This window comes from Polaribacter sp. AHE13PA (genome assembly GCF_019278505.1).
Lineage (GTDB): Bacteria > Bacteroidota > Bacteroidia > Flavobacteriales > Flavobacteriaceae > Polaribacter.
Map to the genome: position 1 here is coordinate 4,076,713 of NZ_CP058985.1, position 57,671 is coordinate 4,134,383.

A 57,671-nucleotide genomic window follows, 5' to 3' on the forward strand; every position below is an offset into this window, starting at 1 on the left:
GAAATATTTTATAAAACAAATTACCTAATAGGTAGTATTTTTTATGAAACTCTAAGTTTTAAAGATGGGATTAAATACTTTAGAACTAATGTGGATGGTTTGTTAAATGATTCATTATTATTAGATGCTAATAAGAATAGTTTTGACTCAAATTTACTACTAGTTCAAAATTACTTACGCCTTGGTAGTTCTTATCACAAACTTAAAGAAAGAGATTTTTTACAAAAATATAGAGACAGTACTTTATATTATTACAATAAAGTAATAGATTTTAACAATCTAGATAATAATTATTTAGAAGCCAAAGCAAGAACTTATAGTAATTTATCTGCATTTTATATAAACGACTCTTTGTATGGTTTGGCAGAAAAATATGTAAATCTATCCATAAGTATTCATAAATCTAAAAATGATAAACTTAACCAAGCCGCGGGTTTAGGTAACCTAGCAAGTATTTATTTAATTAAAGAAGACTTTAACTTAGCTAAAAAAATTTATTTAGAGGGTTTAGAGTTAATTAAGAATGATAATAGTGCGAAAGCCGTAAGGTTTAAAGCTAGTTTGTATGCTAATTTATCTTGGGCTATGTATAAGTTAAAAGATTACAAAGCATATGAATTTCAAGAAATATCTTACGGTATAAAAGATGAACTAAGGGATACTGAAATTAGAGGAATTGTAAAAACAATTAAGGCAGAATACGACGTTGATACAGTTAAAAAATTAGTTTTAAAAGAAGAAGAAAATAAACGCCTAAAAAATCAAAGAACATTTTGGATGCTTGGTATAGGTGGCTTAATAATAATTATTACATTATTATATGTATTAAATTTCTATAAACTTCGCCAGAAAAATTTACGCTTAGAGTTAACACAAACACAGTTAGTTCAGTATCAAAATTTAGAAAAGATAAAATCAGATACTCAAGTAAGAATTTTAAATGCGACTATAGATGGTAAAGAATCAGAGCGAAAACAAATAGCAGAAACTTTACACGATAGTGTAAGTGCTCTTTTATCATCTGCAAACCTTCATTTACAGGCTGCAAGAGGTTTGTTTAAAGGAGATATTCCTATAGAAATAGATAAGAGCCAACACATTATTAAGGAGGCATCTCAAACTATAAGAGATTTATCTCATACCCTAGTTTCTTCCGTATTGTTAAAATTTGGTTTAAAATATGCCTTAAAAGATATGGCAGATAAATATTCTAATTCTCAAATTAAGATTGATACAAGAGTAGGTGAAACAAGGAGATATGAACAAAATTTTGAAATAAAAGTATATAATATTATTCAAGAATTTATTAATAATATTTTAAAGCATAGTAAGGCAGAAAAGGCAATGATTAAGTTAGATGAATCGGATGGTAAATTGTATTTAAGAATTTCTGATGATGGTGTTGGATTTGATAAAAAAAAGATAATAAAAAAAGAAGGACTCGGGTTAAATCAAATTGATGCTAGAATACAAATGATGCAAGGAGAATTCCATATAGATACTGCGCCTAAGAATGGTACTGTAATTAAAGTTATTCTGCCAATTTTAGAAAAAAAGAAAATTAACCTCGTTTAGCTAATTCTATAATTTCCAGATCTTGTACGTTTCCTTTTTCTAAGGTAAAACGCAACATGGTTCTTACTTTATGAAAACCATGATTTCCTGCAGCACCTGGATTTAAATGCAATAAATTCAGTTTTTTATCATATTGTACTTTTAAAATATGAGAATGTCCTGAGATAAAAATTTTTGGAGGATTTACTTTTATTTCTTCACGAATTCTCTGGTCATACCTACCTGGATACCCTCCAATATGTGTAATCCAAACAGAAACATTTTCAACTTCAAACTTTGTGTCTAAAGGAAATTCAGATCTAGCATCAGCTCCATCAATATTACCAAAAACAGCTCGTAAAGGTTTTAATTTTTTTATAGTATCGGTAACTTCCAAATTTCCGATATCTCCAGCATGCCAAACTTCATCTGCCTGTTTTACAAACTTTAATATTTGTACATCAATAAAACTGTGAGTATCAGATAATAATAAGATTTTCTTCATAAAAAGAAATAGTTAGAAAAGTTTAACGTCTCTATTGGCTTCAAATGTAATCATAACAAAATAAATTCCGTAATTTTGATGACTACAAAAACGGACTTTCTTGAGGTATTTTATAGAACTTTCTTATAATGGAAAAAATTATCATGGTTGGCAAATTCAGCCAGATGTAATCTCTGTACAAGAAAAATTAAACAAAGCAGTTAGTATTATATTTCAAGAAAAGATTGAAGTAGTAGGAGCAGGTAGAACAGATACTGGAGTGCATGCCTCGCAAATGTTTGCTCATTTTGATATAGAAAAAACACTAAAAGGAGATATTCCTCACAAGTTAAACTCATTACTTCCTATGGATATTGTAGTTTATAATGTGTTTGCCGTTGATGATGAAAAACATGCGCGCTTTGGAGCACTTAGCAGAAGTTATGAATATAAAATATGGATGGGTAGAAATCCTTTTTTATTAGATTTTTCGTGGCAAATACATTCACAAGATTTAAATTTAGATTTGATGAATGATGCTGCAAAACTATTGTTAGAATATACAGATTTTCAGACTTTTTCTAAAGTGAAAACAGATGTGTATACCTATAATTGTGATGTTACAGAAGCTGTTTGGAAACAAAACGGAAAAGAATTGGTGTTTTATATAACAGCAAATCGTTTTTTAAGAAATATGGTGAGAGCCATTGTAGGTACTTTGGTTGATGTTGGTCTCGAAAAAATATCAAAAGAAGATTTTAGAAAAATCATTGAAAGTAAAAATAGAAGCAACGCAGGTTTATCAGTTCCTGCAAAAGGATTGTTTTTAACAAATATAAAATACTAAGTTTTGGCAGGTAAAACAGGAAATGCATTTGATTTACAAATCTTTTTAAGGCTAATGTCTTTTGCAAAACGCTATAAATTAAACTTTTTTATAGCCGTTTTTTCTACAATTTTATTGTCGTTTGTTGCGTTGTTAAATCCATATTTAATAAAAGAAACGGTAGACAAGTACATCACAGAAAAAGACGCACAAGGCCTTATAAATAATATCATATTAATGTTTGTAGTTGTGCTTGTAGAAGTATTGCTGCGTTTTACTTTTATTTATTTTGCAAATTGGGTTGGTCAGCATATAATTAGAGATATTAGAGCAAAAACTTTTAGACACATCTTACAGTTTAAAATGTCTTATTTCGATAAGAATTCTGTGGGTAAATTGGTTACAAGAGTCGTTTCTGATATAGAGACTATTGCCGCTTTTTTTAGTAGTGGTGTTTTTACTATAGTTAGTGATGTGTTACAAATGTTTGCTGTAGCTGCGTTAATGTTTTATTTTAATTGGAAACTAGCTTTAATAGCTTTAGCTGTTTTACCAATTTTAATTTATGCTACTAGTGTTTTTCAGAAAGCCATAAAAGCTACTTTTCAAGAGGTAAGAAATCAGGTAGCAAATTTAAACGGATTTGTGCAAGAGCGAGTTACCGGAATGAAGATTGTGCAGCTCTTTAATAGAGAAAAAATTGAGTATAAGAATTTTAATGATATCAATAATAAACATAAAGAAGCCTACGTAAAAACCATTTGGTACTTTTCTATTTTCTTTCCTATTGCAGAAATTTTATCATCTATTGGTATTGGTTTAATTGTTTGGTTTGGAAGTAAACAAATTATTGGAGGTGCTGTGCCAGGTCCTGGTACTGTGATGGCTTTTGTGCAAATGGCGCAAATGTTATTTAGGCCTTTACGTCAAATTGCAGATAAATTTAACCAGTTACAAATGGGAATTGTTTCTGGAGAACGTGTCTTTAAGGTTTTAGACACCCATAGTAGTATTGTTAAAAACGGAACAATTACAGCTGGAAACTTGAAAGGAAATATCAATTTAAAAGATGTTAGATTCAGTTATATAAAAGGAGAGGAAGTTTTAAAAGGAATTTCTTTGGACGTGAAAAGTGGACAGACAGTAGCTATTGTTGGAGCAACAGGAGCAGGGAAATCTACTATCATCAACTTAATAAACCGTTTTTATGAAATAGATAGTGGTACTATTTGTGTTGATGATGTTTCTATAGATCAATATACATTAGACAGTTTAAGAAACCAAGTTGCTATCGTTTTGCAAGATGTATTCTTGTTTTCAGACTCAATTATGAATAATATAACTCTAAAAGATAAAAATATAACTTTAGAAGAAGTAGAAAAAGCGGCTAAACAAATTGGAATTCATGATTTTATTATGACACTTCCAGGAGGTTATCAATACAATGTAAAAGAACGTGGTGCTATGTTATCTTCAGGTCAGCGACAATTAATTGCTTTTTTACGTGCTTATGTAAGTAAGCCTAGTATTTTAATTTTAGATGAAGCTACTTCTTCTGTTGATTCTCATGCAGAGCAAATGATTCAATATGCAACTGAAACCATCACAAAAGGTAGGACTTCAATTGTAATTGCACATCGATTAGCAACCATAAAGCAAGCTGATAAAATTATTGTTATGGATAATGGGTTAATTGTGGAAGAAGGAACTCATAATGAGCTGTTAGAAAAGGAGAAAGGATATTATAAAAACCTATACGACAAGCAATTTAGCATACAGAAAGCTTCTTAAAATCATTTTTTTTGATTTACATTTGTAGTTCAAACAAACAAATCAAAAAAATGAAAAAAATCGTATTATCTGTATTAGTTGCAGGTTCTTTATTAGCAACGTCTTGTAAAGAAGCAAAAAAAGGAGCATCAGATTTAAAGGATGCAACAGTAGAAACAGCTGGTAAAGCTGCAGACGCTACAACAGAAGCTGCTGGTAGAGTAGCAAATGAGGCAAAAGAAGCAGCAGGTGCTGTTGTAGAAGGAGCTACTGACGCAACAAACACTGTTGTTGATGGTGCAAAAGATGCTGCTACTACAGTTGTAGAAGGAGCTACTGATGCTGCAAATGCTGTTGTTGAAGGTGCTGAAAGTGCTGTAGGAGGAGTTAAAGAAACTGTTTCTGGATCAAAAGATTCTGCATTAGAAGGAATTACTATTCCTAGTTTCTCTAATGAAGCTGTAACAGAAAATTTAACTAAATATGCTGCTTATGCAAAAGATTATATTGCTGCTAATGGTAGTTTAACAAAGATTTCTGCATTAGCACCTAAAGGAGCTGCTTTATTAGCAAAAGGAAAAGAATTAGCTTCTAAATTAGATGCTAGTGAATTAGCTAAATACAAAAGTGTATTATCTTCTATCCAAGCAAAAATGGCAGCAGCTAACTAGAAAATACTTATTATAAATGGAAAAAGGTTCTCAATTTTGAGAACCTTTTTTTATGTATTTTTCTAATGTTTAATGAGTTTACATTAAATCTTTTTTTAGTTTTTCATCCAGTTCGTTAAAATCAGAATACAACTCGAACCCACCGTCTTTAATGTAAGAAATTTCCCCAGTTTCTTCTGATACTAATAAACAAACTGCATCTGTTTTTTCTGAAACACCAATTGCTGCTCTATGTCTTAATCCAAATCTAGAAGGGATTTTAGTACTGTCGGAAACAGGTAAAATAACTCTTGTTGCCACAATATAATTGTCTCTAATAATTAAAGCACCATCATGTAACGGACTATTTTTATAGAATACACTTTCTAAAATAGCCACATTTACCAAAGCATTCATACTATCTCCTGTATTTATTAAAAAATCTAAAGCATTGGTACGTTCAATAACAATTAGAGCACCAGTTTTAGTTTTAGCCATGTTTTTACATGCATCTAAAATTATTTCTGTATCAATCTCAGTACCTATTTCTGTATGTAAAAATTTTAGCTGTTTTAAAAAACTTCGTTTATTGGTGAAATTTGTAGTACCAATCATTAATAAGAATTTTCTTATTTCTTGCTGAAAAACAATGATTAATGCAATAACACCACCAGAAAGTAGATAACCCAAAATACCACTCAGCATTTCCATTTTTAGAGCTTGTGTTATTTTCCAAATTAAGAAAATAAAAGCAATTCCAATTACAATATTAATAGCAACTGTACCTTTTAATAGCTTGTAAATGTAATAGAGTAGTGTGGCAACTAATACAATGTCTAAAGCATCTAATAAAGAAAATTCAATAAAATCGAACATGAAAATTGACTGATTTTAGGCTAAATTACTAATAAATTTGCTGATAGCAATATCAATTATCAAATTCTATGTCTGATACTAATAATGGGTATTTTTCTCGGATTAATTTTATTTTTTCTTGAATGTTTTTATCGCTATTATTAGAATTTTTATAGGCATCTAACAAACTTACATAATTCTGATTGTATAATTTTACAGACAGTTTGTTTCGTAAATGTGTATAGGCAGAATTTAAAATATCTAACGTAGAAATATAGGTTTTATAAGTAGTTAATCGATCTGTTTTTATAGCTATAATTGCTTTTGTGGGATGGTCTGAAGAGGATGGATTTTTGCTTCCATTACACCAATTACAACTATTTTTGCTGATGTCTAAACCACCACCATTGTCTATAAAGTTGATCGCAATCTGTTTCAGTTCCTTTAATTCAATCGTTTTTCCATCTACAAATAGTTCATTGTTTTTGTTGATGTTTACCTCAAGGATATTTCTTTCATTAATGTCAATATCTGTGGGGTTTTCTTGTTTTTGTGGGATTTTTTTGGAAATTCCGGCATCAACACTCATTGTTGTAGTTACCAAAAAAAAGATTAATAATAAAAATGCAATGTCTGCCATCGAACCAGCATTAATTTCTGGAGACTCTTTTCTACTCATAATTCCTAGTTTTTAAAGTTTATAAAATGATTTCTTCTCGATTAAAACAATCGGAAGCTATTTTAAAGTTTGACTAGGTAGTTATTTGAAGTTAACATTTCTTTAACAAAAAGAATGCCAAATATTTTAGTATTGTCATTGCGAGTATGTAATACGAAGTAATCAGTTTGTTAAATGATGAGATTTCTAAATCGCTGAAAAAGCTCATTTCGAAATGACAAGGTTATTAAATTTCTGTTATTAGCGGGCAAACAAGTTTAGCCCTGATTGAACGGTTTGTTTAAGCTCTTTTTTACTGTTAGTTCGAGTGAATTTTGAAGAATGAAAAATTTGTATCGAGAACTAACAGTAAAAAAAGCGAGTAGTGAAAGCAGGAAATAGCTTCTAAAAAGAAATCTGATTTACAATTTTTACAGCTTCTACAGCTTCTTTAACATCGTGAACACGTAAAATATTTGCACCATTTAAAAGGGCAATTGTGTTTGCAGAAGTAGTAGCATTTAAAGCTTCTTGAGCAGAAATATCTAAGGTTTTATACAGCATGGATTTACGAGAAATTCCGGCTAAAATTGGTGTGTCTAAACTTTTAAAAAGTGATAAATTCTTTAAGATTTCAAAATTATGAACATTGGTTTTTCCAAAACCAAAACCAACGTCAATAATAATATCGTTTAACTTTAGTTGATGTAATTTGTGTATTTGTGCAGCGAAAAAAGAAATAATTTCTTGAGTTACATCCGTATAAACGGGATTTTTCTGCATGTTTTGTGGAGTACCTAACATATGCATTAAAATATAAGGAACTTGTAAGTTGGCAACGGTTGTAAACATATTATTGTCCATTTGTCCGCCAGAAATATCGTTTATAATTGCAGCGCCAGCATTGATAGTTTCTTGCGCAACTTTACTTCTAAAAGTATCTACAGAAATAATAATTTCAGGGAAATTTTGCACCAATAAATTGATAACAGGCACAATTCTTTGCAACTCTTCTTCTTCTGAAATATGTTTTGCACCAGGTCTAGAAGAATAAGCACCAACATCTATAAATGTAGCACTATCTAAAAGCATTTTTTCGACTTGAGAAAGAATGTCTGATTCATTTTTATATTTACCGCCGTCAAAAAAAGAATCTGGAGTAATGTTTAATATTCCCATCACTTTTGGTGATGCTAAATCGACTAAAGCACCTTTGCAATTTATGGTCATTCTAACTTACTACTTTATTAATTACGCCTGTAATGTTTGGAACTTTGTAGGCATTCATTTTTTGCATTAAATCTTCTATAGAAGTGCCAACAATTAGCATATCTCTATTGGTTTGTTTTAAGAAACCTTCTTCAATCATTTTGTCTAATTGCAATAATACAGCATCAAAAAAGCCGTTAATATTTAAAAGTCCTACTGGTTTTTGCTCAATAAAAAGTTGACCTAGGGTAAGTGCTTCAAACAATTCATCTAAGGTTCCAAAACCTCCAGGAAGTGTAATATAACCATCTACTAATTGGCTCATAATTACTTTACGCTCGCTCATTGTTTTACACACAATCATTTCTTCTACACCAGCATGTACAACTTCTTCTTTTTCTAATAATTGAGGAATTACACCAATAACTTCGCCATTATGTGCTAGAATTGTATCGGCAAGAGTGCCCATCATCCCTATTTTACCACCACCATAAACTAAACCAATTTTGTGAGTTACAAAATGATTTCCTAATGCTACAGCAGCTTCTTTATAAATAGGATTAAAACCTAAGCTTGAGCCACAAAAAACAACAACTTTTTTCAATTTTATGAGTTTTAAAATTCTTTCGTAAAAATAAATGAAAAGCATCTAGTATTTAGTATTTTTGAACAAATACTTTTTAACAAGATAGAATGCAAGATACATCTAAACAATATGATGCTGTAATTGAAGAATGCAGAAGTTTATTTATAAAAAAAATGAGTGATTATGGTTCTGCATGGCGAATTTTACGTTTACCATCGTTAACCGATCAAATATTTATTAAGGCACAACGAATTCGTCAATTACAAGAGAATGACGTTAGAAAAGTTGATGAAGGAGAAAAGTCTGAGTTTATTGGAATCATCAATTATTCTATAATGGCGTTAATTCAGTTAGAAAATGGCGTGGTAGCAAACCCAGATTTGAATACTGAACAAGCAACTGTTTTGTATGACAAACATGCTAAAATTACTAAAGAATTAATGATGAATAAAAATCATGATTACGGTGAAGCTTGGAGAGATATGCGTGTTTCTAGTTTAACAGATTTAATTTTACAAAAATTATTACGCGTTAAGCAAATAGAAGATAATAAGGGGGAAACATTGGTTTCTGAAGGAATTGATGCCAATTACCAAGATATGATTAATTATGCCATTTTTGCAATGATTCATTTGGCGGAATAAGTTTTAATTTCAAATTTTAGAAGTTACAAAGACAGAAAGTAACAGCGTTTCCGTCATTGCGAGGAACGATGCAATCTGTTTGTAAGAACAAGAAATTAAAAATAAAATAATTTTTATAGAAAAGTTAAAAATAGAATAAATGAAAATATTAGTACAATTAGCAAGAATTATAGTAGGAGCCTTATTTATATTTTCTGGCTTTGTAAAATTGGTAGACCCAATAGGTTCTCAATATAAATTTGAAGAGTATTTTTCGGAAAGTGTATTAAATATGGAGTTTTTAATTCCGTATGCATTGCCTTTTTCAATTGTATTAATTGTAGCAGAAATATTATTGGGAGTGATGGTTTTGATTGGTTACAAATCTAAATTAACTGTTTGGAGTTTGTTTTTACTAACACTTGTTTTCTTGTTTTTAACTTGGTATTCTGCATATTATGATAAAGTAACCGATTGCGGTTGTTTTGGAGATGCTGTAAAATTATCTACTTGGGGAACTTTCTATAAAAACGTTATTTTAATAGCACTAGTGTTAGTTTTAGTATTAGGTGTAAAACATGTGAAGCCTATTTTTGGAGGTAAAATTCCGAAGGTAATTACGTTTTTATCATTGGCAGCATTTTTATTTATTGTGCAACATGTGTTAACACATTTACCTATTATAGATTTTAGAGCGTATGCAATTGGTAAGAATATTCCGGAAGGAATGGTGTATCCTAAAGATGGTAGTATTCCGCCAGTACATGATTTTATGTTAGAGGATGAACAAGCAGATTTAGCTCCAGAATTATTAAAGAAGGAAAAAGTAATGTTAGTAATTGTTTATAACTTAGACAAAGCTGATGAAAACGGTTTTCCGGCAATTAAAGACATTGCAACAAAAGCGAAAGCAAAAGGATATACAGTTTATGGAGTTTCGGCTTCTTTTTCTGATGATTTAATTCTTGCAAAAGAAAAGTATGACTTGCCTTTCGACTTTTTATTCTGTGATGAAACAACCCTTAAAACTATTATTAGAGGAAATCCGGGTGTTGTTATTTTAGATAAAGGAACTGTTGTAGAAAAGAAAAATTGGGTAGATGTTGATGAAATAGAATTATAGAATAACTAAATATTCAAAGGATTAACTTTTACTGTGTTGATTATCAATTTCAGTAAGTGTTAATCCTTTTTCAATTTTAGAAAATAAGTGTTTTGGACTTCCAATAACCTGAGCAGTATAAATACCAGTATGCCCAGAAAATAAATAAGAAGTAATACAAGCCAAGGCAATAAAAACACCAGATTCAATACCAAATAATTCAATTCCCATAATGGTACAAGCAATTGGAGTATTGGTAGCTCCTGCAAAAACAGCCACAAATCCCATACCTGCTAATAAACCCATTGGCAAAGGAATAAACCACACCAAAGCGTTTCCTAAAGTTGCACCAATGTAAAATAAAGGTGTTACTTCTCCTCCTTTAAATCCTGCTCCCAAAGTAAAAGAAGTGAATAAGATTTTTAAGATAAAATCATAAGAATTTAAATCGATATTAAAAGCATCTACAATAGTGGGTACACCAAGTCCTATGTATTTTGTCGTTCCCATAAGATATACAATTACGGCTATAACGATACCACCAATTACAGGACGAAGTGGTGCATATTTAACTTGTTTTTTAAAGAGTACACCCCAAAAGTGTGTAGATTTAGAAAATAGCATACTTGCCAATCCAAAAATAATACCTGCTAGCAAAGCCCATAAAATACTCGTTGGCGTTAATGCTGTAATGGTAGAAATGGTGTAATGTGTGTGATGAGAAATTTGCCAAACATCGCAAAAGTAGGTTGCAAAAACAGCCGCAAGAAAACTCGGAATGATTGCATCAAATTTAATTCTACCGATTACCATTACTTCAAGAGCAAAAATTGCACCAGCTAAAGGTGTTCCAAAAACAGAAGCAAAACCTGCGCTAATACCTGCAATTAATATAATTTTTCTGTCTAAGTTATTTAATTTAAAAAGTTTTGTAAACTGATCTGCAATAGCACCACCAACTTGCACAGCAGTTCCCTCACGTCCTGCAGAACCTCCAAACAAATGTGTAAGAATAGTGCCTAAAAAGACTAAAGGAGCCATTTTAAAAGGAATTACTTTTTTAGGATTGTGGAACTCTTCTAATAATAAATTGTTTCCTTTTACAACACTCTCTCCATAATAATGGTAGGATAAACCAATTACAAAACCCGCAACTGGTAACAACCAAATAATCCATTGATTTGCTTCTCTATAATTTGTAGCCCATTCTAAAGTCCATAAAAAAACAGCAGAAGTGCTACCCGTTAATGCACCAATAAGTAAGCAAATAAAAGTCCATTTTAATAGAAAAACGAAAGAGAAACTTTGTTGAAATTGAAGAAAAAACTTTTTAATTTTATCCATGTGTTTTTAAACCTCTGTATATAAAAGGAGTTTTAAATTCTTTCCTTTTAGGCAAAAATAAACAAATAATAACTAATAAATCTTCAATTATAACTTGTTAGCAAGTAGGTTGCGTTAGGGGGTGCAGTAGAAATCCTTTTTTTGAGGTACGAATAAAAAGATTGTAGCGTAAAACCCGACCTTTAGGTAACGCCCAAAAAAAATGAATATGGAAGGACGAATTGTTGATGTTGTAATTTTAGATTATATTGTAACTTGTTTTAAAATATAAAAATAATGAACAAATTTGTTACCTATCAATCAGAAGAAAATTACGCTTTAATTACGATTAATAACGGAAAAGCAAATGCGATATCTCATGAAGTAATAGAAGGTTTGAATGCTGGGTTAGACAAAGTAGCAGCAGAAAATAAGGTAGTTGTTCTTACAGGACAAAACGGAATTTTCTCTGGAGGGTTCGATTTAAAAGTGATGACAAAATCGGCTGAAGCAGCTAAGGAATTGGTGACAAAAGGTTCTAAATTGTCTTTAAAAATGTTGTCTTTTCCGCAACCAATTATTATTGCTTGTTCTGGTCACGCTATTGCAAAAGGAGCTTTTTTATTGCTTTCTGCAGATTATAGAATTGGAATAGAAGGCGATTTTAAAATCGGATTAAATGAAGTAATGATTGGTATGACCATGCACAATGCAGGTATTGCAATTGCCAAATCTAGATTGTCTGAGGTGTATTTAAATAGAAGTGTAAATAATTCTGAAATTTACAATCCAAAAGATGCTGTAAAAGCTGGTTTTTTAGATCTAATTGTTTCTGCAGACCATTTGTTACCAACAACAATAAAAGTTGCAGGCATGTTTTCTAAATTGAATAAAAAAGCACATGCAGCAACAAAGTTAAAAGTTAGAAAACAGCATTTAGAAGATTTAGAAAATGCAATTGAATTGGATTTAAATAGCGATATCTCTATCAATTCTTAATAAAAGCACACAATTTTTACATTTATTTAAAGCAAAGAAACTTTGGTAAAAGCCTTTTGAGTGGTAACTTTGGCACTTTGTTAATAAAACCAATTTATAGAACTTACAGAGATGGATATATTATTAAATGTTGTAGATAATAAAAAGATTAATGAGAAAATAACAATCTCTGGTTCTAAAAGTGAATCGAATAGATTGCTGATTCTTCAAAATTTATTTCCAGAACTTTCTATAGAAAATTTATCAGACTCAGACGATTCAGTACACATGCAACATGCACTTTCTACAAAAGATGAAGTTGTAAATATTGGTCATGCAGGTACAGCAATGCGTTTTTTAACATCTTATTTTGCAGTTAAAGAAGGTAGAGAAGTTGTTCTTACAGGTTCTGAGAGAATGCAAAACAGACCAATCGAAATCTTGGTAAATGCTTTAAAAGACTTAGGAGCAACGATTTCTTATGAAGAGAAAGTTGGCTATCCACCAATTAGAATTAAAGGTTCTAAAATTACAACAGATAAAGTCCAAATAAATGGAAATGTAAGTAGTCAATACATTTCCTCTATGTTGCTAATTGCATCCAAATTAGAAAACGGATTAGAAATAGAGTTGCTAGGTAAAATCACCTCTGTTCCTTATATTAATATGACCTTAAGTTTGTTAAATCAATTAGGTATTGAAACTAATTTTGAAGGAAACTTTATTAAAGTTTTGCCTAAGAAATCTGTGGAAAAACAAACAGTTGTGGTAGAATCAGATTGGTCTTCTGCAAGTTATTTTTATTCAATTGCTGCGTTGGCAGAAATAGGTTCAGAAATTTCTTTATCAGCTTATAAAAAAGAAAGTCTGCAAGGAGATTCTTGTTTGGTAGAAATCTATCAGCATTTTGGAGTAGAAACTATTTTCGGTGATAATTTTATCACCCTAAAAAAAGTAAAAGAAACAAAGAAAGCAACTTTAGAAATCGACTTAAAAAATGCACCAGATATTGCACAAACAATTGTTGTAACTTGTTTTGCAGAAAATATTGCGTGTAATTTAACTGGTTTACACACCTTAAAAATTAAAGAAACAGATAGGTTAGTCGCTTTAAATGACGAGTTAACCAATTTAGGAGCTACAATTTCTGTAACCGATAAAAGTTTGCATTTAGAAATTTCTGCGACAATAAATCCTAATATTTCTATAAAAACGTATAACGATCATAGAATGGCAATGGCATTTGCACCTTTGGCGCTAAGAGTTCCTATTAAAATTTTAAATGCTGAAGTGGTTACAAAATCGTACCAAAAGTTTTGGGATGACATGCAACAAATTGGCATTAAAATAGATAAAGTGTAAATAATTAGGCAAACACTTGACAACGCCTATCCCGATATCGTATCTTTGCGCTCGTTATAAGCAAATATATATATGAAATTATCGCATTTTGAATTTGATTTACCAGAAGAATTGTTAGCAACGTATCCTGCTGAACATAGAGATGAGTCTCGCTTAATGGTATTAAACAGGAAAGAACAAACCATAGAACATAAGGTTTTTAAAGATGTAATAGATTACTTTGATGAAGGTGATGTTATGATGTTGAATAATACCAAAGTTTTTCCTGCAAGAATGTATGGTAATAAAGAAAAAACAGGAGCTAGAATAGAGGTTTTCTTATTAAGAGAATTAAATTCAGAAAATAGATTGTGGGATGTTTTAGTAGATCCAGCAAGAAAAATTAGAATTGGAAACAAATTATTTTTTGGAGACGATGATAGTTTAGTAGCAGAGGTAATAGACAACACAACATCAAGAGGAAGAACTTTACGTTTTTTGTTTGACGGTTCTTACGAAGAATTTAGAGCAAAATTATTAGAATTAGGTCAAACTCCATTACCTAAAGCTATAGGTAGAGAAGTAGAACCTTTAGATGATGAGCGTTACCAAACTATTTACGCAAAACATGAAGGAGCAGTTGCAGCACCAACAGCTGGTTTACACTTCTCTAAACATTTAATGAAACGTTTAGAAATTAAAGGAGTTGAGTTTGCAGAAACTACATTACACGTTGGTTTAGGTACATTTAGCCCAGTAGAAGTAGAAGATTTATCGAAGCATAAAATGGATTCTGAGCAAATTGATATTTCAGATGCTACGGCAACTAAAATTAACAAAGCTAAAAAAGAAAAAAGAAGAGTTTGTGCTGTTGGTACCACAGTAATGAGAGCTATAGAATCTTCAGTTTCTTCTAAAGGTGAGTTAAACGGATATACAGGTTGGACAAATAAATTTATTTTTCCTCCGCACGATTTTAGTATTGCAACCGCAATGATTACTAATTTTCATACACCAAAATCTACCTTATTAATGCAGGCAGCTGCTTTTGGAGGTTATGATTTTGTAATGGAAGCTTACAAAGAAGCTATAAAAGAAGGATATAAATTCTCTACTTACGGAGATGCTATGTTAATCATATAATTCTGTTAAGAATTTAAAACTAAAAACTGACAGTTATTTTAATTGTCAGTTTTTCTGTTTTTGGGCGTTCCCTAAAAAGGTCGCGCTTTCCGTTATATCTTTTTTGTTAAAAAAAACAAAAAAGGATGCCACTTCAATCGCTAACGCAGCCAATTAGCAAACTATAGTAATAAGCTAAAATTATATGCGTATTTTTGCAACTCTATTTTTAAAAACTAGAAAACTTGACTAAAAAGAAAGACATAAGAGCCTTAACTAAAGAACAATTACGCGATTTTTTTGTAGAAAATGGCGACAAAGCCTTTAGAGGAAATCAAGTATATGAATGGCTTTGGAGTAAGTCTTTACATACTTTTGATGCCATGACAAACATCTCTAAAGAAACTAGAGAAATGTTAGAAGCAAACTTTGTTATCAACCATATCAAAGTAGATTCTATGCAGAAAAGTAAAGATGGAACTATAAAAAACGGAATTAAATTACACGATGGTTTAATTGTGGAATCTGTTTTAATTCCTACAGAAAAAAGAACAACAGCCTGTGTTTCTAGTCAGGTTGGGTGTAGTTTAGATTGTTTATTCTGTGCAACATCACGTTTAAAAAGAATGCGTAATCTAAACCCAGATGAAATTTACGATCAAGTTGTAGTAATCGACAAACAAAGTAGGTTGTATTATGATAAGAAACTAACAAACATTGTTTTTATGGGAATGGGAGAACCTCTTATGAACTATAAAAACGTAATGAAATCTATAGAGATGATTACATCTCTAGAAGGTTTAGGGATGTCATCTAAAAGAATTACTGTTTCTACATCTGGAGTGCCAAAAATGATAAAAATGATGGCAGATGAAGAAGCTAAATTTAATTTAGCAGTTTCTTTACACTCTGCAATCGATGAGATAAGAACTAAAGTAATGCCATTTAATGCTACTTTTCCATTAAAAGATTTAAGAGAGTCTTTAGAATATTGGTACGAAAAAACAGGAAGAGCAATTACGTATGAGTATATTGTTTGGGGAGGTATCAACGATAGAAAAGAAGATATAAAGGCTTTGGTTGCCTTTTGTAAAGCAGTGCCTTGTAAAATCAATTTAATTGAATACAACCCTATTGACGATGGAGAGTTTCAACAAGCAAGTCCGTCTGTAATTAATAATTATATTTCTAACTTAGAAATGAATGATATTACTGTAAATGTTAGAAGAAGTAGAGGTAAGGATATTGATGCTGCTTGTGGGCAATTAGCAAATAAATCTTAAAGAAAATAGCGGTACAGAACTTGTTTCAGTATCTTATTAATTTCCCTATTTTTGACTTTCAAAAACTCATCTAGTACAAATGAAGCCAGTAGAACTTATTAAACTTCCCATTAAAAATGAAATGGAACTCTTTGAAGAAAAGTTCAAGGATTCTATGTTGTCTAAAGTTCCACTTTTAAACAGAATTACCTATTATATTGTTCGTAGAAAAGGAAAACAAATGCGACCAATGTTTGTCTTTTTAGTGGCAAAAATGGTTTCTAATGGAGGTTTCGATGAAAGAACCTATAGAGGTGCTTCTGTAGTAGAATTGATTCATACCGCTACTTTGGTTCATGATGATGTGGTAGATGAAAGTAATAGAAGACGTGGTTTTTTCTCTGTAAATGCACTTTGGAAAAATAAAATTGCCGTTTTGGTTGGAGATTTTTTATTATCAAAAGGATTATTGTTATCCATAGATAATGAAGATTTCGATTTGTTAAAACTAATTTCTATTGCCGTTCGTGAAATGAGCGAAGGTGAACTACTTCAGATAGAAAAAGCAAGAAAATTAGATATTACAGAAGAAGTATATTTTGATATCATCAGAAAAAAGACAGCAACATTAATTGCTGCTTGTTGTGGTATTGGAGCTGCTTCTGTTGGTGCAAATCAAGATTGCGTTAGAAAAATGCGAAAATTTGGTGAGTATATTGGTATCGCGTTTCAAATTAAAGATGATTTGTTTGATTATACAGAAGCAAATATTGGGAAGCCAACAGGTATCGATATTAAAGAACAAAAGATGACCTTGCCTTTAATCTATACCTTAAATAACTGTTCTAAAAAGGAGAAAGCTTGGTTGATTAATTCTGTAAAAAAACACAACAAAAATAAAAAACGAGTTAAAGAGGTAATTGCTTTTGTAAAAGAAAAAGGTGGTATAGAATATACAACCACCAAGATGAATGATTACAAAAACAAAGCTTTAGCTATATTAGAAGATTTCCCTACATCTCCATATAAAGACTCTTTATTAACCATGATAGATTACGTTGTAGAACGTAAAATATAGGTTAACAGACTTTAAAATTATTTTAAATATTCGCTTTTAAAGAAATTACAAAGTTTCTACCTGGAGAAACAATTCCAGAACTATACGGTCTATAACGTTTGTCTGTAATGTTTTCTAATCCTGTAGAAATTAATAAATTATCTGTAAATCTATACGATGTTTTTAAGTTTAACGTAATGTAAGATGGCGAATATGGATTTCCATTTGCATCAATTGCATACATATAATCTTTTGCTTTTTCACTGTCAGGTAAATCTTCATAAGCCACAGAGCCACTATAATCTGCATATAGTTGCGCTTTTAATTTACTCGCATTATAAGTAAGGCGTGTAGAACCAAACCAAGGAGCAGCGTGTCTAGAAGGGCTTTTATCTCCATTATCTAATTCTTCTTCTCCTTTTTGATAACTAACTGTTGATGAAAATCCAATTCCACTACCAAGTTCTGCTTCAAAACCTGTCTGAAAACCATACACATGTGCATTGGCAGCATTTTGAATTGCTTGTATTGTACTTAACTCACCATCATATAGCATTTCAGTTTCACCATTTAAAGTATAGTCTCTTTTTACCATGGCGTCTTTTAAATGGGTGTAAAATCCAGTAACTTCTAGCTTTAAATAATCACCAAAGGTTTTTGCTACAGAAACATCTGTATTATAAGCATATTCAGCTTTTAAATCTGGGTTAGGAACTACGACAGATCCAGGTTCAGAATCGAAAATTTTACCAACATCATCTACATTAGGAGATCGAAAAGCCGTAGAGAAATTTGTACTTAATAACCAATCTTCTTTTGGTCTAAAAACCAAACCTAAGCTACCGGTTAAAGCACCGTCATTTATATTGGCTTCTGTAAAAGGTAAAGGGTAAAAAGTAGTATCGAAAGTAGCGTTTAAGCTGTAAAAATTATAACGCAAACCAGATTGTAAAACCCATTTTTTAGAATGGTTATATTGGTTAGAAACATAAACCCCTAAAGAAGACCAATTAGAATCTGGATATCTACTAGGTCCTGCTTGAGAAATATTGGTATCAATATCTGTGTTTACTCCTGTAGAATTTACATCATTATAAACATATTCTGTTCCGTAAAATAATTTACTTTTTGCACTTAAGCTTTTAGAAAAATCTAAGTTGGTAGAGTAGGCATCTACTCGTTCTGTTCTTGTTTCTCTTTCATTATCATTAAAATCTCTACTAATTCTGCTTTCATCAAATTTTTGATAGGTCAATCTTAAAGTTACATCATCATAAAATGAATTGCTTCCTTTCTTGTTGATTTCAAAATTATTCATCATCCATTTTTGTGGACCGTAGCTCCATTCTCCATAACGAGGATTTCCGTCTTTTGTTCTTAAATGTCTATCGTATCTAGAGTAACTAGAGGTTTCTGATAAGTGAAAACCATACTCAAAATTCCATTTTTCATTTGGTTTAAACCTCACTTTTTGCATCAAGTTGGTTTGTGTGTAACCCGAAGGAGTCTGAATTTTTGGGTCTTTATTAGTAATTACAATATCTTCATTGTTCTGTCTTTCAACATATACATTTCTTAAATATTCTTCCGGACCATCGCTTCCCATTCTTAAGTCGCCATAATCATTATAACTTAAACTAGTAACAAATGCCCATTTTTTATAGCCTAGATTAAAATCTGCATGATAGGTTTTTTCTTCATTTGCAGAAGAGAATCGTGTTAAAGCATTTCCTGTAATTAGTGTTTCATCATCTAAAGACAAACTTGGCGATAAGGTTTTAAAGCTCATTACAGCACCAATAGCATCACTTCCGTAAATAACAGAACCAGGGCCAAAAATGATTTCGGTTTCTTCTATGGCAAAAGGATCTAAAGAAATTACATTCTGAATATTACCAGCTCTAAAAATGGCATTATTCATTCTAACACCATCAATGGTATATAACAATCTGTTGGTAGCAAAACCTCTAATTAACGGACTTCCGCCTCCTTGTTGGCTTTTCTGCATAAATACTTTACCAGAAACGGTAAGCAGGTCTGCAGCCGTTTGTGTGTTCATTAATGCGATTGCCTTTGGTGATATAACAGTAACTTTAGTAGCTAAATCAGATGTTTTTTGTTTCCATTTTGTAGCGGAAATTACAATTTCATCTATTCTTAATATTGTAGGAGTTAGGTGTACTAGAAAGTTATTTTGTTTAAAAGCTTCGTAACTTTTAATTTTAGTTTTAAAACCAAGAAACCGAACTTCCAATGTTTCCGCATTTATAAAATCACTAATATCTGCTTGTCCTTCTCCGTTTGTAGTAACATAATTATTGGTTTGTTTGTTAAATATAGTTACTTGCTCTAAAGTTTCTTTAGTCTCTTTATTTATTACTGTAAGAATTTGAGAGCTTGTAGTATAGTTTAAGAGTAAAAGGAAAAAAATAAAAGTAATTTTTTTAATCATTTCTAGGTTTTTGGTGTTGATAAATCTCAAGGTTATTTATCAATAATCATGCCTAATGAAGTTGGTATTACAATAATTTTAAGATTTCATTAACACTATTAATTCATCTACAAAATCTCTAGAATTAGATAATCTTGGTACTTTATGTTGGCCTCCTAATTTGTTCTTTTGTTTTAGCCATTTGTAGAATAAACCTTCTTCTGCTTGGTGTACTTTTGGCGCCATTAAAGTGATGTTTAAATAGCGTTTAGCTTCATAATCTGAGTTGATAGATTTTAATGCATTGTCTAAAATTTCAGAAAAATAACCCATAGAATCCGGTTTTCTAGTAAACTCTATTACCCATTCATGACCACCTTTTTCTTTACCTTCCATAAAAATAGGGCCCACAGTATAATCTGCAATGGTAGCAGTTGTTTTTTCGCAGGCTAATTTTAAAGCATCTTCTACGTTTTCTATATTTAATTCTTCACCAAAAACGTTTATATAATGTTTTGTTCTACCTGTAATTTTAATTCGGTACGGTTCTAAAGATGTAAAACGAATGGTATCACCAATTAAATAACGCCATAAACCACCATTTGTAGTAATAATTAAAGCGTAATCGATGTCTTTTTTTACATCAGCAAGTGTAATCGTTTTAGAATTTTCTCCTTTATAATCACTCATCGGAATAAACTCATAGAAAATTCCGTAGTCTAGCATTAACAACAATTCTTTGGAATTATTTCTATCTTGAATCGCAAAAAAACCTTCTGAAGCATTGTAAATTTCGTAGTACTTAAAACTATCTTTTGGTATAATTTTTTTATACTGTTCTCTATAAGGATTAAAGTTTACGCCTCCGTGAAAGTAGACTTCTAGGTTTGGCCAAACTTGTAGAATATTATCTTTTCCAGAACGTTCTAAAACTCGGTTTAGCAAAACTAACATCCAACTTGGTACACCTGCTAAACTTGTAATATCTTCATCGATGGTTTCATCAATAATAGCATCCATTTTTGTTTCCCAATCGCTCATTAAAGCAACTTCTTGACTAGGAGCAGAGCTAAAATCTGCCCAAAAAGGCATGTTTTCTATAATAATTGCAGACAAATCTCCAAAATAAGAATTGTTGTCTTGGTACACATCAGAACTTCCGCCCAAGCGTAATCCTTTTCCAGTAAAAAGCTGAGTATCTTCATTATTATTAATGTATAAACACAACATGTCTTTACCAGCTTTCATGTGGCAATATTCTAAAGCTTCATCAGAAACAGGAATAAATTTACTTTTGGCGTTGGTGGTTCCGCTACTTTTTGCAAACCATTTAATGTCTGTTGGCCAAAATAAATTTTGTTCCCCTTTTCTACACCTTTCTATTAAAGGTTCAAAAGTTTCATATTTCTGAATAGGAACATTTCTTGTGAAATCTGTATGATTTTTTATCTGAGCAAAGTTCTTTTCTTTTCCAAATTTTGTGTTTTTAGCAGTATGAACAAGTTTTAAAAGTAATTCATCTTGTACATCAATGGGGTATTTTAAAAACAGTTCTATTTGATGTTTACGTTTCTTTAAAAACCAAGAAATTATAGAATTGATAATTTGAAAAGCCATAGAAATTCGTAAGTTTGTTTAGAATGATTTTAGAACAAATATTGTTTTAAAACCGAAGTTTAAAAATACAAAATTTGTGCGATGATTTACCAAGGAGTTTTAAAAAAAATGATGACCGAAAATGCAGCTGAAATTCTGTATTATTTAGACATGAAAACTGATTTTATAAACATGAATCAGTTAATAAATAAAGAGATAACTATCCGTTTTGTAACATACGAATGTTTAAATTGTCATTTAGAAAAGAAAATTTATAGACAAGGTTTTTGTAAGTCTTGTTTTTTCGAAATCCCGAGTGCGGCAGATTGGATTATGAAACCAGAATTAAGTAAAGCACATTTAGGTATCGAAGATAGAGATTTGGCTTACGAGCAAGCGGTGCAATTAAAACCACATATTGTATACTTGGCAAATTCTAGCAACGTAAAAGTTGGAGTTACAAGAAAACAACAAGTTCCAACCCGTTGGATCGATCAAGGAGCACATGAAGCAATTGAAATACTAGAAGCCCCAAATCGTTATTTAGCAGGAATTACCGAGGTTGCTTTAAAAGAGTATGTTGCAGATAAGACCAATTGGCGTAAAATGCTAAAAAATGATATTGAAGATGTAGATTTGGTAGCTTGGCGCGATAAATTAAAAGAGTTTATCCCAGAAGAAGCAAAGGCATATTTTATTGAAAATAATTCTGAAACACATATCAATTTTCCGGTGATAAAATACCCTGTAAAACCAAAAAGTTTAAACCTGATTAAAACACCAACTTATACAGGGACTTTAGTGGGAATAAAAGGGCAGTATTTAATTTTTGAAGATGAAACCGTTTTTAATGTAAGAAGTAATGAAGGTTTGGTGGTTTCAATAGAAGTATAACTTCTGTTTTCTCCGAGAAATTAGATGTAATCCAACGTTATAATACTAAAAAATACAATTTAAATTTATAAATTATGGCAATTATAAAAGCAGTAAGAGGAAATCATCCGCAAATACCAGAAGATTGTTACGTAGCAGAAAATGCGACAATTGTTGGTGAAGTTTCTCTAGGAAAGGAATGTAGTATTTGGTTTAACGCAGTGCTAAGAGGCGATGTACATTTCATAAAAATTGGTAACAAAGTAAATATTCAAGATGGTGCGGTAATCCATGCAACGTATCAAAAATCACCAACAACAATTGGCAATAATGTGTCTATTGGGCATAATGCAATTGTGCATGGTTGCACAATTCACGATAATGTTTTGGTAGGTATGGGGGCTATTATTATGGACGATTGTGTGGTGGAATCTAATTCAATTATAGCTGCAGGTGCGGTAGTTACTAAGAATACCCGAGTAGAAAGCGGAAGTATTTATGCAGGAGTTCCTGCTAAAAAAGTAAAAGATATTTCGCAAGAATTAATTTCTGGTGAAATTGATAGAATAGCTAATAATTATTTAAAATATTCTAGTTGGTTTAAAGAATAAGATTTGCGCGTTACACAAGGTCGGGCTTTCTCTACTCGCTTTTTTTGAAAACACAAAAAAGAGCTCAAACAAACCGTTCTATCCCTAACGCAAAACCAATTCGTTATAAAAACAAAAACCCGATTTCAATTAAGAAATCGGGTTTTTTCAATCAACTAATCAACCAAAACTAGTTTACTTTTATTTTTTAAGATCTATCACCTCTTTGATCTCTCTTGTTACTTTTAGACCCTTTTTTTCCTTTTGTTTTATGCATTGCCATTTTACTTCTGTTTTTATGCATTTTTTCAAACTTGTCAAATTGCTCTTTGCTTAAGATGTTTTTCATACGGTTTTTCATTGCAATCTTGTCATCTAATCGTTTGTTTTGCATTGCAAACATTTCATCTGCCGTTGGTCTTTTTCTATCTTTTCTGTCAGCTTTTCTTTCTGCCATTGCAGCTTGCCTTTCTGCCATTTTAGCCATTAAAATAGGCTTAATTTGGTTTTGTTGTTTTTCAGATAAATCTAGAGTCAATGTCATTTTTTTAACTGCTAAAGTAGCGTGTTGTTCTGCTGTTAATTTAGAGTCTCTTCCTCCATTTCCTCCTCTTTTTTTCTGTGCTTGTGTAGTAAATGTTACTGCAAATACTAATACTAAGATGCTTGCTAATTTTTTCATATTTTTATAATTTTAATGTTTTTATGTATACTTCTTTGACCCATAAAAACTAGAAAGGTTTAATGTAATTTTTTGTTTAACAAGTCTTTAACATTAGTTTAGTGTTGTAAAAGTAAAAACTCGGCTCCATAAAGAAACCGAGTTTTTTAATAACCTAATCAACCAAAACTAGTTATTCTTAATTTTTTTTCTTTTTGCCTTTCTTTTCAGTATTTCCTTTTTTCTCATTAGCCATTGCTTCAAATTTAGCAAATTGCTCTTTGTCTAAAATACTTTCCATTTTAGTGTTAAAAGCAGCAGCTTTTTCTTTTCTTTCTGCATTTAATTGTTGGCGTTCTTCTTTACTAGGTTTTTCTCCAGAATCTTGTAGAGCTTTCCTTTTTTCCATAGAGGCTTGTCTATCTGCCATCTGTTCTTCTAATAAAGGTTTAATCTCATTTTGCTGATCTGCAGTTAAATTCAAATCTGTTGTCATTTTTTTCAACATCTTTTCAGTAGAAGGTTTTCCTCCTTTTTTTTGCGCTTGCGCAGTAAATGTAAAAGCAATTACAAGTACTAAAATAGTTACTATGTTTTTCATTGTTTTTTTGTTTTGTTATTTTTAATTACGCTTCTTGGACTCATAAAAAATGAAAAGGTTTAAATTTGCATTTCTGTTTAATGTGTTTTTAAGAAATAAATATGAAAAAATTATTGTGGCTATTTTTATTACTACCAATTCTTACAACTGCTCAAGATAGTATACGTGTAGATATGAGTACTCCTCATGCTACTGTTTATACACATTTATACTTTTTGCAATCGGATTCTTATGAACCTAAAAAAGCAGCAAAAACTATTTTAGGTCTTTCCGAAGAGAAGGCTATTGAAAAAGCGATTAAAATAAAGCAAGTTTTAGACGGTAAGGGTTTGTATGTAGATATGAACAGAGTACCTACCAATGCTAATTATAAAGATACAATTGGGTATTCTTCTTATTTTAGATACGTATTATTTCCTGAAAGAATGCCACAAATTTATGTGGAAAAGATAGGTGATAATTGGTATTATTCAACAGAAACAATTAACAAAATTGAAAGTTTATACAAATCGGTATATCCGTGGTACATTCAAAAATTACAGAATATAATTCCTCTTTCTGGTCATAAAAAGATACTGAATATAGAATTGTGGAAAATTATAGGATTGTTAATACTATTTATTTTAGCCTATATTATTTTTCTAATTGTAAAAAGGATAGCATTTTTTATTTTATTAAAGTTACAACAACAAATTACAAAGAATACCAATTTAGAAGTTAATAAAGTAATTAAGAAATTGGCACATCCAATAAGTTTATTGGTTGCATTAAGTTTTATAGATAAAGCTTTTCCATCATTACAATTTGGTTTAACCACAAATACTTGGGTGTTTCTGGCTTTAAATATAGCAGAAACAATTTTCTGGATTTATGTGTTTTTAAAATTAGTAAAAGTTGTAATGCGTATATATGGTGAGTTTACAGAAAGAACTCATGGAAGGTTAGATGATCAACTAGTACCTATTTTACATAGTTTTTTAACAGGTGTGGTTATTGTAGTTGGTATTTTAAGATTATTAGTTCTTTTTGGTGTAGATACTACAACAATGATAGCGGGTGCTACTATTGGTGGTTTGGCATTTGCGTTAGCTTCTCAAGACACTGTAAAAAACTTGATTGGTACTATTATGATATTTCTTGATAAACCATTTCATATAGATGATTGGATTGAGGCAGGAGAAGTTGTGGGTACGGTAGAAAGAGTAGGATTTAGGTCTACACAAGTACGTGCTGCAGATACTTCTATTTATCAAATTCCGAATAGTAGATTGTCTGAGTTGGTTATTAATAATAAAGGATTGCGTTTATTTAGAAGATACAATACAAATTTAGGATTGCGTTATGATACGCCACCAGAATTAATTGAGGCTTTTGTTAAGGGCCTTAGAGAAATTATTATTGCACATCCAGAAACACGTTCTGATTCTTATAATGTAGAGTTTACAGGTTTTGGAGACTCTGCTTTGTTGGTGATGGTAAATGTGTATTTTAAGAGTTTAGCTTGGGGTGTAGAGCAATCTTCTAAACACAGATTGCATATTGCTATTGTAAAATTAGCGAAAGAGTTAGGTGTAGATTTTGCTTTTCCTTCTACAACGGTTACTATTGAGAATTTTCCTGAGAAAAAAGGATTAAATCCTAAATACGATATTAATCAAGAAAGAATAGATACTGTGATTGCAACAGTTGTGAACGATTTTAACAAAGAGAATCAGTCAGAAACAGCAAATTAATTCAACAATATTTTAGTACTATAAATTCAAAAGGCAACCTTACTTTTACAGTAAGGTTGCCTTTTTTTTATGATAAAATATTAAAAGGTAGAAATATTATTAGCTACCTATCCGTTTTTAGCCTCTTTAAAAATTTCTCTAACAGCAATTTCGTAGTTTCTTACATTACCTGCCTTTTTAATTTTTTTATAGGTTTTCTGAGGGTTTGAAAAACTTTGAGAAAAATATTCCCAGAAACCAAGCATCTTCATTTTAATAGGAGTAGGACCGGAAAGCGCTGCATCATATTCAGTAAAAATACGATCGTGAAATTCGTTAAAAATATCGAACCTATTTTTCGGGTATTCTGTAGTTTCGGCTTTTATCATACTTGGTAAAAAAGGATCTGCAATTAGTCCTCTACCAATCATCCAATGATCTATAGATGGAAAACGTTCTTGAAGTTTTTTATAAGCAGCAACAGAGGTAACGTCTCCATTGTAATACAATTTATGCTTTGTATTGTTTACACATTTTTGAAATGAATCTAAATCTGTTCCGCCTTTGTACAATTGTTTTCCTATTCTTGCATGAATAGCAATGTTTTTTAAAGGATAATTGTCTAAAACTGGTAAAACCTCTAAAATTTCTTCAGGAGTATCATAGCCCATTCTCATTTTCATAGAAACTAAAATATCAGATTCATTATGAATTTTATGAAGAATGCTATTTATCTTTTCAGGATTTGCAATTAGTCCAGAGCCCATTCCGCGTTTGGTAACCATCGGGTAGGGGCAACCTAAATTCCAGTTTAATTCTTTGTAGCCTAATTCTCTAACATATTTAGCTACAAAAAGAAATTCTTCTACATTATTGGTAATAATTTGAGGAATTACTTCTAACTCAGTATTATTCTTGAGTTCAATGTCTTTTTTGTAAGAATTTTTAATCACTAGTTTTCCGTTTAAACGGATGTATGGTGAATAAAAAGTATCAATTCCACCAAAAAAATGATTGAATGCATTTCTAAATTTGTAATCTGTAAAGCCTTGTAAAGGAGAAGATAAAAGTGTCTGACTCATAAAAAATATTGTGCTGCAAATATAGAATACTTTTTAATGCGTTTGATAGAAAATAAAAAATGGATTGAACTTTTCTTAATTCTTAGAAGACTTTAAAGGAGTATTTAACCAGTAGTTGTGTTCTAGTTCTAAAGGTATTATTAATGACTTTGATAAAGGTGAATTTTTATCAATAAAACTTTGCTGAATAGGGAGTTCTTTCTGTTCGAAAGTTTCTTGTACAAAAAATTCTCTGTATTGATTTATTTTTAAACTAGGTCTTTTGTCAATCTCAAAACCATTTAGGTCTTTTAAATTTGTAATATCGAACTTAAAGAAAGGGGAGTAAATTAGGTTAACATTTTCCTTTTTTAAGATTACTTCATTAAAAGACTTTTCGTCAATAACAACATTAAATACTCTCGAACTTCCTTCAATAGGAATAATATCTAGAACTTTTAATCTTTTATTTTTATAATAAATTTTAAAATTTCTTTTATGGATACTGTTAAGTGCAACCAATCTATTAAAATACATTTTAAAACTCTTTTGTTTAGGATTGTATTGGGTTTTTATGAGTTTAAAATATTCTCCACTGTAAGCTTCAAAGAAGTTATTAAAAGTGATGTAATTTAAATACATTTTATCCTTTTTAGGGATGTATTCTATAGTAACTGAGTATTGTGGGTTTTTCTTATTGTTATAATAGAGGTTGTAATTGAGTTTATGAATTGCAAAATCTTGTTTAGAAATGTAAATGGTTCCAAATGCAGCATAATCATAATTTGTTGTTTCCATAATAGAGGTAAATGAAATTTCATAGATTGGAGTATTATCCGAAAAAATTACTTTTTTTACTTTGAATTTATGGTTTTTAACAAAATCTTTTTCAAAAACATTACTAAAAGAAAATGACATTTTATCATGGTTTCTAATTGTGTTTGTAAGATTTAAAATATTTAACTCATTGCCTCCTAAAGGAGTTATGTATACGCTTTCAGAATATTTTTTCTTTTCATTATCATAGGGAACCGTAAGTGAAGGATCTTGTATAAATTGTTTATTTGTTTTGTAGTTATATAATAAAGATTGATTTTTTTTACTATCTAATTTATCACTATCAAAACCATCGTCAAAAGACTCTATTATTGCCTCATGTACATTTAAGTATTTTATTTCTTCTTTAGATTGTCTGTTTTTTTGGTAAGAATCACCAACAGGTTGTTGGTAATCTCTATAATAACCAATATAAGAATGTGGTTCTGTTGGGTAATTTTCTGTAATATTTTGAACAGCTTGTTTAACAATTTGAATGCCTAATAATTGTCTTTTTTTCTTTTTTGAAGATTTAATAACGATTTCATTGAGTTGATTATTCGCTATTGATAAGTAGATAACATTAATACTGTTTGTTTTTAATTGAGAGAGCTTTACTTCTTTGGTTTTATATCCGATAGAAGATATTCTAATTATTCCTTTATTTTTTTGTTCTATTGGTATTTCAAAATTTCCGTTGAGGTCTGCATGTGTACCTCTATTTATATTTTTTAGCATAACTGTAGCATAAACAATAGGTGCTCCGGAAGTAGCGTCTATTATTTTACAAGAAATTTTTTCTTGAGAAAAAGTTGTGCTTATAGTTATTATGATAAGAACTAAAAAAGAGATTTTTTTTCGATTCAAAATAGAAACTTTATGTATTTTTAAGTCAAAAACCACGCCAATTAGAGGCGTGGTTTTAGTATTATATAATTCTAAATTAATTATTTAGGATCTAAAATAGTATCAATTCTATCTACAACATCCTGTAAGTGGTAACGAGTTAAAGTGTTTCCTCTGTTAGAAGCAGATTTTGCATCACGTTGTAAACGTTTTAATTCACCTCTTGCTACAGATTTTACATCAGAAATATTTGCAGAAGAAGATTCTAATAAAGATTTTAAAATATCAATATGCAATTTTTGTAAATTTCTTCTGTACGTGTCAATACTTCTACCATTATAAAGTTCTGTCCAGATACCTTTTCTTAAATCAGAAAACATAGAAACTAAAGTATACGCATCAGAGCCGTTTAAAGTTTCGTTCTCAATCATACGTGCCATTCTAGATGTACTTAAAACTCCGCTTAAAGTTCTTCCTTGTAAAGATTTAATTTTATCTACTGCACCGGTATATTGTACTTTAGAAAAAAGATCTTTATCTATCATCCAAGTTGGTGTTTCAAATAATTGATCTATTACAAATGCTAAAGATTCTTTTTGGCGTGCTTTATCTACATGAGTATAAACTGCTCCTTCTTGGTCTGTTGTTTTATAGTTTTCATAAATACCACCAACGTTAGAAGAAACGTGTCCCATATACCTAGAGAATTGTGTAAGTAATTCACCGTACATAGCATTCATATCATCATAGTTTTCACCTTCTTCGCTAGTCCACTCTTCTAATTTAAGTAGAGTTCTCTTTAAATTTTTAATTCCGTAGTTACTTGCTTTTACAGCATCGTCACCTAAGTCTTCTGTTTGAGAACTAGGGTCTATAACACCACGTTGTTGGCGACCAAAACGGTACATTGGGTCTCCAGCATGTTTTAAAATCCAAGAATCAAGAATAGGTTTTTCATCTTTAGCATCTGTATCTAAAATAGGTCTGTATCCCCAAGAGATAGAATATTTGTCATAAATACCAATATTTGGCATTAAAGCAACGCCTTTGTCTTCTGGTTGTGCAACATAGTTAAAACGAGCATAATCCATAATAGAAGGTGCTGTTCCGTATTTTTTTGTGAATGAAGCAGAACGTAAAGAATCTACAGGATATGCAGCAGAACTCCCCATGTTATGAGGTAAACCTAAAGTGTGACCTAACTCATGAGAAGATACAAACTTGATTAATTCTCCCATAGTTTTTGTCTTGAAATTGTTACCTCTTGCTTCTGGGTTAATTGCAGAAGTTTGCACAAAGAACCAATTGTGTAATAAAGTCATTACATTATGATACCAGTTGATATCAGATTCTAAGATTTCTCCAGATCTTGGGTCACTTACGTGAGGTCCGTTCGCATTAGGAATTGGTGATGCTAAATATCTAATTACAGAATAACGAACATCTTCTGGACTATATTCTGGGTCTTCTTCTTTGGTTGGTGCTCTTTTACCAACAATAGCGTTTTTAAAACCTGCTGCTTCAAAAGCAACTTGCCAATCATTTACACCTTGTATAATATAAGGAACCCATTCTTCTGGAGTTGCGCTATCTACATAATAAACAATTTGTTTTTTAGGCTCTACTAATTCTCCTCTTTTAAATTTTTCGATATCTTCATCTTTTACTTCTAAACGATATCTATCTAAATATTTAACTGTTTTACTTTTTTGAGCATCTAAACCATAATCTACTTGACCTCTAGCAAACCATCCTACACGTTCATCAAAATAACGACGTTTCATTGGTACTTTAGGTAGTAAAACCATTGAGTTACTCATTTCTAAAGTAATAGACCCCAAAGAGCTGTTAGAAGGTGCTTTACTTGCAAAATATGTTTTTACATGTCTTGTTTCTATGTTTTTAGGGTAACTACTAACTCTTTCTATATATGAACGGTCATTATCCATTCTTGTTACACCGTACGCTTTTCTATAAAAACCAGGAAAACCTAAAGGTTTTATATCTGAAGTAAATAAAGGAGTAGCATCTATAACAGTTGCTGTAGAGTCTTTACTAATTGCTTTTATAGGAAAAGAAAATAGAATAGGCTCTAAGTTAGAGTTTACAACGGCTTTATGAACCGGTAAAATAGTATCTGCAACAATGTCATGAGAAACAATTCTTAATAGAATTTGTTTGTTCTTTCTTTCCCAACGTAATACTTGTGTGTTTGTTTTTCCACCACCAAAACCAATTCCGGTTGCAGTTTTTGCAATTCTTGTTACCATTAACATTTCTCTTGTTAAAAGAGAATCTGGTATTTCGAAAAGATAAGAATTACCTTTTGTATGAACTTTAAATAATCCTTCGTCTGTTTTATGGTCTTTGGTAACCACTTTTCCGTAAGGCTGAATGTCTCCCTTTTCGGGTTTCTTTTTTGGAGTTTCTTTAGGAGTTTCGTCCTTTTTTTTCTTCCAAAATTGGGCTTCTGTTTGAGTTGTAAAACCAAAAACAAAAGCAACTAAAAGTAATTTAGTAAGTAATCTTTTTGTCATCATTAAAGTGTTATTTGAATTGGTTTCGAAATTAAGAAAACGCTGAAGTATTGAGTCTTAAATATATGTTAAAGGGAAAGGTTGGGGGCAATAAAGAAAGCTTCTTAATAAGTAGGTGGGGTAAAAATCATAGAGTTGAAACACCTTTGGTTGTTTAATCTTAATATTTTTTAAAATAAGTTCTATTGAAGTAGTGTCTTTAATAGTTAACGTTTCTTTTTTATTGTAAAAAAAAACTCATCTACAATTTATTTTGTAGATGAGTAATGTAAGCTTTTGTTATAGATATTAGCTATAAAAATTATTTTTGGTAATACTTAATACGCTCTTTTATCGTTTCCTTCGTAAAAATTAATAAAAGCTTGGTTTACAACTCTGCGTCCTCCAGGAGTAGGGTAGTTTCCTGTAAAGTACCAATCTCCAAGATTATCAGGACACGCTTTGTGCAAGCCTTCTATAGATTGATAAATTACTTCTACTTGTGCCTTAATATCTACTGTTTTTAACATTTCAGCAATTTTAGCAGAAATTTCTTCAGCTTTAAAAGGACTGTAAATTTCTTTTACGTGATTTACAATTTCAGTATCTGCTTTACCTTGCTGCTCTTTACATTTTTTGTAAACAGCGTCTACAATATTATATTGATTTGTATCTTTTAACAATTCTAAAGCTGCTTTAAAAGCAATAAAATCATCAATTTTGGCCATATCAATACCATAGCAATCTGGGTATCTAATTTGTGGAGCAGAAGAAACTACTACTATTTTTTTAGGTTTTAATCGATCTAAAATTCTAATAATACTTTTCTTTAATGTAGTACCCCTTACAATACTATCATCAATAATAACAAGGTTATCAGTAGGTTTTACAACACCATATGTAATATCATAAACATGCTCTACCAAATCATCTCTACTGCTATCATCTGCAATAAAAGTTCTTAATTTTGCATCCTTAATGGCTATTTTTTCAAAACGAGGTCTTTCAGATAAAATCTCTGTAACCTTTTGTGCTGATAATTTTGTTCCACCAGCTAAAATTTTTGCTGTTTTTTGTTGGTTCAATAAATCTTCAGCAGCTTCTACCATTCCGTAGAAAGAAGTTTCTGCAGTGTTTGGTATAAAAGAAAATACAGTGTTAGAAATATCGCTATTAATAGACTCTAAAATCTTTGGAAACACTATTTTTCCTAGGTCTTTTCGTTCTTTATAAATAGAAGCATCACTTCCTCTAGAAAAATAGATACGCTCAAAAGAACAAGCTTTGTTTTCTCTAGGCTCTATAATTTTCTTAATTGAAGTTACACCACTTTTCTTAATAATTAAAGCATGTCCTCTTTCTAATTCTTGAACGTCTTCTATCTTAACATTAAAAACAGTTTGAATAACTGGTCTTTCTGAAGCGACAACTACAACTTCTTCATCTTCATAAAAATAAGTAGGTCTAATTCCGTTTGGATCTCTTAAAACAAAAGCATCTCCATGACCAACTAAACCTGCCATAGCATAACCACCATCCCAGTTTCTAGAAGATCTTTTTAATACTTTTTTTAGTTTTAGATTTTCTTCGATATAAGGTGAGGCATCTCTTTTATTAAATCCTTTTTTCTTTGCTTCTTGGTATAATTTGCCAACTTCATCTTCTAAGAAATGACCAATTTTTTCCATTACAGTTACGGTGTCTGTAAATTCTTTAGGGTGCTGACCTAACTCAATTAATTCTTCAAGTATTTGATTAGAATTAGTCATGTTAAAGTTACCAGCAACTATTAAGTTTTTATGTTTCCAGTTACTTTGGCGTAAAAAAGGGTGTACACTTTCTATACTATTTTTACCAAATGTACCATAACGTACGTGTCCTAAAAATAAGTTTCCAACATAAGGCATGTTTTCTTCTTGCCAAGCAACGTCGTCTTTTTTATCAGGATTTTGTTCTAAAACATTATTTAAACGTTGGTTAATTTGAGCAAAAACATCTTGTATGGGTTGCGGTTGGTTAGAACGCACCCTACTAATATATCTTGTACCTGGTTCTACATTAAATTTTACGCTGGCAAAACCTGCACCATCTTGTCCGCGATTGTGCTGTTTTTCCATTAATAAATACATTTTATTAATTCCGTAAAAAGCAGATCCGTATTTGTCTTTATAAAATTGTAACGGTTTCTTTAATCTAACAAGTGCAATTCCACATTCATGTTTAATAGCATCACTCATTGGTATATATAGTTTTTTTGTTGTGTTGTTGTAAAAAAAAAATCCGCAGCAAAAACCGCGGATTAAAATTAAGATATTTTAATATCAAATTGTGTTAAATCTTTAAAAGCTTGTAATCGCTTTTTAACTTCTTCTGCAGTAAGTACTTCCATGCGCTCTGTACCAAATTTTTCTACACAGAAAGATGCTAGGTTAGAACCGTAGATAATTGCATTTTTCATGTTGTTAAAAGAAATGTCTTCTGTTTTTGCTAAATAACCACAAAAACCACCAGCAAATGTATCTCCAGCTCCTGTAGGATCAAAAACTTCTGCTAAAGGTAATGCAGGTGCATAAAACATATTTCCTTCATTAAATAATAAAGCACCATGTTCTCCTTTTTTGATCACCACATATTTAGGTCCCATTTCATGAATCTTTTTAGCTGCATTTACTAAAGAATATTCTCCAGATAATTGACGCGCTTCTTCATCATTAATAGTTACTACATCTACACGTTTTAAAACTGTATGTAAATCATCTAAAGCAATGTCCATCCAAAAATTCATAGTATCTAAAACTACTAATTTTGGTCTTTCTGTCATTTGATCTAATACAGATGCTTGTGTTAACGGGTGTAAATTCCCTAACATTACAATACCTGCATCTTTAAAATTTTCTGGTACAACAGGTGTAAAAGTCTCTAATACATTTAATTCTGTAATTAAAGTATCTCTAGAGTTCATATCATTGTGATATTTACCACTCCAGAAAAAAGTTTTACCTTCTTTATCTACCTCAATTCCATCGGTATTAATTCCTTTATCATTCATCATTTCTAAGTAGGATGCAGGGAAATCTCCTCCAACTACAGAAACAACGCCTGTTTTTACTCCAAATTGACTTGCAGCTAGACCTACATAGGTTCCAGATCCACCTAATATTTTGTCAGTTTTCCCAAAAGGGGTTTCAATTGCATCAAAAGCTACTGTACCAACTGCTAATAATTTACTCATTTCTTAGATTTTATACGTAATTTTGCATTTTATAAAATGCTTTTTAAAAAGTGCAAAAATAAGTTTTAAAAATGACTATCAAAGAAATACAAGAAGAAATTATTGATGAGTTTTCTATGTTTGATGATTGGATGGAGCGCTATGAGTACATTATAGAGTTAGGTAAATCGTTACCAATTATTGAGGATACGAATAAATTAGATGAAAATTTAATAAAAGGTTGCCAGTCTAAAGTTTGGTTATATTCTGAATTAGAGGGAGATATTATTAAGTTTTCTGCGGATAGTGATGCTATATTAACCAAGGGTATTGTGGCATTGTTATTGAGGGTGTATTCAAACCAAAAACCGGTAGATATTTTAGGGGCTTCTACAGATTTTATTGATGAAATCGGTTTAAAAGAACATTTATCACCAACAAGAGCAAATGGTTTAGTTTCTATGGTTAAGTACATAAAAATGTATGCCATTGCACAACAAACTAAATTAGGAAATTAAAAATACAATTGGTGAAAACTAATTGTTAAATGAAATATAATGACAGATAAAGAGTTAGAAGTAATAGGTGACAAAATTGTAAATGTTTTAAAAACAATTTATGATCCAGAAATACCAGTAGATATTTACGAATTAGGTTTAATTTATGACGTTTTTGTATCTGAAGATAATAATGCAAAAATATTAATGACATTAACCTCACCTAATTGTCCGGTAGCAGAAAGTTTGCCTGTTGAGATTGAAGATAAAGTGAAAACTTTAGAGGAAATTAAAAGCTGTGAAGTAGAAATTACTTTCGATCCTACTTGGACACAAGATATGATGAGTGAAGAAGCAAAACTAGAACTGGGAATGCTATAAAATAGTCTCAGTAACAGTTTTCAGAATAAAACAACCAATGTCATTTCTAAATGAGCTTTTTTAAGCGATTGAGAAATCTCAACTTTGAAACTTTAAAAATGCAAGAAGAAATTATAAATAGAGTTACAAATAGTAAACTTAAAACCTTTGATTTAGAAGAAATCTATCCAGAAGGAAAAAGAGTGGTATTTGATGTAAAAGATTGGTTGTTTCAAGAGTTAATCTTAAAAGAAAAGGACTTCAGAGAATCGGTACAAAACCATGATTGGTCTCAATACAAAAATAGTTTTGTAGCTATTTCTTGTTCTGTAGATGCAATAATTCCTTCTTGGGCTTTTATGTTAGTTGCGTCAGAATTAATTCCGTTCGCAAATAAAGTAGTGATTGGAGATTTAGAATTGCTAGAAACAGTTCTTTATCAAGAATTAATTAGTTTTTTAGACCTTAAGGAATTTATAAATGCACCAGTTATTATAAAAGGGTGTGCAAATAAACCAATTCCAGATTCTGCATATGTCTTTTTAATAGAAAAATTACAACCTGTAGCAAGGTCTATTATGTTTGGAGAAGCTTGCTCAACAGTACCTTTATATAAAATTAAAAAATAATTTACAATGAGAAGATTATTACTTCTTTTATTAGTTCTTTTTTCCACTTCTTTTTATGCACAAAAAAAGAAGAAAGATACTTTACCAATTCCTAAATGGAAAATTAATGGAAAGTTTGGTTTTGTTTTTAATCAATCTTCCTTTTCTAATTGGGTTTCAGGGGGAGAGAATATGATTGCAGGTGATATAAATGTAAATTATGATTTTAATTACAAGAAAAACAATGTTAACTGGGATACGAGAATTTTAACTGCGTATGGATTAAGCCATTTAAATACCAAAGGGTATCGTAAAACAAATGATCGATTTGAATTAAACTCTTTATTAGGTATAAAATCGGGTAATAATTGGTTTTTATCGCAATTTGTTAATTTTAAAACTCAATATTCTAGAGGTTATAATTATAAAGTAGAACCTGCGGTACCTGTTTCAGATTTTTTCTCACCGGCTTATTTGAGTTTAGGTCCTGGTATGTTATGGAAAAAGTCTGATAATTCAAATATAAACATAGCTCCGGCTACTGCTAGGTTAACAATGGTTAGCGATTTGTTTTCTGGTCAATTTGGGGTAGAAGAAGGAGATAATACCAATTTTAGTTTAGGTTTTAACCTCTCTGGATATTTTAAGTTTACGATAATGGAGAATGTAGAAATGGAAAACATTGTTGCACTCTACTCAGATTACTTAGATCAACCAGACAATTTAGACTTAGAAAACCAAACAAATATTCGTTTTAAAGTAAATAATAACATTAAAATGCACATGACTTTTCATGCTATCGTAGATGATAATGCGTCTAGTAAAGTGCAATTTAGACAATTATTTGGTTTGGGATTAAATTATAAATTTCATCAAAAAGTGACTTATTAATATTTTTATTGTCTAAATAAGAAAAAGTGTATTTTTGCACACTCAAATTTTAAAAAAACAAAAAAAAATGAAGAAGTTATCAATTTTATTTTTATTGGTATTAACTAGTTTATCCATTAATGGACAAACAGCTGAAGAATTAAAAAAAGAACAAGCTCCTAAAAAAGCTGAAATTGCTAAATTACAAGGAGAAGTAAAAGCTTTACAATCAAAAATCGATGCACTTCCAGGATGGAGAAAAGGTGCTTTTGGTACAATTGGAGGTAGTTTTTCTGGTTTTAATAACTGGTATTCTAAATCTACACCTACAGCAACTGCTGGTAATATAGGTATTACAGTAAATGGTTTTGCTAATTTAATTAAAGAAGATTTTTTCTGGAGAAACTCTGCTGCTGTTAATTTAGGTTGGGTAAAACTAGATGAAGAAGGAGTTGCTGGAGATGAAGATTTTGAAGCTACTACAGATGTATTTACAATTAGCTCTTTATATGGTAAGAGATTAAATAAAAAATGGGCACTTTCTGGTTTAGCAGAATATAGAACAACTATTATAGATAACTTTAACGACCCAGGATATTTAGATTTAGGTATTGGTGCTACATGGACACCTACAAATAATTTAGTGGTTGTTATACATCCAGGAAACTACAATTTTGTTTTTAGTAGTGGAGATACCGTTTTCGAATCTTCTTTAGGTGCTAAAATTGTAGCAGACTACACACAGAAATATGGTAAACTAAGTGTAAAGTCTAATTTATCTATGTTTCAAAGCTATGATACATCAGATTTATCTAACTGGACATTTACGAACTCTTTTGGGTATACAATATGGAAAGGAATTGGAGTTGGTTTTGAGTTAGGTTTACGTCAAAATAAACAAGAAGCTTTAAACAATGCTTTAGATAATGCTGTTGTGCCTACAGCTACTTTTGACAATATAGATAACAAATTACAATCTTACTATTTACTTGGTCTTAGTTATGCTTTTTAAGTAGTATCAAATAATATTTTATTTAAACCTCAAGAAGAAATTCTTGAGGTTTTTTATTTTCCTTACTTTTACATTCTAAACCTTTGTTGATGACATTATTAATAATTTTCGCTACCGTTTCTATTTTCTTTTCATTTTTGTGTTCTATTCTAGAGGCAGTTTTACTTAGTATTACTCCAACTTTTATCAATCTAAAAAAGAAAGAAGGGCTTGAATATGCACTACAGTTAGAAGCGTTAAAGAAAGATGTAGACAAACCTTTAATAGCAATCTTAACAATAAATACAGTTGCACATACTGTAGGAGCTATTTTAGTTGGTGTACAAGCAAAAGTAGCCTATGCAGAAATGTATGGTACTTCTGCTAAAACTATTTTGGGTATTAGATTAACAGAAGATGTTATGGTGGGGGTTGTGTCTACAATAATGACTATTTTAATTTTAGTTGCATCAGAAATTATACCTAAAACAATTGGAGCGACTTATTGGAGACAGTTAGCTAATTTTACTACCAAGGCTTTAAATATTATGATTTTCCCATTAAAATGGACAGGTTTTATCTGGGTTTTACAATTAACTACAAAATTAATTGGAGGCAAAGGACATGGCAGTGTTTTAAGTAGAGAAGGCTTTTTGGTAATGACAGAAATAGCAGAAAAAGATGGTGTTTTTCAAGAAAACGAAGGTAAGGTTATTAGAAATTTATTAGGTTTTAAAGGAATTAAAGTAAATGATGTAATGACACCAAGATCTGTTTTAGAAATAGCAGATGAAAGTCAAACGATAGAAGCTTTTTATAATGAGCATAAAAAATTACGTTATTCTAGAATTCCTGTTTTTGCTGAAAATCCAGATGAAATTACAGGATATGTTCTAAAAGATAATTTATTTGAAGCAATAATTAGTGGAAAAGGAGCGGAGACCTTATCTTCTATAAAAAGAAATATTATAATTACAGATAGAGATTTATCGATTGCAGATTTATTTGACAAACTGATTCGCCAGAAAGAACATATTGCGTTGGTTGTAGATGAATATGGTTCTGTAAGCGGACTTGTTTCTCAAGAAGATGTAATAGAAACTTTATTAGGTTTAGAGATAATGGATGAGAGTGACTCTGTTGCAGACTTACAAGCTCATGCTAAAAATTCTTGGAAAAATCGAGTAAAAAAAATGGGAATAAATGATGATAAAAAGAAGGAATAGCTTGTGCTTACAAAGTATATAATACGATTACTTTTAGATATTTACATTAAATAAGTAGCCAACTAAGGCTGTTAATCCCATAGCAGCTGTACCCCAAAAAGTGATTCTTAAAACTGCTTTTTTAATATTAGAACCGCCTGCTTTGGCAGCTAATGCTCCTAGAGTCATTAGAAAAAGTATGGAAGAAGCGTAAATATAGTATTCCAGATTTTCTAAAGGTAGAAAAAGAGTTACCAAAAAAGGAAGTAGGCCGCCAATTGTAAAAGCAGCTCCAGATGCTACTGCAGCCTGAATAGGATTTGCCTGACTAATTTCATTAATCCCTAATTCATCTCTAATATGTGCTGCTAACGCATCATTTTCAGTTAATTCTTCAGCAACAATTAAAGCTGTTTCTTTTTTAAGACCTCTCTTTTCGTAGATTCTTGCCAACATTTGTAACTCAAGTTCTGGCATTTCTTCTAATTCTATTTTTTCCCTTTCAATATCTGCAGATTCAATATCTGTTTGAGAACTTACAGAAACATATTCTCCTGCTGCCATAGATAAAGCTCCTGCAACCAAACCTGCTAAAGTAGCTAGAATTACAGGTTCTCTTAATTCGCTTGCAGCAGCAACTCCAATAGCTAAACTTGCGGTAGATAAAATTCCATCATTTGCTCCTAAAACAGCTGCTCTTAGCCAATTACTTCTATGTATGTAGTGTTTTTCTAAATGGTCTACTAATTCGGTGGAGCTTTTGTTCATCTCATTGAAGTTTATTTTATCAAATCATAATAATTTACTCTTCTTCTTTATATTCATAATATAAAAAGTCGTTATAAGGAAAACGTTGAATATGGATTTTCTTTACTTCTTCGTATGTTTTCTCTTTAAAGTCTTCTAAATTATCTTTGTTTAAAGCGGATATGAAAATAGAATCTACATCATAATCATTCATCCAAGTTTTTTTCCAATCTTGTAATGTATAATGTTCTTTCCCTTTTTCCGTTACAATGTCATCCTCATCAATAGTTTTATGAGAATAGGCATCAATTTTATTAAAGACCATTACAGAAGGTTTGTCTGCACATTTTATATCTGCCAAAACAGAATTTACTGAAGCTATATGATCTTCGAAATTTGGATGAGAAATATCTACTACATGTAATAATAAATCTGCTTCTCTAACTTCATCTAACGTAGATTTAAAAGATTCTACCAATTGTGTAGGTAGTTTTCTAATAAAACCAACAGTGTCTGTTAATAAAAACGGAATGTTCTTAATAACCACTTTTCTAACAGTAGTATCTAGAGTTGCAAATAATTTGTTTTCAGCAAAAACATCACTTTTACTAATCACATTCATTAATGTAGATTTACCAACATTGGTGTAACCAACCAAAGCAACTCGAACCATTTTTCCACGGTTTTTACGTTGCACAGCCATTTGTCTGTCTATGGTTAACAATTTCTTTTGTAACACAGAAATTTTATCACGAATAATACGTCTATCTGTTTCAATTTCAGTTTCACCAGGTCCACGCATTCCAATTCCCCCTTTTTGTTTGTCAAGGTGTGTCCAAAGTCTTGTTAAACGAGGTAATAAATATTGACATTGTGCCAATTCTACTTGTGTTTTTGCAGAGCTTGTTTGCGCTCTTTGTGCAAAAATATCTAATATAAGGTTTGTTCTGTCTAAGATTTTACAATCTAAAACTTTCTCAATATTACGTATTTGAGCTGGAGATAATTCATCATCAAAAATGGCAGTACCAATATGATTTGAAACAATATAGTCTCTAACTTCTTCTAATTTACCAACACCTAAAAATGTTTTAGGATTGGGTTTTTCCATTTTTTGTACAAAACGTTTTACGGCAACACCACCTGCAGTCAGGGTTAGAAATTCTAATTCATCTAAATATTCTGTAGATTGAATTTCATTTTGTTGTTGAGAGATAATACCGATTAAAACAGCTTTTTCAGAAATAACTTCGCGTTCGTCTATCATAGATTACAAAAATACAAAGATTTGGTTTGTAAATGCATAAAAAAAACCTCAAGATACTTGAAGTTTTAATTAAATAATTCAAATTCAAATTCAACACTTTCTCTTCTTATAGCAATGGTTTTTATTAGTTTATAATTATTTCAGATTTTAATCAATACAAAATTACAAGAGAAAAAGGTAAGTAAGTATAGTTTTGTGTTAAGAAAACATATAGTTTAAGTTAAGAGTTACCCTGCTTTATTTTTATATTTTTACCAATCATCAAAACAATTATAAATGGGGTTATTTTTTTCATCATCAAAAAGGAGTAAAGAGATATTTACTGTCGGGTTTTACAACGTAGAAAATTTATTTGATACGGTAGATGATCCAAAAACCTTTGACGATGATTTTACTGCCAATGGTAAAAATCACTGGAATAATAAACGTTACAGGGATAAAATTAAAAAATTAGGTTCTGTAATTTCTCAACTAGGTAAAGAAAGATCATATGATGTGCCTGCACTTGTAGGTTTGGTAGAGGTAGAAAATGCTAAAGTTGTAAGAGATTTAGTGAATTCTAAAGATTTAAAAAAGCACCATTATGGTTTTGTACATTATGATTCTCCGGATGATAGAGGGATTGATGTAGCGCTTTTATACAATAAAGAAGTATTCGAATTAATAGACTCAGAACATTTTCCGTTGTATTTAGAAGGAGATGAAGGGAAGAGAGATTATACTAGAGATATTTTAGTGGTTTCTGGTAATTTAAAGGGGGAGTTAGTCCATGTTTTAGTAAATCATTGGCCTTCTAGAAGAGAAGGAATAGAAGAGTCTGAACCAAAAAGAATTGATGCCGCAAAATTAGCAAGAGCAATTATAGCAGGAATACAAGCTAAAAATTATAATGCAAAAATTTTGATTATGGGTGATTTTAACGATGATCCAACCAGCAAATCTATTAAAGAATATTTAGTGACTGATGATTTTTACAATCCTATGGAAAAGATATTGGATAGAAATGCTATTGGTTCTTTAACCTATGAAGGTAAATGGAATTTATTTGATCAGATAATTATTACCAAGAACTTTTTAGACAAAAAAGAAGGACAAGTCTACTTTAAGCATGCTGAAGTATTTAATAAGAAATGGTTGAAGATTTTTAAAGGAAAATTAAAAGGAAGTCCGTTTAGAACTTATATAGGTCCTTGGTACCAAGGTGGTTTTTCAGACCATTTTCCTGTGTATGTGTATTTTAAAAAGGAAGATTAATTGAAATGATAATTATAATCTTCCACTCTTGTAAACTCTGATATTTTTTTGTTTATTTTTTTTGAAATTTCTTGTTATGGTACTAGCGAGACGCTCGCACTAGTATTTATGTCTTGCTCGTTTTTTGCTAACGCGACCGTTTCGCTCGTGTGAAAACTGATGCTGTCTTGTTTTTTTAACGCATTCATTATAGTATGCTGTAAAATTATTTAAAAGAGAACTAATTAATCCTTTCCAAAACCTTTAAAAGCAGCCTTTAATTTTTCATCATTTAAAATATACTTCTTGTATTTTCCGTCTCTGTATCTGTAGTAAATAAAGAAAGGCATAAATAGAAAAGAAAAGTAAAAGACACCTAAACCCATTACAATTTGTCCTTTTTCGTGATCTGTATTTATAAGGTACATTCCAACTGCCATCCAAATTAAAAAGATGACAAACATTATTTTTAACATTAACTTCATATTGCAAAATTACAAAAGTTATATCTTTAATTGATATATTTTATAGAAATGAACTCAATTTCATTATTTTTGATAGGGTTGCTGCTTTTTTCTTGCAATTCACATAAAAAAGAAACGAATATGAATACCAAAATAGTGATTGCTCACAGAGGTGCTTCTGGTTATTTACCAGAACATACTATGGAGGCCAAAGCGATGGCGTATGCTATGACCCCTCATTTTATTGAGCAAGATTTGGTGTTGAGTAAAGATAATGTACCTATTGTAATTCATGATATTTATTTAGATGATGTAACGGATGTTGCTGTAAAATTTGCTGATAGGAAAAGAAAAGACAATCGATTCTATGTGATAGATTTTACTTTTGATGAATTGCAAATGCTCAAAGTAACGGAGCGTTTTAATCATGAAACAGGCGAACAGTTTTACCCAAACCGTTATCCGAAGGGAAAAGGGAATTTTAAACTGCATTCTTTTGAAGAAGAAATAGAATTGATACAAGGTTTAAATAAAGCTACCGGAAAGGATATCGGAATTTATCCAGAAATTAAAGATCCAGCATTTCATCAAAAAGAAGGAAGAAAAATAACAGAGGTTGTTTTAGAAATACTTGCTGATTACGGTTACAAAACAAAAAAGGACAATTGTATTTTACAGTGTTTTGATGCAGCAGAGTTAGAGAGAATTCGTGTAGTTTTAAAATCTGACTTATTTTTGGTTCAGTTAATGGAATTTGAAGAAGAAACAAAACAATTAGCACATTTTGCAACGTATGCAGACGGAGTTGGTCCTTGGTATAAGCAAATATTAGATAAAAAAGTAGGAGAGAAGTGGCAGTTTACCACGTTGGTTTCTGATGCGCATAAATTAGGTTTAAAAGTGCATCCTTATACTTTTAGAGCCGATTCTTTAGATGAGTTCACTACCTTTGACAAGATGATGGAAACACTCTTAATAGAAGCAGATATTGATGGTGCTTTTACAGATTTCCCAGATTTGGTAGTCAATTTTTTAAAAGAAAAGTAATTCAATGAACACTCATTTATATAAAATAAAACACTTTAATAATACTTTAGATGTTTTTTCATCCGAAGAAAAATTGTACACATCTAAGTGGTTTATGGATTTTGGGAAGTTTGGTTCTGAGGTTTTTAATTCAGACGATAAAATAATTTATAAGATTACCAAACAATTTCAATTTTGGAAATGGAAAATGGTGTTTACCATAAAGAATAGTCAAGATGTTTTAGCCGAATTAATTTCTCAGAATAATAGAAAAACCATCTTTTCTATAGATGTTGATGAGGTTACTTATGAAACTAATATTCATTTTAAAAAGAAAATATCTATTCTAAAAAACGGAGAAAAAATTGCAGAAATTGATGAATCTTTTTCTGATAATGATTTTAAAGACAGTATTAAGTTACAGCTTTTAGATAAAAATGATTTAGCGATTTGTTTCTTATTATTTTCTTGTTTAAAAATAGGCGAAACCGAACAAGACTCTAAAAGAATTATGCCAAGTCAGAAGCAATTAGAACCTAATGAAGAACCTTGGAATTAGTATTTTAAAGTTTTTTTAACGCGAATTTTCTTGATAAAAAAACCAAGTATTCTGCACTATTTTTCATAGAATCTTCTAAATCCTTTGCGTAATTCAGAACAGCATCGGTATAATTAATTCCGAAATCTTCTGGTTGTTTTTCGTCTAAATCTATAGCGCCACAAAAAGCAGCAACTTTTATTTTTTTAGCTATTGCGGAAGTCAACACGCCCTGAATTGTTTTACCAGACATGGTTTGTGTGTCTAGTTTTCCTTCACCAGTAATAATCCAATCTGCACCTTCAATTTGAGTGTCAAAATTAGCAATTTCTTTTATCAATTGAATGCCAGGTTCTAAAGTTCCGTTTAAGAATAATTGAGTTGCAATTCCCATTCCTCCTGCGGCGCCAGCACCTTTTACAGACTGAACATCGATTGTGAAAACAGCATTTAGAATTTTAGAAAAATCTTGTAAGCCTTTATCTAACATTACAATTTCGTCTTTCGATGCTCCTTTTTGAGTACCATAAACATAGGCTGCACCATTTTTTCCGTATAACGGATTGGTAACATCACAAGCTATTTTAAAATCTACAGCTCTTAATTTAGGATGAACATTAGTAACATCTATCGATTTTATATTAGATAAATTTGCGCCAATAGGTTTTACTTTTTTATTATTTTCATCTAAAAATTGATAACCTAAAGCCGTTGCCATTCCTATTCCACAATCGTTGGTTGCACTGCCTCCAATACCTATAATAATAGTTTTAGCCCCCTTATTAATGGCATCAACAATCATTTCTCCTGTACCTAAGGTAGTGGCATTTTTACAATCGAATTGTGTTGGTTTTAGTAGCTTAACACCAGATGCTTCTGCCATTTCAATAAAAGCAGTATTGTTCTCATTAGAGTATATATAGGTTGCATTGATTATTTCAAAAAAAGGATTGTTTACTTGTACGTTTATGGTACGTCCTTTTAGATAGTACTCTACAACTTCAATAGTACCATCACCACCATCTGCTAGTGGTAATTTAAGAATATCTGTATTTGGGAATTCTTCTAAAATTACTTTTTCAACAATATTGCAAAATTCCAATCCTGTTAAGGTGTTTTTAAATTTATCTGGTGCTAATATTATTTTCATTCTTCTTTGAATTTAATTTAGCGGAGGTAAAGTTATTGTTCTAAATTTTGAGTTAAAAAAAGCAGGAAAATAAGAGCAAATACAATTAGCATCGAAATACCTAATATTTTCCATATTTGTTTATTTTGATGCACTAAATATTTTCCTAAATGGGTATTCCAAAAATATTCTGTCAACACAGCATAGCCTATAACATTCAAGATTAAAGTTGTGAAAATAGATTTCGGTAGATAATTTAAAAGTATCGTAGAGCAAAGAGTATATACCAAACCAAAAATAAGAACTTGATTCCTTACTTTAGGTTTGTTCATCTGTTTTAAGTTTTGCATTAATAAAACAGCACCAAATATGGTAGAAAAGAAAATGGTAAAACCGAGTATTGCATTTTTAGAATATAGAACAGGCACTTCTAATTCTTTAAAAGGACTTTTATTAGTTTCTGTGTTTTCTTTAGAAATAGGTGTTTCAGGTACAGTGTTTTCTTTAGGCGTATCCTCTATAACAATGGTCGGTTTTTCTAATATGTTTCTATCCTCTAGTTCCCATGTAACAGCTTGTAAAGCTTCTTCTGTATATTTATCTTTTTCAGTGAGAATGGTTTCTAGCTCTTTGTTAGATTTTGTTCTCATATTTGTTGAAAAACTATTTTGCCTCATTTTCTTCTATAGTTTTATGACGTAACTTCTATTAGTTTATTTCTGTAAGCCGTTAATAATTTTGATTTAGAGATAAAACCAATATATTTTCCTTCTTTAACAACCGGTAAATTCCAAGCACCACTTTCTTTAAATTTCCTCATAATATCTGTCATTTTATCAAGACCTATGATAATTATTTCTGGAGGATGCTGCATAATATCTCTAGCAAAAATTGTTTTATATAGGGTTTGATCAAACATAATTGGTCTTAAATCGTCTAGTAAAATAATACCTGTTAGTTTATTATTCTTCTTATTAATTACAGGGAAAATATTTCTGTTAGATTTTACAACTGCTTGTTTAACCATACTTTCTAAATCCATATCTGAATAAACAGGAACAAAATTATTTTCAATAACTCTATTAATATCCATTAAAGTTAAGACAGCATGGTCTTTGTTATGTGTAATTAATTCTCCTTTTCTACCTAACTGCATTGCGTAGACAGAATATGGATGTACATATTTAGCGATTAGGTAAGAAATTGTAGCGGTTAGCATCAACGGAATAAAAAGATCATAGCCACCAGTTAATTCTGCAATTAAAAAGATAGCAGTTAAAGGAGCGTGTAGTACTCCGGCCATTAAACCAGCCATTCCTACCAAAGTAAAATTACTTTCAGAGACATTAGATAAACCAGTGGTATTAATTATTTTAGAAACACAATTTCCTAAAAGACTTCCCATAAATAGAGTAGGTGCAAAAATACCACCAACTCCACCAGCTCCAAAAGTTAAGGCACTTGCAATCACTTTAAATAAAACTAAGCCAAATAATAAGATAATAACAACCCAAACATTAGATAAATCTAAGTTCATAAAGTTATTTTTTAAAGCTTCTTGTGGGTTTCCTGCAATTAAATTATTAATAACTTCAAAACCCTCACCATATAAAGGCGGAATAAAAAATATTAAAATTCCTAAACCTATTCCACCAACTAATAAACGTTTTATTGGAGAGTCTATTTTGTCAAAAAGTTTCTGAATTCTATCATAAACCTCTGTAAAATAGATAGAAGCTAAACCAGTTGCAGTAGCTAAAATAAGGTAAAAAGGAATGTTGTTTATGGTAAAAATATCTTCTGTTTCAAACGGAAGTAAAACATCAGACCCAAAAAAGAAACGAGAGGTTATAATTGCAGATAATGACGCTAAAAGTAAAGGCATCATAGAGGCAATTGTTAAGTCTAAACTAAACACTTCTATGGCAAAAATAATAGCGGCAATTGGTGCTTTAAATATGGCTGAAAGCGCACCAGCAGATGCACAACCAATTAATAAGGTTCTTGAAGTTTGGTTTAAATGAAACAACCTGGCAACATTAGAGCTAATTGCCGCACCTGTTGCAACAGTAGGTCCCTCTAGTCCAACAGAACCACCAAAACCAACGGTAATTGGAGCAGTTAAAATAGAACCAAACATTTGGTAACGCTTCATAATTCCTTTTCTTTTGGATATAGCATATAGTGTAGAAGGAATACCGTGACTTACTTTGTTTCTAATAACATATTTTATGATAAAATATACAATTGTTAAACCAATAATCGGAAAAAGAAAGTAAAAAGCATGGTGATAATCTCTCACCAAATTTCCTTCTAAAAGATGCTGAAAAAAATGTGTTAAATTTTTTAAAATAACAGCTCCAAAACCTGCTAAAAAACCAACAAGGATGCTAAGTATGTATATGAATTGCTTTTCAGAGATGTATTTATATCTCCAAATTAATATTTTTCTGTAAATGTTTTTTGTTGTTGGCACTTGTTTTATCGATAAGAAATTATTTATAAATTAGTTTTTTTCTTGATGCTTTACATCTTTTAATAAGTCTAACGCAAAGTAGGTTATTAAAACGCCTACAAAAATAATACAAACCCACATAAAAACAGCTGTTTCCCAAAAAGGTTTCTCTTTTATAATTACAGGTGTTGCTTTCGTTTTAATAAAATTATTTACGGATACTTCTTCTTCTATAATTGATGTTTTTTCTGAGATAAAATTACCTAAATCATATGAAGGTTTAGAGAAGGTAGTATCTATTATTAGTTGATATTGTTCCTTCTTTTTTAAGTCAGATATAATATAAACAGGCTTTTGTAATAAGGTAATGTTTGTAATTTCTAAACTAGGATTGTCTTTGTTTTCGATTTCTATAATAAATTCTTTTTCATTTAAATTATTTAAGAAAAAGGTGTTTTCTATTTTAGAATTTAACTGAAAGTTAGAAACTACTTGCTGATAAGTTTCTATTCTCTTCTTTATTTTACGTTCTTTATTTATAATTAGTTTTGCATTACGTTGATAAAAATCGGTGTTAATATCAAATGAAATACTATTAATTTCATGAGAGTTGTTAGATGTAAATTTAATCTGAGTTACTTTTCTGTCTTTTAAAAGCGTAATTTTCTGACTAAAATCTGTAAGTGTAATTGGTGTTTCAGAAAAATAGTTGTTGATGTATTTACCAATACCCAAAATGTTTATTGGTAAAGAATTTTTGTCGTTAAAGGCTATTTTTAAGAATTGATAAGTTGTTGTAGGAAAATTTATTCTTTTTTCTAAAGATGATTTGTTGGTACCATTGTTAAGGTATAGCGTATTGTTAGAGGTAATTCCGAACCATGTTTTTGCATCATTACTTCCAAAGAGGTTATATTTTTTAGAAATATCTGTATTCGCAATTTTTAAAGTAAGATTCGTTAATTTTTCCTTCGTTATATTTTCTATTAAAACCGTAGTAACAGAATCTTTAATTCTTTTGTTTGATACAATTTTGATAGGTGAAAATGTAGAGAATAATTGATCTGAATGATATTTTAAAACATAAGGTACTTCCTTGTTCTCATTATCTTTTATTCTGATAAAATTAAAATTATTTTTACTTGCAGATCTTACTTCTGGTGTTAGCATTATTTTATGCAAACCGTCTTTCTCAACACTGTTTAAAGAGCCTTTATAATTCTGACTAAAACAAGTTAATCCGATAAAAAAAACGATTAAAAAGCTATATTTCTTCATCTTCTTGAGTTTTGTCATTTACTAATTTTTTTATTTTTTGATACACAAACGAAATAATCAAGATTAAAACACCTAATAATATAAAGGCGACTATTTTTCCTGTTTCAGAAGCGTTTTGAATATCGTATGCAAATAGTTTTATAATGGTTATTCCTAATAAGGAAAGAGCAATAATTCTTAAGTTTTTCCATTGTTTCTTAATTCCGATAATTAAGAATATAAAGGAGAAAATTCCCCATAAAATAGGATACCCAATTTTAATTATTTGGTCTTGTACTGCATCTATTTTGTCATCTATAATATCGTATTTTGAGTAATCATTTGTTTGTGCATTTAACTCAGAAATAATTGAAGAATTATCAGAAAAATGAACTCCATGTACCATAACTTCGTTACTTAATGTGTAAACAATTGCAAAAACAAAAAGCCATGGCAACCATTTACTTCGCGTTGGTTTTATATTGAATACCGTACTTGTCTTTTTAAATAATTGAACTCCAAAATAAATAAGAGATGCTAAAACTATATAATGTAAGTAAAAAGCATAATTACTATGTATAGAAAGTGCAAGGTTTTCTGTAACTTCATCTGTTGGCAGCTTGTAGAAGTTACCTATATAAACGAAAATTGAAATGCAACTGATTAATAAGACTGCTTTTTCTATGTTTTTCTGCTTAAACTTTTCTGTAAAAAATAATAAGAGAGCTACAAACACAAAATGATATGCAACGGGAAAAGATAGGGCAGAAGCTGTATTTTCTAAAAATTGATGAGCTTGATAATCAATTTCTAAAGCACCTGTAAAATACGCAACTAAAACAAAGGTGATTAAAACAATGGTTTTGTAAAAATTTATTTTTAAAGTGAAATATTTAGTTACCATATTTCCTTCTTTTTTTAGTAGCCAATAGGTTAAAATAAGAGAAATACTAACTACAAAACCAGCTATAAATAATGGATTAAAAACTACCGATAATTCTTCTGAATACGTGTACAATTCCCAATCTAGTAGCAAACTAATAATGGATAAAACTTGCACTATTATGGCACCTAGTTTAAATGATTCTATTTTAGATTTTTTAGACAACCAAAACAATAAAACTACTTCTGCTGCCCAGAAAAGAGTAATTTGGTTTCCGTTAAATTGAATAGGAATGGTAAGCGTAACAAAGGTTAAAGCCAAACCTATTAGAATGTAAATGGCGTTTTTGTCTAATCCAAATTTCTTGTATAAGATGGTTGCATAAGCTACATTATAAACTGCCAATAGTAATGTGAATAACCCCGTGAAATTAGATTCTAAATTTTTAAGAATTACCATTCCAATTCCAAAGAAAATAAAGGTATTTGCTATTAAAATAAAGTATTCAATTTTAGAAAATACTCCTTTGTTTTTTAAGTTATTTAGAACAATAGTAAGACTAAAAATAAAGTAAAAAATGGTAGCAAAAGTTAAAGCGCCATTATGTTCAAAACTGTCTTTATGGATGTTTAAGAAACACCAAGAACCGAATAAAATAAAGGTAAAAGCAAAATCTACAATCGTTGCTATTTTCCACTTTTTAAAATAAGAGATCGCAAGAATACCTAAGTTTAAGATAGCGATATAAGTAAATAGTACCACATAATTTCCTTCTCCAGTACTTAACATAAAAGGAGCTGCAAAACCACCAATTAAAGATAAAACAGCCAATTCTTGTCTGTTATAAGAAACGGAAACTAAGGCACTAAAAGCCGTAATTACTGCCATAATACAAAAAGCAACGGTCTGACTAAATAATTGGTATTCATGAAAAGCAATATAAATAGTAAGGTAAAAAACACTAATTGCTCCGGCTACTAAAACAGAACTAAAAGAAGCGTAATTCTTTTTTAATTTATGTGCGATCATCATAATTAGAGAGCCACATAAAACGCCAATTCCTACTCTTGCAGGTTCGTTAATCCAATCTTTATCAATAGCAAACTTTACAAAGAAGCTAATTCCTAAAACAAGAATTAAAACACCTATTTTATTAATTAAGTTCTCTCCAATAAATTTTTCTAAATCTGGGTTTTTCTCTTTAAAAGATGCTATCCAAGATTTTTTAGGGATCGCTTTTTCTTTCTTTTTCTCTTCTCTAGTATTTGCTTTTTTATCAGTAACTATTGGTGTAATCTTAGCATCAGTATCCAAAATAGGTTTTACTACTTCTGGTACTTCAGAAACAAAAATAATAGGTTCTTCTTTTGCTACAACAATTGGTCTTGTTTTTTCTAAAGGCTCCGTTTCTTTTTGAGTAACAGGTTCGCTTTTAGTTTTTAATACTTCTTCTTTAGAAGTTGATTTTTGCTGTAAGTCTCGTAATTTATCATCTAATTGAAAAACAGAAGTCTGTAAATCTTTCAATTTAGAACTAATATTTTTGTTAGTAATTAGTAGATAAATAATGATAAAAATGAGTAATACTATTTCCATACTTAACAACATGTTTTTTCTATGATTAGAATAAAGTAAAGGATTTCATTTATTTTTGTGAAGATAAGGTATCGGTTCCTAAGTAGCCATTATCTTTATTGTAATACCATGCTCTGGTTTTAGGCATTTTCACACCATTTATTGTTTCTAAATCAGAAAGTAAAATGTATTCTCCGCTATCTTTTGTTTCTTTAAAAAACTGATAGACTTCCATTGCATATGTAGTCGGATCAAAATAAAAGTACCAAGTATCTTTACCAACTTCTGCGGAATATGTAGCTTTTAAAACCAAATATTCTTTCCCTTTAAATGTTTTCTTTGTTATTTTTTGATCAATAATTGTGCCTTTATCCTTCAGCTTCATTGGTAAACCGAACAAATATGTATAATAGTTTTTATACATGTTTGCGCGTTCAGCATTCAAATTAAATTTCTTTTTAATTGCTTCAGACGGCTTGTTATCACCATTAAAAATAAAACTAGCAACAGCTTTGTCTACAGTATATTCCGTAGTAATTGTATCTCTAATTGCTTTTACAGAAAAGTATTCTTGAGGCAAATTAATTTTAAGAGCACTTTTTCTAGGAGATTTTTCAGGAATTTCCATGGTAACAAATAATTCACCATTAAAAGTAGCCCAATTTCCATTAGGATCATGAAATTGAATCGCTTTATCTAACAATTCATCACCAGTAATTTCTTGCGAAAAAGAAGTGATTGAAATAAAAAGGAGTAAAAGTGTGGTTAGTTTTTTCATAATTTAAAAGTAATAAAAAATCCCGCAGAAGCGGGATTTAAAAATTTTATGCTTTTATGTTTAAGCGAAGGCTTAACTCTTTCAGTTGTTCATCATCAATAAATGCAGGTGCATCAATCATAACATCTCTACCAGAATTGTTTTTTGGGAATGCAATAAAATCTCTAATGGTTTCTTGTCCGCCTAAAATAGCAACCAATCTATCCAATCCAAAAGCCAATCCACCGTGAGGAGGTGCTCCGTATTCAAAAGCATCCATTAAGAAACCAAATTGAGCTCTGGCATCTTCTTCAGAAAAACCTAAATGCTTCAACATAGTTGCTTGCATTTGCTTGTCGTGAATTCTAATAGAACCACCACCAATTTCATTTCCGTTTAACACCAAATCGTACGCATTTGCTTTTACAGCACCAGGATCTGTGTCTAATAATTCCATCTGACCAGGTTTAGGTGATGTAAACGGGTGATGCATTGCATGGTAATGCCCAGTTTCTTCATCTAACTCTAATAAAGGAAAGTCAATTACCCAAAGCGGAGCAAATACTTTAGGATCTCTCAAACCTAAACGTTCTGCCAATTCCATACGTAAAGCAGATAATTGTGCTCTTACTTTATTAGTTTCTCCAGATAAAACACAGATTAAATCACCAGGTTTTGCACCGGTAATTTCTGCCCATTTTGCTAAATCTTCTTGATCGTAGAATTTATCTACAGAAGATTTAAAAGTTCCATCTTCGTTTACACGTGCGTAAATCATTCCTAAAGCACCAACTTGCGGACGCTTAACCCACTTAATAATATTGTCTATTTCTTTTCTTGTGTATGCGTTTCCTCCAGGTACAGCAATACCAACTACCAATTCAGCGCTATTAAAAACACCAAAATCTTTATGTTGTGTAACTGCGTTTAACTCGCCAAACTCCATTCCAAAACGGATATCTGGTTTGTCATTTCCATACAATTTCATTGCATCGTCATATAACATTCTTGGGAATTTCTCCACCTCAACATTATTTACTTCTTTAAGTAAGTGACGCGTTAATCCTTCAAAAATATTTAAAATATCCTCTTGCTCTACAAACGCCATTTCACAGTCAATTTGTGTGAATTCTGGTTGTCTGTCTGCTCGTAAATCTTCATCTCTAAAGCATTTTACAATCTGAAAATATTTATCCATTCCACCAACCATCAACAATTGTTTAAAGGTTTGTGGAGATTGTGGTAACGCATAAAATTGACCTTCATTCATTCTACTTGGCACTACAAAATCTCTTGCGCCTTCTGGTGTAGATTTTATTAAATAAGGCGTTTCTACTTCAATAAAGTCTTGGTCAGACAAGTATTTACGAACTTCCATAGCCACTTTATGACGGAAAATTAAACTGTCTTTAACAGGGTTTCTTCTAATGTCTAAATATCTGTACTTCATACGGATATCTTCTCCACCATCCGTTTTATCTTCAATAGTAAAAGGAGGCGTAATAGATGCGTTTAAGATTTCTAATTTAGAAACCAACAATTCTACAGCACCAGTAGCCATTTTGTCGTTTTTAGATTCACGCTCAATAACGGTTCCTGTAACCTGAATCACAAATTCTCTACCAAGAGATTTTGCTTTCTCCATCATTTCCTTTGGCGTACGCTCTTCATCAAACATTAATTGCGTAACTCCGTATCTATCACGTAAATCTACCCAAATCATAAACCCTTTATCACGGCTTTTTTGTACCCAACCCGCTAAGGTAACTTCTGTATTTATATGCGATGCGTTTAACTCGCCACAAGAATGACTTCTATACATTTCTTTATTTTTATATTGGTATCTACCATTTTCTCATTGGTAGAAGTATCATTAATTGAAGCTGCAAAAATAATCATTTTCTATTGAATATTAGTTTTTTGGGCGTTCATTTCTAAACAGAAATGCCCCGCTTTCCGCACTCGCTTTTTTTATTCCGAAAAAGAATAAAAAAGAGCTCAAACAATTGCTGCAATCGGTAACGCAAAATCCGTACAATTCTTTGTAAATTTGTAGTATAGAAGAATTAGAAACTTCTCAATACAATTTTATTAAAACAACTATCAGTTATCTTTTTTTGATTACTGATAATTGATATCTGATAACTAAAATAAGATGAGTAAATTATATTTAGTACCAACACCAATAGGTAATTTAGAAGACATGACTTTTAGAGCAGTACGAATTCTAAAAGAAGTAGATTTTATTTTGGCAGAAGACACGCGTACAAGTGGTAAACTTTTAAAACACTTTGAGATTGCTACACAAATGCACAGTCACCACATGCATAACGAGCATAAATCTGTAAAAGGAATTGTGCAAAGAATACAAAACGGAGAAACTTGTGCATTAATTTCAGATGCTGGAACACCTGCAATTTCAGATCCTGGGTTCTTACTAACCAGAGCTTGTGTAGAAAATAATATTGAGGTTGATTGTTTACCTGGAGCAACAGCTTTTGTGCCTGCTTTGGTAAATTCTGGGTTGCCAAATGATAAGTTTGTGTTCGAAGGTTTTTTACCTGTAAAAAAAGGAAGACAAACTCGATTTTTATTATTAGCGGAAGAAACAAGAACTATGATTTTTTACGAATCTCCACATAAATTAGTAAAAACACTTGGGCATTTTGTTGAGTATTTTGGAGCAGACAGACAGGTTTCTGTATCTAGAGAATTAACAAAAATGTTCGAAGAAACCATTAGAGGAACTGCAACTGAAGTTTTAGCACATTACACAGCAAAACCACCAAAAGGAGAAATTGTTGTGATTGTGGAAGGGAAAAAATAGGTTAATATATAAGCTATGAAAATAAATATAAGAACAACTAATCATATTGATTTTCCTGAAGAATTTAAAGAACCTAATTTTTATATTGATAATATTGATAATAAATTTATAGAAGTTCTTGAAGATAATACTATTAGTACTGAGCTAGAAATAAGTAATATAAATTTTTTTGTTGGAGAAAATAATTCTGGAAAAAGTAGGTTTTTAAGAGGTTTATTAAAATTAAATTATCCTTTCGAAAATTTAACTCAAAGTATTTTTTTTCCTGATTTAATAAGCGAAATTTCAGAAACTGAAGAAAGATTAAATGAAGGCTTAGTTCCTAAAAAGGTTTTATCAGAAGTTATTCATATAACAGATAATTTAATATCAAATTTCAATATTGATGATAATGAAAAGATTGATTCTTATTTGAAAGAGTTACACCAATTAGGTCAACATATTTATGAGAATGAAGATAAGTTGAAAATCTTAAAAACCTATACTGAACAAATTAAAACTCTACAAAACGAGTTGGTTTTTACAAAAAAAAATAAAATCAACAATAAAATATATATTCCTATTCTAAGAAGTCTTTTGAGTGGGAGTCATTTAGGTACTGACAGTTTCATAAATACTGTCAAAACTTTATATTTTAAAAATAAAACAAATTTTGAAATTCATTCAGGATTAAGAATGTGGAGTAAAATTGATGAAATCCAAAGTTCTGATAAAATAAGGGATTTAGAGAAATTTCAAGATTTTTTAAGTAATTACTTCTTTAATAAAAAAAGAGTACAGATATTAGCTGATAGAAAAACAAAAGTCATAAAAATTGCTACTAATAATGGAGAATTTGAAAAAATAAATGATTTAGGAGATGGTATTCAAGCTTTAATAATACTCTTATACCCAATTTTTACTGCAGATATAAATGATTGTTTTTATATAGACGAACCTGAAATAAATTTGCATCCTGCTTTTCAAAAGATTTTTATAGATACTTTACTCTATGATGAGTTTTTAAAATCAAAGAATTTAAAATTTTTCTTCACAACACATTCAAATCATTTATTAGACTTAACACTATTAAATGATAGTGTTTCAATTTTTCAGTTTCAAAAAATAGAAGAAAATAAACATTTAATAAAAACTAAAGTGAAGCCTAATAAGGAAATTTTAAATTTATTAGGGGTAACTGCTTCTTCAGTATTTTTATCAAATAGTTCAATTTGGGTAGAAGGACCTACAGACAGAAAATACTTATCAAAATTTTTAAAATTATATTCAGAAGATAATAAAGATGTAAAGTATTTAAATGAAGATATAGATTTTGCTTTTTTTGAATATGGAGGTAATTTAATAGCACATTATCTTTTTGATGATGAAAATATTAAGGGAGAAGGAGAAGATGAGTTTAATAAGGAGGAAGTTAAAGAAAAAATAAATTCATTTGCTTTATCCAATAAAATATTTCTTTTAGCTGATAACGATAATGTAATAAAAGACTCAAAAAAGGATTTGAGAAGAAAATCCTTAGAAAAATTATCAAAGGATAATCAAAATTTCACCTATCAAAATACTGAATTAAAAGAAATTGAAAATTTACTTCCTAAAAAAATTATTAAAGATTTTATGTTTAAAATTTTGAAGACAGAAGAAAGTATTCGGATTGCAAATAAAATAGATTTTTCAAGAAATGATTATAAAAATATTGGAATAGGTGATTTTTATGAAAATTTATTTTTAAAAAATAAAATTCCGAAAGAAGATATTAGAACTTTTAAAGCTGAATCTGGGACTTTAAAAAATGATTATAAAATTAAATTAGCAAGCTTTGTTATTGATTCAGGATATACTTATTCAGATTTAATTGAGGAGAATGATGAGCTAAAAAGCATTATTGAGATTTTGTATGATTTCATTGAAAAATAAAGGATAAAATTAGTAAAAACACTTGGGCATTTTGTAGAATATTTTGGAGCTGATAGACAAGTTTCTGTAAGTAGAGAATTAACAAAAATGTTCGAAGAAACCATTAGAGGAACTGCAACCGAAGTTTTGGCTCATTATACAGCAAAACCACCAAAAGGAGAAATTGTTGTAATTGTAGAAGGGAAATCTTCTAAGTAAATTATTAATTACATAAAATCCCAATAAATAGAAATTCTATTTATTGGGATTTTACACAAAAACTAAAGATTTATTATATTTTTTTGGTGGTAATTAAGATTACACCATTTGGTGAGTTGTATTTTTCTATTGCTTTTTCTCCTTTTAAGACTTCCATCTTTTCAATAGTATCAGGGCTTATAGTATCTAGTGTTTTTCTATCTGTAACTTTACCATCAACAATTACCATTGGTGCGTTTTTATCAGTAATAGTATTCTTGTTTTTCTCTATTTTAAGGTTCGAAATTCCAGTTGATTCTAACTCTTTTGTTTTTATTAAAATAACACCATTCGGTGCATTGTATTTTTTTAGAGCTTGTTCTCCCTTTACAACAAATACAGACGCTATTTTATTTTGATCTATTAAATCCATAGGAAAATCGAATACTTTACCATCAATATAAATAGTAGGTTTAGCACCTTCTTTTAACTTTACATAAATATTTTCTTTTCCTTCTTTTTTCTCTTCTTGAGCTGTAGTTATTGTTGATGATAACAACATTATAATAGCGATAAA

General features: G+C 30.4%; 51 protein-coding genes and 1 pseudogene (2 of these 52 only partly in view). 26 read left to right on the forward strand and 26 right to left on the reverse strand.

Features of this window, described 5'->3' with window-relative positions; all coding sequences use genetic code 11:
• Positions 1-1,575, forward strand: partial view of a tetratricopeptide repeat-containing sensor histidine kinase gene (locus H0I28_RS17250; RefSeq protein WP_218759912.1) — the 3' portion only. The gene continues 231 nt to the left of window position 1, outside the view; the window shows 1,575 of its 1,806 coding nt (coding positions 232-1,806); its start codon lies off the left edge, out of view; it ends in the stop codon at positions 1,573-1,575.
• On the opposite strand, the gene H0I28_RS17255 is transcribed toward H0I28_RS17250, so the two are convergent.
• Entirely contained in the window at positions 1,562-2,059 is a 498-nt protein-coding gene (locus H0I28_RS17255) for a metallophosphoesterase (protein WP_218759914.1), read from the reverse strand. The genes H0I28_RS17250 and H0I28_RS17255 overlap by 14 nt on opposite strands.
• A 100-nt stretch (positions 2,060-2,159) precedes the next feature.
• Between H0I28_RS17255 and truA the strand changes: the two genes are divergently transcribed.
• From truA to H0I28_RS17270, 3 genes are read left to right on the forward strand one after another with little or no spacing between them, the layout of a single operon-like run.
• Positions 2,160-2,885, forward strand: coding sequence for a tRNA pseudouridine(38-40) synthase TruA (truA, locus tag H0I28_RS17260; protein WP_218752173.1), 726 nt, complete (start codon positions 2,160-2,162; stop codon positions 2,883-2,885).
• A 3-nt stretch (positions 2,886-2,888) separates the two neighbouring features.
• The gene (locus tag H0I28_RS17265; protein WP_218732638.1) at positions 2,889-4,655 is read left to right on the forward strand and encodes an ABC transporter ATP-binding protein; all 1,767 of its coding nucleotides are present in this window, start codon (positions 2,889-2,891) and stop codon (positions 4,653-4,655) included.
• A gap of 50 nt (positions 4,656-4,705) precedes the next feature.
• Positions 4,706-5,305 carry a hypothetical protein gene (locus H0I28_RS17270; RefSeq protein WP_218759915.1) on the forward strand — a complete coding sequence of 200 codons (600 nt, stop codon included), beginning with the start codon at positions 4,706-4,708 and terminating at the stop codon, positions 5,303-5,305.
• Between the two features lie 78 nt (positions 5,306-5,383).
• On the opposite strand, the gene cdaA is transcribed toward H0I28_RS17270, so the two are convergent.
• The 4 genes from cdaA to H0I28_RS17290 form a co-directional block, all read right to left on the reverse strand.
• Complete coding sequence (gene cdaA, locus H0I28_RS17275; protein ID WP_218732640.1) at positions 5,384-6,160, reverse strand: diadenylate cyclase CdaA; 777 nt, start codon at positions 6,158-6,160, stop codon at positions 5,384-5,386.
• A gap of 52 nt (positions 6,161-6,212) precedes the next feature.
• Entirely contained in the window at positions 6,213-6,818 is a 606-nt protein-coding gene (locus H0I28_RS17280) for a biopolymer transporter ExbD (protein WP_218759917.1), read from the reverse strand.
• Between the two features lie 384 nt (positions 6,819-7,202).
• Positions 7,203-8,027 carry a dihydropteroate synthase gene (gene folP / locus H0I28_RS17285; RefSeq protein WP_218759919.1) on the reverse strand — a complete coding sequence of 275 codons (825 nt, stop codon included), beginning with the start codon at positions 8,025-8,027 and terminating at the stop codon, positions 7,203-7,205.
• 1 nt (position 8,028) lies between these two features.
• Entirely contained in the window at positions 8,029-8,610 is a 582-nt protein-coding gene (locus H0I28_RS17290; protein ID WP_218759921.1) for a TIGR00730 family Rossman fold protein, read from the reverse strand.
• Positions 8,611-8,699: 89 nt separating this feature from the next.
• Between H0I28_RS17290 and H0I28_RS17295 the strand changes: the two genes are divergently transcribed.
• Together H0I28_RS17295 and H0I28_RS17300 are read left to right on the forward strand one after the other, a co-directional pair.
• A complete protein-coding gene (locus H0I28_RS17295; RefSeq protein ID WP_218732644.1) occupies positions 8,700-9,236 on the forward strand; it encodes a DUF1599 domain-containing protein in 537 nt (178 codons plus the stop codon).
• Between the two features lie 139 nt (positions 9,237-9,375).
• Entirely contained in the window at positions 9,376-10,338 is a 963-nt protein-coding gene (locus H0I28_RS17300; protein ID WP_218732645.1) for a DoxX family protein, read from the forward strand.
• Between the two features lie 21 nt (positions 10,339-10,359).
• Here the strand turns inward: H0I28_RS17300 and H0I28_RS17305 are convergent, their stop codons facing one another.
• On the reverse strand, positions 10,360-11,661 hold the full coding sequence (locus H0I28_RS17305; protein WP_218759923.1) for a voltage-gated chloride channel family protein: 1,302 nt from the start codon (positions 11,659-11,661) through the stop codon (positions 10,360-10,362).
• Positions 11,662-11,937: 276 nt separating this feature from the next.
• Between H0I28_RS17305 and H0I28_RS17310 the strand changes: the two genes are divergently transcribed.
• The 5 genes from H0I28_RS17310 to H0I28_RS17330 all read left to right on the forward strand — a co-directional run bounded on the left by H0I28_RS17310 (position 11,938) and on the right by H0I28_RS17330 (position 17,421).
• Complete coding sequence (locus H0I28_RS17310; protein WP_218759924.1) at positions 11,938-12,639, forward strand: crotonase/enoyl-CoA hydratase family protein; 702 nt, start codon at positions 11,938-11,940, stop codon at positions 12,637-12,639.
• A 111-nt stretch (positions 12,640-12,750) separates the two neighbouring features.
• Positions 12,751-13,980 (forward strand): 3-phosphoshikimate 1-carboxyvinyltransferase, encoded by a 1,230-nt coding sequence (locus H0I28_RS17315; RefSeq protein ID WP_218759925.1) that lies wholly within the window; start codon positions 12,751-12,753, stop codon positions 13,978-13,980.
• A 72-nt stretch (positions 13,981-14,052) separates the two neighbouring features.
• A complete protein-coding gene (gene queA / locus H0I28_RS17320) occupies positions 14,053-15,102 on the forward strand; it encodes a tRNA preQ1(34) S-adenosylmethionine ribosyltransferase-isomerase QueA (RefSeq protein WP_218752189.1) in 1,050 nt (349 codons plus the stop codon).
• 224 nt (positions 15,103-15,326) lie between these two features.
• Positions 15,327-16,364, forward strand: coding sequence for a 23S rRNA (adenine(2503)-C(2))-methyltransferase RlmN (gene rlmN, locus H0I28_RS17325; protein ID WP_218759926.1), 1,038 nt, complete (start codon positions 15,327-15,329; stop codon positions 16,362-16,364).
• A 79-nt stretch (positions 16,365-16,443) separates the two neighbouring features.
• A complete protein-coding gene (locus H0I28_RS17330) occupies positions 16,444-17,421 on the forward strand; it encodes a polyprenyl synthetase family protein (RefSeq protein WP_218752192.1) in 978 nt (325 codons plus the stop codon).
• 22 nt (positions 17,422-17,443) lie between these two features.
• On the opposite strand, the gene H0I28_RS17335 is transcribed toward H0I28_RS17330, so the two are convergent.
• Together H0I28_RS17335 and H0I28_RS17340 are read right to left on the reverse strand one after the other, a co-directional pair.
• The gene (locus tag H0I28_RS17335) at positions 17,444-19,852 is read right to left on the reverse strand and encodes a TonB-dependent receptor (protein ID WP_218759927.1); all 2,409 of its coding nucleotides are present in this window, start codon (positions 19,850-19,852) and stop codon (positions 17,444-17,446) included.
• A gap of 78 nt (positions 19,853-19,930) precedes the next feature.
• Entirely contained in the window at positions 19,931-21,448 is a 1,518-nt protein-coding gene (locus H0I28_RS17340; RefSeq protein ID WP_218759928.1) for a GH3 auxin-responsive promoter family protein, read from the reverse strand.
• An 81-nt stretch (positions 21,449-21,529) separates the two neighbouring features.
• On the opposite strand from H0I28_RS17340, the gene H0I28_RS17345 reads away from it, so the two are divergent.
• Both H0I28_RS17345 and H0I28_RS17350 read left to right on the forward strand, forming a co-directional pair.
• Positions 21,530-22,321, forward strand: coding sequence for a DUF2797 domain-containing protein (locus H0I28_RS17345; protein ID WP_218752197.1), 792 nt, complete (start codon positions 21,530-21,532; stop codon positions 22,319-22,321).
• A gap of 74 nt (positions 22,322-22,395) precedes the next feature.
• Positions 22,396-22,911 carry a gamma carbonic anhydrase family protein gene (locus tag H0I28_RS17350; RefSeq protein WP_218732655.1) on the forward strand — a complete coding sequence of 172 codons (516 nt, stop codon included), beginning with the start codon at positions 22,396-22,398 and terminating at the stop codon, positions 22,909-22,911.
• A gap of 187 nt (positions 22,912-23,098) precedes the next feature.
• On the opposite strand, the gene H0I28_RS17355 is transcribed toward H0I28_RS17350, so the two are convergent.
• Positions 23,099-23,572 (reverse strand): hypothetical protein, encoded by a 474-nt coding sequence (locus tag H0I28_RS17355; protein WP_218759929.1) that lies wholly within the window; start codon positions 23,570-23,572, stop codon positions 23,099-23,101.
• Between the two features lie 178 nt (positions 23,573-23,750).
• A complete protein-coding gene (locus H0I28_RS17360; RefSeq protein WP_218752199.1) occupies positions 23,751-24,152 on the reverse strand; it encodes a Spy/CpxP family protein refolding chaperone in 402 nt (133 codons plus the stop codon).
• 101 nt (positions 24,153-24,253) lie between these two features.
• Between H0I28_RS17360 and H0I28_RS17365 the strand changes: the two genes are divergently transcribed.
• Positions 24,254-25,885 (forward strand): mechanosensitive ion channel family protein, encoded by a 1,632-nt coding sequence (locus H0I28_RS17365; RefSeq protein ID WP_218732658.1) that lies wholly within the window; start codon positions 24,254-24,256, stop codon positions 25,883-25,885.
• A 107-nt stretch (positions 25,886-25,992) separates the two neighbouring features.
• Here the strand turns inward: H0I28_RS17365 and H0I28_RS17370 are convergent, their stop codons facing one another.
• From H0I28_RS17370 to H0I28_RS17390, 5 genes are all read right to left on the reverse strand, one after another.
• Positions 25,993-26,946, reverse strand: coding sequence for a tRNA-dihydrouridine synthase family protein (locus tag H0I28_RS17370; protein ID WP_218759930.1), 954 nt, complete (start codon positions 26,944-26,946; stop codon positions 25,993-25,995).
• Between the two features lie 75 nt (positions 26,947-27,021).
• Positions 27,022-28,608: a carboxypeptidase-like regulatory domain-containing protein gene (locus H0I28_RS17375; RefSeq protein WP_218759931.1), complete on the reverse strand. Its 1,587-nt coding sequence runs from the start codon at positions 28,606-28,608 to the stop codon at positions 27,022-27,024.
• 80 nt (positions 28,609-28,688) lie between these two features.
• The gene (locus H0I28_RS17380; RefSeq protein ID WP_218755228.1) at positions 28,689-31,124 is read right to left on the reverse strand and encodes a zinc-dependent metalloprotease; all 2,436 of its coding nucleotides are present in this window, start codon (positions 31,122-31,124) and stop codon (positions 28,689-28,691) included.
• Between the two features lie 317 nt (positions 31,125-31,441).
• Positions 31,442-33,340 carry an amidophosphoribosyltransferase gene (locus tag H0I28_RS17385; protein WP_218759933.1) on the reverse strand — a complete coding sequence of 633 codons (1,899 nt, stop codon included), beginning with the start codon at positions 33,338-33,340 and terminating at the stop codon, positions 31,442-31,444.
• Between the two features lie 68 nt (positions 33,341-33,408).
• Complete coding sequence (locus H0I28_RS17390; protein WP_218732662.1) at positions 33,409-34,335, reverse strand: PfkB family carbohydrate kinase; 927 nt, start codon at positions 34,333-34,335, stop codon at positions 33,409-33,411.
• A gap of 71 nt (positions 34,336-34,406) precedes the next feature.
• Between H0I28_RS17390 and H0I28_RS17395 the strand changes: the two genes are divergently transcribed.
• From H0I28_RS17395 to H0I28_RS17420, 6 genes are all read left to right on the forward strand, one after another.
• Positions 34,407-34,832 carry a SufE family protein gene (locus tag H0I28_RS17395; protein WP_218732663.1) on the forward strand — a complete coding sequence of 142 codons (426 nt, stop codon included), beginning with the start codon at positions 34,407-34,409 and terminating at the stop codon, positions 34,830-34,832.
• A 39-nt stretch (positions 34,833-34,871) separates the two neighbouring features.
• Positions 34,872-35,192 (forward strand): DUF59 domain-containing protein, encoded by a 321-nt coding sequence (locus H0I28_RS17400; RefSeq protein WP_165733066.1) that lies wholly within the window; start codon positions 34,872-34,874, stop codon positions 35,190-35,192.
• Between the two features lie 98 nt (positions 35,193-35,290).
• The gene (locus tag H0I28_RS17405) at positions 35,291-35,800 is read left to right on the forward strand and encodes a DUF2480 family protein (RefSeq protein ID WP_218732664.1); all 510 of its coding nucleotides are present in this window, start codon (positions 35,291-35,293) and stop codon (positions 35,798-35,800) included.
• 6 nt (positions 35,801-35,806) lie between these two features.
• A complete protein-coding gene (locus H0I28_RS17410; RefSeq protein ID WP_218732665.1) occupies positions 35,807-36,670 on the forward strand; it encodes a DUF3078 domain-containing protein in 864 nt (287 codons plus the stop codon).
• Between the two features lie 67 nt (positions 36,671-36,737).
• Entirely contained in the window at positions 36,738-37,661 is a 924-nt protein-coding gene (locus tag H0I28_RS17415; RefSeq protein WP_218732666.1) for a DUF3078 domain-containing protein, read from the forward strand.
• Positions 37,662-37,750: 89 nt separating this feature from the next.
• The gene (locus H0I28_RS17420; protein ID WP_218752204.1) at positions 37,751-38,866 is read left to right on the forward strand and encodes a CNNM domain-containing protein; all 1,116 of its coding nucleotides are present in this window, start codon (positions 37,751-37,753) and stop codon (positions 38,864-38,866) included.
• 33 nt (positions 38,867-38,899) lie between these two features.
• Here H0I28_RS17420 and H0I28_RS17425 read toward each other — a convergent pair whose 3' ends face one another.
• Together H0I28_RS17425 and hflX are read right to left on the reverse strand one after the other, a co-directional pair.
• A complete protein-coding gene (locus H0I28_RS17425) occupies positions 38,900-39,613 on the reverse strand; it encodes a VIT family protein (protein ID WP_218732668.1) in 714 nt (237 codons plus the stop codon).
• 34 nt (positions 39,614-39,647) lie between these two features.
• Positions 39,648-40,859 (reverse strand): GTPase HflX, encoded by a 1,212-nt coding sequence (gene hflX / locus H0I28_RS17430; RefSeq protein ID WP_218759935.1) that lies wholly within the window; start codon positions 40,857-40,859, stop codon positions 39,648-39,650.
• A gap of 276 nt (positions 40,860-41,135) precedes the next feature.
• Between hflX and H0I28_RS17435 the strand changes: the two genes are divergently transcribed.
• Complete coding sequence (locus tag H0I28_RS17435; RefSeq protein ID WP_218759937.1) at positions 41,136-42,113, forward strand: endonuclease; 978 nt, start codon at positions 41,136-41,138, stop codon at positions 42,111-42,113.
• A 224-nt stretch (positions 42,114-42,337) separates the two neighbouring features.
• Here H0I28_RS17435 and H0I28_RS17440 read toward each other — a convergent pair whose 3' ends face one another.
• Positions 42,338-42,577, reverse strand: a complete 240-nt coding sequence (locus H0I28_RS17440; RefSeq protein WP_218759938.1) for a hypothetical protein — start codon at positions 42,575-42,577, stop codon at positions 42,338-42,340.
• A 48-nt stretch (positions 42,578-42,625) separates the two neighbouring features.
• On the opposite strand from H0I28_RS17440, the gene glpQ reads away from it, so the two are divergent.
• Both glpQ and H0I28_RS17450 read left to right on the forward strand, forming a co-directional pair.
• Entirely contained in the window at positions 42,626-43,603 is a 978-nt protein-coding gene (gene glpQ, locus H0I28_RS17445; protein WP_218759939.1) for a glycerophosphodiester phosphodiesterase, read from the forward strand.
• Positions 43,604-43,607: 4 nt separating this feature from the next.
• Entirely contained in the window at positions 43,608-44,141 is a 534-nt protein-coding gene (locus H0I28_RS17450; RefSeq protein ID WP_218732673.1) for a hypothetical protein, read from the forward strand.
• 4 nt (positions 44,142-44,145) lie between these two features.
• Here H0I28_RS17450 and H0I28_RS17455 read toward each other — a convergent pair whose 3' ends face one another.
• The 7 genes from H0I28_RS17455 to aspS are packed head-to-tail and all read right to left on the reverse strand — an operon-like array spanning position 44,146 to position 53,998.
• Positions 44,146-45,270 (reverse strand): glycerate kinase, encoded by a 1,125-nt coding sequence (locus H0I28_RS17455; RefSeq protein ID WP_218759940.1) that lies wholly within the window; start codon positions 45,268-45,270, stop codon positions 44,146-44,148.
• A 32-nt stretch (positions 45,271-45,302) separates the two neighbouring features.
• The gene (locus H0I28_RS17460; RefSeq protein ID WP_254712609.1) at positions 45,303-45,899 is read right to left on the reverse strand and encodes a hypothetical protein; all 597 of its coding nucleotides are present in this window, start codon (positions 45,897-45,899) and stop codon (positions 45,303-45,305) included.
• 41 nt (positions 45,900-45,940) lie between these two features.
• Entirely contained in the window at positions 45,941-47,725 is a 1,785-nt protein-coding gene (locus H0I28_RS17465; protein ID WP_218732676.1) for a chloride channel protein, read from the reverse strand.
• Between the two features lie 30 nt (positions 47,726-47,755).
• Complete coding sequence (locus tag H0I28_RS17470; protein ID WP_218759941.1) at positions 47,756-48,982, reverse strand: hypothetical protein; 1,227 nt, start codon at positions 48,980-48,982, stop codon at positions 47,756-47,758.
• Positions 48,969-51,440 (reverse strand): DUF2339 domain-containing protein, encoded by a 2,472-nt coding sequence (locus H0I28_RS17475; RefSeq protein WP_218759942.1) that lies wholly within the window; start codon positions 51,438-51,440, stop codon positions 48,969-48,971. The genes H0I28_RS17470 and H0I28_RS17475 overlap by 14 nt, the downstream gene beginning before the upstream one ends.
• Positions 51,441-51,489: 49 nt before the next feature.
• Positions 51,490-52,197: a DUF6503 family protein gene (locus H0I28_RS17480; protein ID WP_218759943.1), complete on the reverse strand. Its 708-nt coding sequence runs from the start codon at positions 52,195-52,197 to the stop codon at positions 51,490-51,492.
• A gap of 46 nt (positions 52,198-52,243) precedes the next feature.
• The gene (gene aspS, locus H0I28_RS17485) at positions 52,244-53,998 is read right to left on the reverse strand and encodes an aspartate--tRNA ligase (protein WP_218759944.1); all 1,755 of its coding nucleotides are present in this window, start codon (positions 53,996-53,998) and stop codon (positions 52,244-52,246) included.
• A 333-nt stretch (positions 53,999-54,331) separates the two neighbouring features.
• On the opposite strand from aspS, the gene rsmI reads away from it, so the two are divergent.
• The 3 genes and pseudogenes from rsmI to H0I28_RS17500 all read left to right on the forward strand — a co-directional run.
• The gene (gene rsmI / locus H0I28_RS17490) at positions 54,332-55,003 is read left to right on the forward strand and encodes a 16S rRNA (cytidine(1402)-2'-O)-methyltransferase (protein WP_218759945.1); all 672 of its coding nucleotides are present in this window, start codon (positions 54,332-54,334) and stop codon (positions 55,001-55,003) included.
• A gap of 15 nt (positions 55,004-55,018) precedes the next feature.
• On the forward strand, positions 55,019-56,917 hold the full coding sequence (locus H0I28_RS17495; protein ID WP_218759946.1) for an ATP-binding protein: 1,899 nt from the start codon (positions 55,019-55,021) through the stop codon (positions 56,915-56,917).
• Between the two features lie 6 nt (positions 56,918-56,923).
• Positions 56,924-57,115 (forward strand): annotated as a pseudogene (locus H0I28_RS17500) (16S rRNA (cytidine(1402)-2'-O)-methyltransferase); the annotation flags it as partial.
• Positions 57,116-57,188: 73 nt separating this feature from the next.
• Here H0I28_RS17500 and H0I28_RS17505 read toward each other — a convergent pair.
• A protein-coding gene (locus H0I28_RS17505) for a hypothetical protein (RefSeq protein ID WP_218759948.1) crosses the window boundary here: on the reverse strand, positions 57,189-57,671 show its 3' portion. The gene runs 15 nt beyond the window's last position; only the last 483 of its 498 coding nucleotides appear in the window; its start codon lies beyond the right edge, outside the window — the gene reads right to left on this strand; its stop codon occupies positions 57,189-57,191.

Coding starts and splice junctions, on each gene's coding strand:
- H0I28_RS17255 (WP_218759914.1), bottom strand. CDS start 2,059: ATGAAGAAAATCTTATTATTATCTGATACTCACAGTTTTATTGATGTA.
- H0I28_RS17270 (WP_218759915.1), top strand. CDS start 4,706: ATGAAAAAAATCGTATTATCTGTATTAGTTGCAGGTTCTTTATTAGCA.
- cdaA (WP_218732640.1), bottom strand. CDS start 6,160: ATGTTCGATTTTATTGAATTTTCTTTATTAGATGCTTTAGACATTGTA.
- H0I28_RS17280 (WP_218759917.1), bottom strand. CDS start 6,818: ATGAGTAGAAAAGAGTCTCCAGAAATTAATGCTGGTTCGATGGCAGAC.
- folP (WP_218759919.1), bottom strand. CDS start 8,027: ATGACCATAAATTGCAAAGGTGCTTTAGTCGATTTAGCATCACCAAAA.
- H0I28_RS17295 (WP_218732644.1), top strand. CDS start 8,700: ATGCAAGATACATCTAAACAATATGATGCTGTAATTGAAGAATGCAGA.
- H0I28_RS17300 (WP_218732645.1), top strand. CDS start 9,376: ATGAAAATATTAGTACAATTAGCAAGAATTATAGTAGGAGCCTTATTT.
- H0I28_RS17305 (WP_218759923.1), bottom strand. CDS start 11,661: ATGGATAAAATTAAAAAGTTTTTTCTTCAATTTCAACAAAGTTTCTCT.
- H0I28_RS17310 (WP_218759924.1), top strand. CDS start 11,938: ATGAACAAATTTGTTACCTATCAATCAGAAGAAAATTACGCTTTAATT.
- H0I28_RS17315 (WP_218759925.1), top strand. CDS start 12,751: ATGGATATATTATTAAATGTTGTAGATAATAAAAAGATTAATGAGAAA.
- queA (WP_218752189.1), top strand. CDS start 14,053: ATGAAATTATCGCATTTTGAATTTGATTTACCAGAAGAATTGTTAGCA.
- H0I28_RS17330 (WP_218752192.1), top strand. CDS start 16,444: ATGAAGCCAGTAGAACTTATTAAACTTCCCATTAAAAATGAAATGGAA.
- H0I28_RS17335 (WP_218759927.1), bottom strand. CDS start 19,852: ATGATTAAAAAAATTACTTTTATTTTTTTCCTTTTACTCTTAAACTAT.
- H0I28_RS17340 (WP_218759928.1), bottom strand. CDS start 21,448: ATGGCTTTTCAAATTATCAATTCTATAATTTCTTGGTTTTTAAAGAAA.
- H0I28_RS17345 (WP_218752197.1), top strand. CDS start 21,530: ATGATTTACCAAGGAGTTTTAAAAAAAATGATGACCGAAAATGCAGCT.
- H0I28_RS17350 (WP_218732655.1), top strand. CDS start 22,396: ATGGCAATTATAAAAGCAGTAAGAGGAAATCATCCGCAAATACCAGAA.
- H0I28_RS17355 (WP_218759929.1), bottom strand. CDS start 23,572: ATGAAAAAATTAGCAAGCATCTTAGTATTAGTATTTGCAGTAACATTT.
- H0I28_RS17360 (WP_218752199.1), bottom strand. CDS start 24,152: ATGAAAAACATAGTAACTATTTTAGTACTTGTAATTGCTTTTACATTT.
- H0I28_RS17365 (WP_218732658.1), top strand. CDS start 24,254: ATGAAAAAATTATTGTGGCTATTTTTATTACTACCAATTCTTACAACT.
- H0I28_RS17370 (WP_218759930.1), bottom strand. CDS start 26,946: ATGAGTCAGACACTTTTATCTTCTCCTTTACAAGGCTTTACAGATTAC.
- H0I28_RS17380 (WP_218755228.1), bottom strand. CDS start 31,124: ATGACAAAAAGATTACTTACTAAATTACTTTTAGTTGCTTTTGTTTTT.
- H0I28_RS17385 (WP_218759933.1), bottom strand. CDS start 33,340: ATGAGTGATGCTATTAAACATGAATGTGGAATTGCACTTGTTAGATTA.
- H0I28_RS17390 (WP_218732662.1), bottom strand. CDS start 34,335: ATGAGTAAATTATTAGCAGTTGGTACAGTAGCTTTTGATGCAATTGAA.
- H0I28_RS17395 (WP_218732663.1), top strand. CDS start 34,407: ATGACTATCAAAGAAATACAAGAAGAAATTATTGATGAGTTTTCTATG.
- H0I28_RS17400 (WP_165733066.1), top strand. CDS start 34,872: ATGACAGATAAAGAGTTAGAAGTAATAGGTGACAAAATTGTAAATGTT.
- H0I28_RS17405 (WP_218732664.1), top strand. CDS start 35,291: ATGCAAGAAGAAATTATAAATAGAGTTACAAATAGTAAACTTAAAACC.
- H0I28_RS17410 (WP_218732665.1), top strand. CDS start 35,807: ATGAGAAGATTATTACTTCTTTTATTAGTTCTTTTTTCCACTTCTTTT.
- H0I28_RS17415 (WP_218732666.1), top strand. CDS start 36,738: ATGAAGAAGTTATCAATTTTATTTTTATTGGTATTAACTAGTTTATCC.
- H0I28_RS17420 (WP_218752204.1), top strand. CDS start 37,751: ATGACATTATTAATAATTTTCGCTACCGTTTCTATTTTCTTTTCATTT.
- H0I28_RS17425 (WP_218732668.1), bottom strand. CDS start 39,613: ATGAACAAAAGCTCCACCGAATTAGTAGACCATTTAGAAAAACACTAC.
- hflX (WP_218759935.1), bottom strand. CDS start 40,859: ATGATAGACGAACGCGAAGTTATTTCTGAAAAAGCTGTTTTAATCGGT.
- H0I28_RS17435 (WP_218759937.1), top strand. CDS start 41,136: ATGGGGTTATTTTTTTCATCATCAAAAAGGAGTAAAGAGATATTTACT.
- H0I28_RS17440 (WP_218759938.1), bottom strand. CDS start 42,577: ATGAAGTTAATGTTAAAAATAATGTTTGTCATCTTTTTAATTTGGATG.
- glpQ (WP_218759939.1), top strand. CDS start 42,626: ATGAACTCAATTTCATTATTTTTGATAGGGTTGCTGCTTTTTTCTTGC.
- H0I28_RS17450 (WP_218732673.1), top strand. CDS start 43,608: ATGAACACTCATTTATATAAAATAAAACACTTTAATAATACTTTAGAT.
- H0I28_RS17455 (WP_218759940.1), bottom strand. CDS start 45,270: ATGAAAATAATATTAGCACCAGATAAATTTAAAAACACCTTAACAGGA.
- H0I28_RS17460 (WP_254712609.1), bottom strand. CDS start 45,899: ATGAGAACAAAATCTAACAAAGAGCTAGAAACCATTCTCACTGAAAAA.
- H0I28_RS17470 (WP_218759941.1), bottom strand. CDS start 48,982: ATGAAGAAATATAGCTTTTTAATCGTTTTTTTTATCGGATTAACTTGT.
- H0I28_RS17475 (WP_218759942.1), bottom strand. CDS start 51,440: ATGGAAATAGTATTACTCATTTTTATCATTATTTATCTACTAATTACT.
- H0I28_RS17480 (WP_218759943.1), bottom strand. CDS start 52,197: ATGAAAAAACTAACCACACTTTTACTCCTTTTTATTTCAATCACTTCT.
- aspS (WP_218759944.1), bottom strand. CDS start 53,998: ATGTATAGAAGTCATTCTTGTGGCGAGTTAAACGCATCGCATATAAAT.
- rsmI (WP_218759945.1), top strand. CDS start 54,332: ATGAGTAAATTATATTTAGTACCAACACCAATAGGTAATTTAGAAGAC.
- H0I28_RS17495 (WP_218759946.1), top strand. CDS start 55,019: ATGAAAATAAATATAAGAACAACTAATCATATTGATTTTCCTGAAGAA.